46 protein-coding genes (1 of these 46 cut by a window edge) are annotated in these 57,671 nt (G+C 72.6%); 21 read left to right on the plus strand and 25 right to left on the minus strand.

Annotated elements, in window-relative coordinates:
• The first annotated feature begins 94 nt into the window (after positions 1 to 94).
• From AB0K07_RS13510 to AB0K07_RS13520, 3 genes are read left to right on the plus strand one after another with little or no spacing between them, the layout of a single operon-like run.
• Positions 95 to 1,090 carry an ABC transporter permease gene (locus AB0K07_RS13510; protein WP_363754722.1) on the plus strand — a complete coding sequence of 332 codons (996 nt, stop codon included), beginning with the start codon at positions 95 to 97 and terminating at the stop codon, positions 1,088 to 1,090.
• Positions 1,091 to 1,112: 22 nt separating this feature from the next.
• A complete protein-coding gene (locus AB0K07_RS13515; protein WP_363754724.1) occupies positions 1,113 to 2,042 on the plus strand; it encodes an ABC transporter permease in 930 nt (309 codons plus the stop codon).
• Between the two features lies 1 nt (position 2,043).
• Entirely contained in the window at positions 2,044 to 3,912 is a 1,869-nt protein-coding gene (locus AB0K07_RS13520; protein ID WP_363754726.1) for an ABC transporter ATP-binding protein, read from the plus strand.
• Positions 3,913 to 3,928: 16 nt separating this feature from the next.
• Here the strand turns inward: AB0K07_RS13520 and AB0K07_RS13525 are convergent, their stop codons facing one another.
• From AB0K07_RS13525 to AB0K07_RS13555, 7 genes are all read right to left on the minus strand, one after another.
• Entirely contained in the window at positions 3,929 to 5,467 is a 1,539-nt protein-coding gene (locus tag AB0K07_RS13525; RefSeq protein ID WP_363754728.1) for an alpha-amylase family glycosyl hydrolase, read from the minus strand.
• A complete protein-coding gene (locus AB0K07_RS13530; protein WP_363754730.1) occupies positions 5,464 to 7,254 on the minus strand; it encodes a xylan 1,4-beta-xylosidase in 1,791 nt (596 codons plus the stop codon). The genes AB0K07_RS13525 and AB0K07_RS13530 overlap by 4 nt, the downstream gene beginning before the upstream one ends.
• 3 nt (positions 7,255 to 7,257) lie before the next feature.
• Complete coding sequence (locus AB0K07_RS13535; RefSeq protein ID WP_363754732.1) at positions 7,258 to 9,114, minus strand: xylan 1,4-beta-xylosidase; 1,857 nt, start codon at positions 9,112 to 9,114, stop codon at positions 7,258 to 7,260.
• A gap of 109 nt (positions 9,115 to 9,223) precedes the next feature.
• Positions 9,224 to 10,291 (minus strand): LacI family DNA-binding transcriptional regulator, encoded by a 1,068-nt coding sequence (locus AB0K07_RS13540; protein WP_363754734.1) that lies wholly within the window; start codon positions 10,289 to 10,291, stop codon positions 9,224 to 9,226.
• A 99-nt stretch (positions 10,292 to 10,390) separates the two neighbouring features.
• The gene (gene sthA, locus AB0K07_RS13545; RefSeq protein WP_363754736.1) at positions 10,391 to 11,794 is read right to left on the minus strand and encodes a Si-specific NAD(P)(+) transhydrogenase; all 1,404 of its coding nucleotides are present in this window, start codon (positions 11,792 to 11,794) and stop codon (positions 10,391 to 10,393) included.
• Between the two features lie 137 nt (positions 11,795 to 11,931).
• The gene (locus tag AB0K07_RS13550) at positions 11,932 to 12,570 is read right to left on the minus strand and encodes a response regulator transcription factor (RefSeq protein ID WP_363754738.1); all 639 of its coding nucleotides are present in this window, start codon (positions 12,568 to 12,570) and stop codon (positions 11,932 to 11,934) included.
• Positions 12,567 to 13,766 (minus strand): histidine kinase, encoded by a 1,200-nt coding sequence (locus AB0K07_RS13555; protein WP_363754740.1) that lies wholly within the window; start codon positions 13,764 to 13,766, stop codon positions 12,567 to 12,569. Before AB0K07_RS13555 ends, AB0K07_RS13550 begins: the two co-directional genes overlap by 4 nt.
• A gap of 146 nt (positions 13,767 to 13,912) precedes the next feature.
• Here AB0K07_RS13555 and AB0K07_RS13560 point away from each other — a divergent pair, with 146 nt between their 5' ends.
• Together AB0K07_RS13560 and AB0K07_RS13565 are read left to right on the plus strand one after the other, a co-directional pair.
• Positions 13,913 to 14,677: an ABC transporter ATP-binding protein gene (locus AB0K07_RS13560; RefSeq protein WP_363754742.1), complete on the plus strand. Its 765-nt coding sequence runs from the start codon at positions 13,913 to 13,915 to the stop codon at positions 14,675 to 14,677.
• Positions 14,674 to 17,208 (plus strand): ABC transporter permease, encoded by a 2,535-nt coding sequence (locus AB0K07_RS13565; protein WP_363754744.1) that lies wholly within the window; start codon positions 14,674 to 14,676, stop codon positions 17,206 to 17,208. The genes AB0K07_RS13560 and AB0K07_RS13565 overlap by 4 nt, the downstream gene beginning before the upstream one ends.
• A 52-nt stretch (positions 17,209 to 17,260) precedes the next feature.
• On the opposite strand, the gene AB0K07_RS13570 is transcribed toward AB0K07_RS13565, so the two are convergent.
• From AB0K07_RS13570 to AB0K07_RS13585, 4 genes are all read right to left on the minus strand, one after another.
• Entirely contained in the window at positions 17,261 to 18,475 is a 1,215-nt protein-coding gene (locus tag AB0K07_RS13570; RefSeq protein ID WP_363754746.1) for an alginate lyase family protein, read from the minus strand.
• Between the two features lie 89 nt (positions 18,476 to 18,564).
• Positions 18,565 to 19,830: an MFS transporter gene (locus AB0K07_RS13575; protein ID WP_363754748.1), complete on the minus strand. Its 1,266-nt coding sequence runs from the start codon at positions 19,828 to 19,830 to the stop codon at positions 18,565 to 18,567.
• A 474-nt stretch (positions 19,831 to 20,304) separates the two neighbouring features.
• Positions 20,305 to 22,563: an esterase-like activity of phytase family protein gene (locus AB0K07_RS13580; protein WP_363754750.1), complete on the minus strand. Its 2,259-nt coding sequence runs from the start codon at positions 22,561 to 22,563 to the stop codon at positions 20,305 to 20,307.
• A 138-nt stretch (positions 22,564 to 22,701) separates the two neighbouring features.
• On the minus strand, positions 22,702 to 23,124 hold the full coding sequence (locus AB0K07_RS13585) for a DUF2000 domain-containing protein (RefSeq protein WP_363754752.1): 423 nt from the start codon (positions 23,122 to 23,124) through the stop codon (positions 22,702 to 22,704).
• A gap of 50 nt (positions 23,125 to 23,174) precedes the next feature.
• Here AB0K07_RS13585 and AB0K07_RS13590 point away from each other — a divergent pair, with 50 nt between their 5' ends.
• Positions 23,175 to 24,026 carry an AraC family transcriptional regulator gene (locus AB0K07_RS13590; RefSeq protein ID WP_363754754.1) on the plus strand — a complete coding sequence of 284 codons (852 nt, stop codon included), beginning with the start codon at positions 23,175 to 23,177 and terminating at the stop codon, positions 24,024 to 24,026.
• 64 nt (positions 24,027 to 24,090) lie between these two features.
• On the opposite strand, the gene AB0K07_RS13595 is transcribed toward AB0K07_RS13590, so the two are convergent.
• The 7 genes from AB0K07_RS13595 to AB0K07_RS13625 all read right to left on the minus strand — a co-directional run bounded on the left by AB0K07_RS13595 (position 24,091) and on the right by AB0K07_RS13625 (position 30,915).
• Positions 24,091 to 24,924 (minus strand): helix-turn-helix transcriptional regulator, encoded by an 834-nt coding sequence (locus AB0K07_RS13595; protein ID WP_363754756.1) that lies wholly within the window; start codon positions 24,922 to 24,924, stop codon positions 24,091 to 24,093.
• Between the two features lie 375 nt (positions 24,925 to 25,299).
• Positions 25,300 to 26,724 carry an aldehyde dehydrogenase family protein gene (locus tag AB0K07_RS13600; RefSeq protein ID WP_363754758.1) on the minus strand — a complete coding sequence of 475 codons (1,425 nt, stop codon included), beginning with the start codon at positions 26,722 to 26,724 and terminating at the stop codon, positions 25,300 to 25,302.
• Between the two features lie 84 nt (positions 26,725 to 26,808).
• Positions 26,809 to 27,774 carry a zinc-binding alcohol dehydrogenase family protein gene (locus tag AB0K07_RS13605; RefSeq protein WP_363754760.1) on the minus strand — a complete coding sequence of 322 codons (966 nt, stop codon included), beginning with the start codon at positions 27,772 to 27,774 and terminating at the stop codon, positions 26,809 to 26,811.
• The gene (locus AB0K07_RS13610; RefSeq protein ID WP_363754762.1) at positions 27,771 to 28,133 is read right to left on the minus strand and encodes a hypothetical protein; all 363 of its coding nucleotides are present in this window, start codon (positions 28,131 to 28,133) and stop codon (positions 27,771 to 27,773) included. Before AB0K07_RS13610 ends, AB0K07_RS13605 begins: the two co-directional genes overlap by 4 nt.
• On the minus strand, positions 28,130 to 28,996 hold the full coding sequence (locus AB0K07_RS13615; RefSeq protein ID WP_363754764.1) for an extradiol ring-cleavage dioxygenase: 867 nt from the start codon (positions 28,994 to 28,996) through the stop codon (positions 28,130 to 28,132). Before AB0K07_RS13615 ends, AB0K07_RS13610 begins: the two co-directional genes overlap by 4 nt.
• 27 nt (positions 28,997 to 29,023) lie before the next feature.
• Positions 29,024 to 29,794 (minus strand): citryl-CoA lyase, encoded by a 771-nt coding sequence (locus AB0K07_RS13620; protein ID WP_363754766.1) that lies wholly within the window; start codon positions 29,792 to 29,794, stop codon positions 29,024 to 29,026.
• The gene (locus AB0K07_RS13625; protein WP_363754768.1) at positions 29,779 to 30,915 is read right to left on the minus strand and encodes a CoA transferase; all 1,137 of its coding nucleotides are present in this window, start codon (positions 30,913 to 30,915) and stop codon (positions 29,779 to 29,781) included. Before AB0K07_RS13625 ends, AB0K07_RS13620 begins: the two co-directional genes overlap by 16 nt.
• A 195-nt stretch (positions 30,916 to 31,110) precedes the next feature.
• On the opposite strand from AB0K07_RS13625, the gene AB0K07_RS13630 reads away from it, so the two are divergent.
• The 3 genes from AB0K07_RS13630 (at position 31,111) to AB0K07_RS13640 (ending at position 35,446) form a co-directional block, all read left to right on the plus strand.
• Entirely contained in the window at positions 31,111 to 32,547 is a 1,437-nt protein-coding gene (locus tag AB0K07_RS13630) for an amidohydrolase family protein (protein ID WP_363754770.1), read from the plus strand.
• A 3-nt stretch (positions 32,548 to 32,550) separates the two neighbouring features.
• On the plus strand, positions 32,551 to 33,354 hold the full coding sequence (locus AB0K07_RS13635; RefSeq protein ID WP_363754772.1) for an IclR family transcriptional regulator C-terminal domain-containing protein: 804 nt from the start codon (positions 32,551 to 32,553) through the stop codon (positions 33,352 to 33,354).
• 511 nt (positions 33,355 to 33,865) lie between these two features.
• Positions 33,866 to 35,446: a DHA2 family efflux MFS transporter permease subunit gene (locus tag AB0K07_RS13640; protein WP_363754774.1), complete on the plus strand. Its 1,581-nt coding sequence runs from the start codon at positions 33,866 to 33,868 to the stop codon at positions 35,444 to 35,446.
• A gap of 107 nt (positions 35,447 to 35,553) precedes the next feature.
• Here AB0K07_RS13640 and AB0K07_RS13645 read toward each other — a convergent pair whose 3' ends face one another.
• The gene (locus tag AB0K07_RS13645; RefSeq protein WP_363754776.1) at positions 35,554 to 36,516 is read right to left on the minus strand and encodes a YafY family protein; all 963 of its coding nucleotides are present in this window, start codon (positions 36,514 to 36,516) and stop codon (positions 35,554 to 35,556) included.
• Between the two features lie 63 nt (positions 36,517 to 36,579).
• Between AB0K07_RS13645 and AB0K07_RS13650 the strand changes: the two genes are divergently transcribed.
• Genes AB0K07_RS13650 through AB0K07_RS13660 form a run of 3 tightly spaced genes read left to right on the plus strand, consistent with a single transcriptional unit; the run spans position 36,580 to position 39,633 of the window.
• Positions 36,580 to 37,713, plus strand: coding sequence for an epoxide hydrolase (locus AB0K07_RS13650; protein WP_363754778.1), 1,134 nt, complete (start codon positions 36,580 to 36,582; stop codon positions 37,711 to 37,713).
• Complete coding sequence (locus AB0K07_RS13655; RefSeq protein ID WP_363754780.1) at positions 37,710 to 38,870, plus strand: winged helix DNA-binding domain-containing protein; 1,161 nt, start codon at positions 37,710 to 37,712, stop codon at positions 38,868 to 38,870. The genes AB0K07_RS13650 and AB0K07_RS13655 overlap by 4 nt, the downstream gene beginning before the upstream one ends.
• Before the next feature lie 19 nt (positions 38,871 to 38,889).
• Positions 38,890 to 39,633: a DUF2071 domain-containing protein gene (locus AB0K07_RS13660; protein ID WP_363754782.1), complete on the plus strand. Its 744-nt coding sequence runs from the start codon at positions 38,890 to 38,892 to the stop codon at positions 39,631 to 39,633.
• Between the two features lie 48 nt (positions 39,634 to 39,681).
• Here AB0K07_RS13660 and AB0K07_RS13665 read toward each other — a convergent pair whose 3' ends face one another.
• Entirely contained in the window at positions 39,682 to 40,659 is a 978-nt protein-coding gene (locus AB0K07_RS13665; RefSeq protein WP_363754784.1) for an aldo/keto reductase, read from the minus strand.
• Positions 40,660 to 40,848: 189 nt separating this feature from the next.
• Here AB0K07_RS13665 and AB0K07_RS13670 point away from each other — a divergent pair, with 189 nt between their 5' ends.
• The gene (locus AB0K07_RS13670; protein WP_363754786.1) at positions 40,849 to 41,211 is read left to right on the plus strand and encodes a metalloregulator ArsR/SmtB family transcription factor; all 363 of its coding nucleotides are present in this window, start codon (positions 40,849 to 40,851) and stop codon (positions 41,209 to 41,211) included.
• Positions 41,208 to 41,690: an SRPBCC family protein gene (locus AB0K07_RS13675; protein WP_363754788.1), complete on the plus strand. Its 483-nt coding sequence runs from the start codon at positions 41,208 to 41,210 to the stop codon at positions 41,688 to 41,690. The genes AB0K07_RS13670 and AB0K07_RS13675 overlap by 4 nt, the downstream gene beginning before the upstream one ends.
• A gap of 26 nt (positions 41,691 to 41,716) precedes the next feature.
• Here AB0K07_RS13675 and AB0K07_RS13680 read toward each other — a convergent pair whose 3' ends face one another.
• Positions 41,717 to 44,998 (minus strand): BTAD domain-containing putative transcriptional regulator, encoded by a 3,282-nt coding sequence (locus tag AB0K07_RS13680; RefSeq protein WP_363754790.1) that lies wholly within the window; start codon positions 44,996 to 44,998, stop codon positions 41,717 to 41,719.
• 215 nt (positions 44,999 to 45,213) lie between these two features.
• Between AB0K07_RS13680 and AB0K07_RS13685 the strand changes: the two genes are divergently transcribed.
• The 3 genes from AB0K07_RS13685 (at position 45,214) to AB0K07_RS13695 (ending at position 48,279) form a co-directional block, all read left to right on the plus strand.
• Complete coding sequence (locus AB0K07_RS13685) at positions 45,214 to 46,485, plus strand: GDSL-type esterase/lipase family protein (protein WP_363754792.1); 1,272 nt, start codon at positions 45,214 to 45,216, stop codon at positions 46,483 to 46,485.
• A gap of 130 nt (positions 46,486 to 46,615) precedes the next feature.
• Positions 46,616 to 47,218: a dihydrofolate reductase family protein gene (locus AB0K07_RS13690; RefSeq protein ID WP_363754794.1), complete on the plus strand. Its 603-nt coding sequence runs from the start codon at positions 46,616 to 46,618 to the stop codon at positions 47,216 to 47,218.
• A 185-nt stretch (positions 47,219 to 47,403) separates the two neighbouring features.
• Positions 47,404 to 48,279 (plus strand): hypothetical protein, encoded by an 876-nt coding sequence (locus AB0K07_RS13695; protein WP_363754796.1) that lies wholly within the window; start codon positions 47,404 to 47,406, stop codon positions 48,277 to 48,279.
• Positions 48,280 to 48,347: 68 nt separating this feature from the next.
• On the opposite strand, the gene AB0K07_RS13700 is transcribed toward AB0K07_RS13695, so the two are convergent.
• Entirely contained in the window at positions 48,348 to 48,995 is a 648-nt protein-coding gene (locus AB0K07_RS13700; protein ID WP_363754798.1) for a GNAT family N-acetyltransferase, read from the minus strand.
• 173 nt (positions 48,996 to 49,168) lie between these two features.
• Between AB0K07_RS13700 and AB0K07_RS13705 the strand changes: the two genes are divergently transcribed.
• Positions 49,169 to 49,711, plus strand: coding sequence for a hypothetical protein (locus AB0K07_RS13705; protein WP_363754800.1), 543 nt, complete (start codon positions 49,169 to 49,171; stop codon positions 49,709 to 49,711).
• Positions 49,712 to 49,817: 106 nt separating this feature from the next.
• On the plus strand, positions 49,818 to 50,372 hold the full coding sequence (locus AB0K07_RS13710) for a dihydrofolate reductase family protein (protein WP_363754802.1): 555 nt from the start codon (positions 49,818 to 49,820) through the stop codon (positions 50,370 to 50,372).
• A 7-nt stretch (positions 50,373 to 50,379) separates the two neighbouring features.
• Here AB0K07_RS13710 and AB0K07_RS13715 read toward each other — a convergent pair whose 3' ends face one another.
• Positions 50,380 to 53,421 carry a BTAD domain-containing putative transcriptional regulator gene (locus AB0K07_RS13715; protein WP_363754804.1) on the minus strand — a complete coding sequence of 1,014 codons (3,042 nt, stop codon included), beginning with the start codon at positions 53,419 to 53,421 and terminating at the stop codon, positions 50,380 to 50,382.
• 59 nt (positions 53,422 to 53,480) lie between these two features.
• Between AB0K07_RS13715 and AB0K07_RS13720 the strand changes: the two genes are divergently transcribed.
• The gene (locus AB0K07_RS13720) at positions 53,481 to 54,236 is read left to right on the plus strand and encodes an alpha/beta fold hydrolase (protein ID WP_363754806.1); all 756 of its coding nucleotides are present in this window, start codon (positions 53,481 to 53,483) and stop codon (positions 54,234 to 54,236) included.
• A 113-nt stretch (positions 54,237 to 54,349) separates the two neighbouring features.
• Here AB0K07_RS13720 and AB0K07_RS13725 read toward each other — a convergent pair whose 3' ends face one another.
• Both AB0K07_RS13725 and AB0K07_RS13730 read right to left on the minus strand, forming a co-directional pair.
• Positions 54,350 to 55,384, minus strand: coding sequence for an LPXTG cell wall anchor domain-containing protein (locus tag AB0K07_RS13725; RefSeq protein ID WP_363754808.1), 1,035 nt, complete (start codon positions 55,382 to 55,384; stop codon positions 54,350 to 54,352).
• A 46-nt stretch (positions 55,385 to 55,430) separates the two neighbouring features.
• Positions 55,431 to 55,811 carry a glycosyltransferase family 2 protein gene (locus tag AB0K07_RS13730; RefSeq protein ID WP_363754810.1) on the minus strand — a complete coding sequence of 127 codons (381 nt, stop codon included), beginning with the start codon at positions 55,809 to 55,811 and terminating at the stop codon, positions 55,431 to 55,433.
• 228 nt (positions 55,812 to 56,039) lie between these two features.
• Between AB0K07_RS13730 and AB0K07_RS13735 the strand changes: the two genes are divergently transcribed.
• A protein-coding gene (locus AB0K07_RS13735) for an adenylyl cyclase (RefSeq protein ID WP_363754812.1) crosses the window boundary here: on the plus strand, positions 56,040 to 57,671 show its 5' portion. 243 nt of this gene lie beyond the right edge of the window; 1,632 of the gene's 1,875 nt are visible here — the first part of the coding sequence; its start codon is at positions 56,040 to 56,042; the stop codon falls past the right edge of the window.

Raw genomic sequence — 57,671 nt, forward strand, 5'->3', positions numbered from 1 at the left:
CGCTTCGCCCCGCGTCCTGTCTGATTTGCTGTGGGGGGGGGGGGGGGCGGCGCCGCCCCCCCCCCCGACCCGTCCCCCGGAAGGGATGGCCCCGGTGGCCTACTTCGCCAGACGCTTCCTGTTCTTCATCGGCACCCTGTGGGCCGCCGTGACGCTCAACTTCCTGATCCCCCGGCTGCAACCCGGCGACCCCGCCGAGGCGATCGTGTCGCGGCTGGCCGGGCAGAGCGAGAGCATCGACCCGGCCCAGCTCCAGGCCATCCGGATCATGCTGGGCACCCCGGACGGCAACCTCTTCGAGCAGTACGTGCAGTACCTGGGCGCGATCGTGCACGGTGACTTCGGGGTGTCGTACACCTACTTCCCCTACAGCGTCACCCACATGATCGGCCAGGCGCTCCCGTGGACGGTGATCCTGGTCGGGGTCACCCAGATCATCTCGTTCATCGTCGGCACGTTGCTGGGCGCCTGGGCCGCGTACCGCCGCAACAGCCGGGTCGACTCGGTCATCACCCTCGGGTCGACGTTCGTCGGCACGCTGCCCTTCTTCTGGCTCGCCCTGCTGCTCATCTACGTCTTCGCGATCACCCTGCGCTGGTTCCCCGAGCGGGGCGGCTACGGCGGGGGCAGCAGTCCCGGTTGGAGCTGGATCTTCATCTCCGACGCCTTCCAGCACAGCGTGCTGCCCGCCGTCGCGCTGCTGATCACCGGCCCGATCGGCTGGATCATCGGGATGCGCAACAACATGGTGCAGAGCCTCGGCGAGGACCACGCCCGCCTCGCCGTCGCCCGCGGCCTGCCCCGCCGGCGCATCGCGCTCACCTACGGGGCGCGGATCGCCATCCTGCCCAACGTCACCGGCTTCGCCATCGCGCTGGGCAGCGTCCTCGGCGGCACCGTCCTCGTCGAGACGGTCTTCAACTATCCCGGCATGGGCCGGCTGCTGCTGGAGTCGGTGTCCAGCCGGGACTACCCGCTGATGCAGGCGATCTTCCTGTTCACCACGGTCGGGGTGCTGGTGGCGAACTTCCTCGCCGACCTGCTGTACGGGTTCCTCGACCCCCGGGTGCGAAAGGCGGACACGGCATGATCGAGCGCACCGAGGAGCTGTCATGAGCACACCCGCTCCCGCCGTGCCGGCCCCGGGGGCCGACACCGAGGCCCTCCAGGCGAGCGCCACCGAGCTGTCCCGGCGCAGCCGGCTGCCCGGCTGGTTCGTCATCCTGTGGCGCAACGGCAAGTGTCGGGCCGGTCTGCTGATGCTGGGCGGCTTCGTGCTGGTCGCGCTCTTCGCCCCGCTGATCGCTCCGTACGACCCGCGCGACGACGCGTTCCCGACCTCGCTCGGGCCCACGGGTGCGCACTGGCTCGGCACCACCGCGCAGGGCGAGGACGTCTTCTCGCAGCTGATCGTCGGCGCCCGCACCTCGCTGATCGTCGGGCTCGCCGCCGGGCTGCTCTCCACCCTGATCGGGCTGGTCATCGGGCTGACCGCCGGCTACCTCCAGGGCTGGGTCGACGAGGTGCTCTCCTTCCTGATCAACCTCGGCCTGGTGGTGCCCGCGTTGCCGCTGATGGTGACGCTGGCCGCGTACGCGCCGGTCCGTGGACTGTGGCTGATCATCGCCGTGATCAGCGTGACCGGTTGGGCGTACGGCGCGCGGATCAAGCGGTCGCAGATCATCACGCTGCGGACCCGTGACTACATCACGGCGGCCCGGTTCGCCGGGGACGGCACGGCCCGGATCATCGCCCGCGAGATCGTGCCCAACATGACCTCGCTGATCGTGGTCGGCTTCATGGGGGCGGCGCTCGGCGCGATCGGTGGCGAGGCGGGCCTGGCCTTCCTCGGGCTGGGCGATCCGCAGACGGTCAGCTGGGGCACCATGCTCAACCAGGCCAGCCTCGGTGGGGCTCTGCTCACCGGCCAGTGGGCCTGGCTGATCGCGCCCGGCCTCGCGCTGTCGCTGCTGATCACCTCGTTCACCCTGATCAATTTCGGCATCGACGCGCTGAGCAACCCCCACCTCCGGGAGGATTGAGATGGCCCTGCTCGAGGTGGAGAACCTCTCCGTCACCTACACGCCGCGCGACCTGCCGGCCAACCGGGCCGTGCACGACGTCTCGTTCGACATCGCCGAGGGCGAGTTCGTCGGGTTGCTGGGGGAGTCCGGTTGCGGCAAGTCGACGCTGGGCAACGCCGTCCTGCGGCTGCTCTCCCCGCCGGCCCGGATCAGCGGCGGCCGGGTCACCTTCGACGGCGTCGACCTGACCACCGCCGGCGAGGACGAGCTGCGGACCCTGCGCTGGACCAACCTGTCCACGGTCTTCCAGAGCAGCATGAACTCGCTCAACCCGGTCATCCGGGTCCAGGCGCAGTTCGCCGACACCTTCGCCGCCCACAAGATCCCCGGCGACGTCACCGCGCGGGCGACCGAACTGCTCGAGCTGGTCTCACTGGACCCGCAGGTGCTCCGGGCGTACCCGCACGAACTCTCCGGCGGCATGAAGCAGCGGGTGGCGCTGGCCCTCGCGCTGGCCCTGCGCCCCAAACTGGTGCTGCTGGACGAGCCGACCACCGGGCTGGACGTGGTGGTGCAGCGCAGCATCCTCACCCGGCTGGCCGAGCTGCGGCGCGAGCTGGGCTTCGCGGTGCTGTTCATCAGCCACGACCTCGGCACGGTGCTGGAGATGGCCGACCGGGTCATGGTGATGTACGGCGGCGAGATCGTGGAGAACCGCTCGGCGGCCGGCATGCTGCACGAACCCCGACACCCGTACACGCGCGGCCTGCTCGGCTCGTACGCCGACCCGCGGCTGCCCGACGTGCAGGTCACCTACATCCCGGGCCGACCGCCGGACCTGTCCCGGCCGCACCGCGGCTGCCTGTTCACCCCACGCTGCCCCCACGCCGAGGACGCCTGCCGGGAGACCCATCCCGAGCTGCTGCCCGAGCACGGCGGGCTGGTCCGCTGCCTGGTCGCCCAGGAGGACCGGCTGCCGGTGGTACGTCTCGGCGCGGCGGACGCCGCCGCCACGATCGGCAGCCACTTCCCGGCCACCGGCGCCCTGAGCGGCGCACCGGAGGTGGCGGCCGAGGCGGTCCTCTCCGTCGACCGGGTCGGCAAGTGCTACACCAGCAGACGCGGGCTGCGTACCCGCACGGTCGACGCGGTTCGCGACGTGTCGTTCACCCTGCACCCGGGCCGGGTCACCGCCCTGGTCGGCCAGAGCGGCAGTGGCAAGTCGACGATCGCCCGCCTGATCACCGGGGTGGAACGCCCCAGCTCCGGCGAGGTGCGCTTCGACGGCGACCCCGGCCGGACGGTGCGGGTGGACCGGCTGCGCGGGCGGGCCCTGGTCGACTACCGCCGGCACGTGCAGATGGTCTTCCAGGACCCGTTCAGCGCGCTCAACCCGACCCGGACGGTCGCGTACGCCCTGTCCCGCCCGCTGGTCAACTTTGCCGGGCTGCGTGGCGCCGCGATCCGGGAGCGCTCGGCGCAACTGCTGGAGAGCGTGGGGCTCGCCCCGGCCGGGCAGTTCCTCGACAAACTGCCGCACCAGCTCTCCGGCGGGCAGCGCCAGCGGGTGGTGACCGCACGGGCCCTCGCCCCCGACCCGCAGGTGCTCATCGCCGACGAGCCGATCTCCATGCTGGACGTCTCGATCCGCGCCGAGATCCTGGAGCTGCTCGGTGAGCTGGTCCGCAACCGCCGCCTCGCGATGCTCTACATCACCCACGACCTGCTCAGCGCCCGGCTGCTGGCCGACGAGGTGCTGGTGCTCAACCAGGGGGTGATGGTGGAATGCGGCCCGACGCGGGAGGTGATCGGGGCGGCCCGGGACGACTACACCAGGCTGCTGCTCGACTCGATCCCCAACCCCTTCGCCCCGACCGCCCGCCCCTAGCGACGCGCGGGCCGGGTCAGCGCAGCCAGACGGTCGAGCGGCCGGGCAGCGACGTGCCGTCCACCGGGGCGCTGGCGAGCACCACCCGCCGGCCGTACGGTCGCCAGTCGACCGGCGTGTCGCCCAGGTTGACCAGGCAGGTCGGGCCGTCGGGGCCGCGCCGGAAGGCGAGGCAGTCGGCGGGGGCGTCCAGCCAGGACACCTCCGCCGGCCGGCCGCGCCAGCAGGTGCCGCGCAGCGGCAGCGCCGCCCGGGTCAGCGCGAGCGCCGAGGTCGGGTCGTCGGCCTGCCGGGCCACCGAGAAGCCACCCCAGCCGGCCGGTTGCGGCAGCCACGGCGTCGAACCGGCCGGCCCGAAGCCGTACGGCGCCGGTTGCTCGGTCCAGGGCAGCGGCACCCGGGCGCCGTCGCGGCCCCGGTCGGCGCCAGCGGAGCGGCGGAACACCGGGTCGCGGATCTCGTCGTCGGCCAGGGCCACCTCGGGCAGGCCCAGTTCGTCACCGGCGTAGAGGTACACCGCGCCGGGCAGCGCGAGCATCAGCAGCAGCACGGCTCGGGCGCCGTCGTGGCCCCACCGCTGTGCGGCCCGGCTCACGTCGTGGCTGCCGTGCACCCAGGCCGGCAGGCGGCCGTGCCGGGTGGTGGCGGCGAGCAGCGCGTCCACACCGGCCCGCCAGGGTTGCGGGCGCAGCGGCCAGTAGAGCGGGTCCATGGCGAAGGCCTGCCCCAACTCGCCCGGGCGCAGGTACGGCTCGATCACCTCCGGCCCGCCCCAGGTCTCGGCGACGCCGAGCCGGTCGCCCGGGTTGGCGGCGAGCTGCCGTGCCCACCGCCGGTAGATCTCGTGCACCTCGTCGCGGTCGCTGAACGGCGACGGGTCGCCGGCCCGCCAGCCGTCGGGCAGCTCCGGATAGGTCGGGTCCTTCACCAGTGAGCCGGCGGCGTCGAAGCGCACCCCGTCGACCCCCCGGTCCAGCCAGAACCGCAGCGTCTCGGCGGCGTCCGCGGCCACCTCGGGATGCTCGTGGCGCAGGTCGGGTTGCTCGATGTCGAACAGGTGCAGGTACCACTCGCCGTCGCCGAACGGCGCCCAGGCCGTGCCGCCGAAGATGGAGCGCCAGCCGTTCGGCGGCAGCTCCCCGGCGACGCCGCGGCCGGGCCGGACGTGGAACCGGTCCCGCTCCGGCGATCCCGGGCCGGCCGCACGGGCCGCGACGAACCAGGGATGGGCGCTGGCGACGTGGTTGAGCACCAGGTCGACCACCACCCGGAGGCCGAGGCGGTGCGCGTCGGCGATCAGCCCGTCCAGCTCGGCGAGGGTGCCCAGGCGCGGGTCCACGTCGCGATGGTCGGACACGTCGTAGCCGGCGTCGTGGTCCGGGCTCGGATAGAACGGGGTCAGCCAGACCGCGTCGACGCCGAGATCGGCCAGGTAGGGCAACCTGGAGCGTGCGCCGGCCAGGTCACCGAGGCCGTCGCCGTCGGCGTCGGTGAAGGAGCGCAGGTAGACCTCGTAGGTGACGGCCTCGCGCCACCAGGGCCCGGTCCGGGTCATCGCGGTGTCAGCTCCAGCAGGGACATCGACGGCATGGGCAGGGCGACCGGCAGCGCGACGGTGCCGCGATCCGGCGTGACGGTCACCGGCGGGGTCGCGTCGGCGAGGTGGTCGGCGGCCCGCAGCGCGGCCCACTGCTCGTCGGTCGGCCACCCGTCGACTCCGACGCGGTGAGCGGTGGCGCGCAGGTTGGAGGTGTGCTCGTCGAGCCGTCGGTGCCGCAGCTCGTACGCGGCGTGCGGCAACCCGTCCAGCCGCAGCCGGACCGACCGGTGCAGCCGGTCGCGCTGGTCGGGCCGGTCGAGCACGCCCTGGTCCAGGGTGCCGTTCCAGAGCACCACCGCGACCCGCCCGGTCCGCGGGTCGACCGACGGCCAGGCCCGGACCAGCGTGCCCGCCCCGTCGCCGTCGAGCCGGACGTCGAGCTGTTCCGGCGCGAGTCGTTCCAGCATCCACAGTGCCCAGAACCGCGGCTTGGCCAGGCCACCCACCGACAGCAGCCCGAACCCACCGTGCAGCAGCGCGGGTGGCCGGCCCAGCTCCTCGAAGTGGTCGCTGGCCACCCAGCAGGCGAGCGCGGCCACTCGGCCGGCCGCCTCCCGCATGCCGGTGGCCACGAAGGTCGCCGAGAGGACCGAATCGTTGACCGGCGCGAAGTGGGTGGGGGAGGGACCCCATTCGGTCCAGAGCAGTGGTGTGCCGGTCCGGCCGTGCCGGGCCAGCGCCGGGCGCAGGTCCAGCGGCGGACTGCCGTAGACGTGGGTGGAGAGGAAGTCCAGCGGTGCGCCGGAGGCGTCGACGTGGTCGAGGAACGGCTCGATCCACCTCGTCGCCGCGGTCGCCGGCCCGCCGACGGGCAGGCCGGGGCAGGCCGTCCGCACGGCGTGGGCCGTCACGTCGTACATCCGCAGGTAGTCCTCGCGGCTGCCGGTCCAGAAGCAGTCCAGGTCCGGCTCGTTCCACACCTCGACCGCCCAGCGGCGCAACTCGGCGTCGCCCACCCGGGACCGCAGATGCCGCACCAGATCCCCGACCAAAGCCGCCCAGCGGTCCCAGTCCCGGGGTGGACTGGACACGCCGGCGCCGGTCACCACCCGCGACGGGTCACGGGCCAGCGCGCGGGGGGTGAACGACAGCTCCAGCACCGGCCGCAGCCCGGTCGGGGCCAGCGCGTCCAGCACGGCGTCGATGCCGGCGAAGTCGTGCACCGGCTCGCCGTCCACCTCGCGGTAGACGCCGAGGTCGTCGCCGAGGATGCCGTGCGCCCGGACCCGCTCGACGCCCAGCTCGCGGTGCACCCGGCCGAGCGCGGCGGCGAGCCCGGCGCCCATCTGCTCGCCGCCGACCTGCTCGGTGCTGAGCAGCATGCTCAGGTGCTCGGAGCCGATCGTGTCCCGCCACGGGCGGTGCACCGGCCCGGTCGGGCGGGCGACGTCGACGCTCACCTCGACCAGGCCGTCACCGTCGGCCGAGGCCGCGACCGGCGCCGACGGCGGCCCGAGCGGGCCGTCGCCGGGCCGGTCCGCGTCGCGCACCGGGCGCACCGCGTACCGCACGGTCCGCCCGGGCCCGACGGTGGTGTCGGCGTACGGCGGACCGGGCACCGCCAGCAGGTCGCCGCCGCGATGGTCGATCACCCGGTACGGGCCGTCGCCGTCGGCCCGGTGCACCAGGTAGCCGACGGCGTCGGGCACCCGGTCCCAGTCGACGCTCACCTGACCGCGACCGGCCCGGACCCGAGGGCCGTCCGATCCGCGGCCTGCCGGCGTCTCGGCGGGGGTGGTCACCGCTCAGCTCCCGGCGACCTCGATCAGGACGGCCCCCGGCTGCGGCAGGTGCAGCTCCACCACCGCGGCTCCGCCCCGGACCCGCGCTTCGATCTTCTCGGTCGGCAGCGAGTCGGCGGCGCGCAACGCCTCCCACTGCTGCTCGGTCGGCCAGTCGCCGACGCCGAGCCGTTCGGCCAGCGTGGTGACGTCGCCGTGCTCCCGGTCGAGGCGGGTCACCGTGACCGTACGGCCGGCGGCGCCATCGACGGCCAGCCGGATCTGCCGGGCCAGTGCCCGGTCCCCGTCGCGCTTGGACTGGTCGAGGGTGGAGGCCCAGACCAGCACGGCGACGCTTCCGTCGGCGCGTCGACCGGCCCAGCTCTGCACCAGCCCGTCCGCACCGTCTCCGGAGGCCCGGACGCTCAGTTCGGTGTCGCCGAGCTGAGCGAGCATCCGCAGGGCGTGGTAGCGGGGCTTGGCGATGCCGCCGACGGTGATCAGACCGAAGCCGCCGTGCAGCAGTCGGGGTGGGCGGCCCAGCTCCTCGAAGTGGTCGCTGGCGACCCAGTAGGAGAGCGCGTCGACCCGGCGGGCGGCCGAGCGCATGCCGCTGAGCAGGAAGGTCGCCGCCGAGGTGCCGTCGTTGACCGGGTGGAAGTGGGTGGGGGTGACGCCCCACTCGGTCCACAGGATCCGCGCGTCCGGGAAGCCCAGGCGGTGCAGGGTCGGGCGCAGGTCCAGCGGCGGGCTGCCGTAGGTGTGGGTGGAGACGAAGTCGACCGGGGCGCCCGAGCGGTTGGCGTGCTCCAGCAGCGCGTCCACCCAACCTGCCGCGGCCGACGACGGCCCGCCGACGGGAATCCGCGCATCGACGTCCTTGACCGCCTTGGCGGTGACGTCGTAGAGCCGCATCCACTCGTCGCGGGTGCCGGACCAGAACACCTCCAGGTTGGCCTCGTTCCACACCTCGAAGTCCCAGGTCAGCACCGTGTCGCCGTAGCGCTCCAGCAGGTGCGCGACGAGCGCCCGGACCAGGTCGGCCCAGCGCTGCCAGTCCTTCGGCGGGGAGATGACGCCGCGGTACTGGAAGACCGTGCGCTCCGGGTCGCTGGCGAGGTCGCGGGGCATGAAGCCGATCTCGACGACCGGGCGCAGGCCGATGGAGAGGATCAGGTCGTAGACCCGGTCGACGCTGGTGAAGTCGTACACCGGCTCGCCGTCGACCTCACGGTAGACCGCCAGGTCGTCGTGGAGGATCGCGTGCGCGCGGACGGTCTCCACGCCGACCTCGTCGCGGATACGGCGCAGCGCGGCGAGCAGCTCCCGGCCGATCTCCCGACCGCCGGAGGTGTCCGTGCAGAGCAGCTGGGACAGCCGCTCGCTGCCGATCATCGGCTGCCACGGCCGGTGCAGCGGCACGCCCGCGTCGGAGGCGTCGACCCGCATCGTGACGGTCGGGGTGGTGCCGTCGGCCGGCAGCGCGGCGGCGTCGACCGGGGCGCTGAGCGGGCCGGTGACGGTGACCTCGGGTACCGCGGCCACCGCGTAGGCGTACGGCTGGCCGGCCTCGCCGGTGGTGTCGACGTACCAGGTGTCGGGCACCGAGAGGACGTCGCCGCCCAGGTGGTCGATCGGGGTGAGGTCACCGGCGGGTACGCCGTCGCGCAGCGGTGCGCGGTGCACCAGGTAGCCGACGGCGCCGGGGACCGGCGACCAGGACAGTCGAACGTGGCCGACTCCGGCGGTGGCCACCAGGTCACCGGGTGGGGCGAGCCGCGGGGTGCCGGTCGTTGTGCCCTCCTCATCGCTGCGCAGCGCGATGCGGGCCTCCCAGTCGGATCGGGCGTCTGCCGGCTGGTGGTCGCTTGCGCTCGTCACCGGGGCACCTCCAGGTGTGTCGTGTGGTCCGGTCCGAGCACTGTAACCGGTTTCTGTGACGGTTGCGCCCGGAGACCTGCGACTTTTTCGGGTACCGCGCCGCTCGGTGCTAGCGGCTGTGGCGGAGGCCGGCCGCGGAAGGGCGACCGGTCGTCGTGGAGCCTGGTGTGGTGGTCGCCGCGCAGCCGCAGCTGCGGCGGACGACCAGTTCGGTCGGCAGCACCAGCGTCGACCCGTTGCGGTCGGCGTCCCCCGCCGCCACCCGCATGAGCAGCCGCGCGGTCTGCGCGGCCAGCTCGCGCACCGGCTGTCGTACGGTCGTCAGCGCCGGCGTGACGAGGGCCGCCATCGGGGTGTCGTCGAAGCCGGTGATCACCAGATCCTCCGGCACCCGGAGCCCGTGGTTGGACGCGCCGACGAGCACACCGAGCGCGGTCTCGTCGTTGGCGCAGACGATGCCCTGCGGGCGGATGCTCCGGCGGAGCAGCTGCTCGGCGGCGAAGACACCGTCGGGCTGCTGCAGGCCGACCCGGATCGGTGCCCGGGGCAGCGGCAGGCCGAGTTGCCGGTGCGCCTCGCGGAAGCCGGCCCAGCGTTCGCTCACGTCGGGCGACCCGCTCGGGTTGCCGACGAAGTCGAGGCGACGCAACGCGTGGTCGGTCAGCAGGTGCCGGGTGAGGGCGGCCGTCGAGTCGGTGTTCTCCACCCGTACGGCCGGCACGCCGGGAGGCCCACCACCGGCCAGGACCACGATCGGGAGCATGCCGGACAGCTCCTGGAGGGTCTCGTCGGAGAGCGTGCCACCGAGCACGGCCAGCCCGTCCACCCGGTGCGCCATCTCGATCACCTCGGTGTCCGAGTCGGCGCGCAGGTGGGTGCAGAGAATGTGCACGCTGGTCCGGGAGGTGACCGCCTCGGACTCGAAGCCCTGGATCAGCTCGGAGAAGTACGGCCCGGACAGCCCCGGGAAGACCAGCCCCACGGCCCCGTGGCGACGGGCGGCCAGGGCCTGGCCGAGGTGGTGTGGCCGGTACCCGTGCTCCTCGATAGCCCGCAACACGCGACGGCGGGTCTCCTCCGACACCTGGCCGGTGCCGTTGGACACGCGCGAGACCGTCGCGACGGACACGCCGGCCAGGCGGGCGATCTCCCGGGCCGTCAGTCGGCCGTTGCCCATGCTCCTCGATCCGTTCCTGTCGGTCCGAAACCGGTTGCAGCAGCACTATATGGAGATACGTCGAACGCCACAACCAGCGCGCCCGCCGGGTTCGACCTGCTAGCCGTCGATGCGGGTGATGTTCCGGATCTTGTTGGACGCGTCCAGGGCAGCCACCTTGTACGCCTCGGCCAGCGTCGGGTAGTTGAACACCGCGTCGACCAGGTAGTCGATCGTGCCGCCGCAGCCGATCACCGCCTGCCCGATGTGGACGATCTCGGTGGCGGCCGTGCCGAACACGTGCACGCCGAGCAGCCGGCCGTCGTCGGGGGAGACGAGCAGCTTCAGCATCCCGTACGAGTCACCCACGATCTGGCCGCGGGCCAGTTCCCGGTAGCGCGCGATGCCCACCTCGAACGGCGTCGAGGTGTCGGTCAGCTGCGCCTCGGTCTGCCCGACGAAGCTGATCTCCGGGATCGTGTAGATGCCGATCGGCTGGAGGCCGTGCATCTCGCGGATGGGCTCGCCGCAGGCGTGCTGCGCGGCCAGCCGGCCCTGCTCCATGGACGTGGACGCGAGCGCCGGGAAGCCGATCACGTCACCGACCGCGTAGATGTTGGCCACCGGCGTGCGGTAGTTGGCGTCAACCGCGATCCGGCCGCGCCGGTCGGCCTCCAGGCCGGCCGCCTCCAGCGCCAGGTCGTCGGTCTGGCCCTGCCGGCCGGCCGAGTACATGACGGTGTCCGCGACGATCTTCTTGCCGCTCTTCAGGATGCACAGCGCCGCCGTCTGGTGCTTCTCGACGGCGGCGACCTCCTCGCCGAAGCGGAACGCCACCGACAGGTCGCGCAGGTGGTACTTGAGCGACTCGACGATCTCCTCGTCACAGAAGTCGAGCATCCGGTCGCGGCGTTCCACCACGGTCACCTTGGTGCCGAGCGCGGCGAACATGGACGCGTACTCCATGCCGATCACACCGGCGCCGACCACGACCATGCTGCGGGGCACGGCCTGGAGGTTGATGACCCCGTCAGAGTCCACAATGGTGCGATCGTCGAAGTCGACGCTGTCCGGCCGGGCCGGGCGGGTGCCCGCCGCGATGATGATTTTGTCGAAGGTCACCCGCGACTCGCGCCCGGAGCCGCCGTCGACCCAGATCGTGTGCGCGTCCGCGAACCGGCCCGTGCCGGTGATCATCGCGACCCGGTTGCGGGCGAGCTGGTTGCGGATGACGTCCGTCTGCCGGGTGATGACGTGCTGGGTCCGGGCGGCCAGGTCGCTGACCGTGATCTCCTCCTTGACCCGGTAGCTGCTGCCGTAGAGGTCCCGCTGGCTCAGCCCGGTCAGATAGAGCACGGCCTCGCGCAGCGTCTTGGAGGGGACGGTGCCGGTGTTGATGCACACCCCACCGATCATGTCGCGGCGGTCCACGATGCCGACCCGCCTGCCCAGCTTGGCGGCCGCGATCGCCGCCTTCTGACCACTGGGTCCGGAGCCCAGCACGACCAGGTCGTAGTCATACACAACCGACAGCGTCGCAAGATGTCGGCACCCGCGCCAGACCCGAGTGGACACGGTGACCGGTCGAGGCCCCTACCGGTGTGCAGACCTGACCGTCCGCGGCGGTGGACGATGTGCCGGTTGACGCCGGTTTCCCCGCCCTAGCCGACGAGGCGGCGTTCCCAGGCCCAGGCGGCGATCTCGACCCGGTTCCGGGCCGGGAGTTTCATCTGCACGCTGGCCAGGTGGGTCTTGACCGTGCCGACGGCGATGAAGAGCCGGCTGGCGATCTCGGCGTTGGTCAGACCCCGGGCGACGAGCTTGACGACGTCGAGTTCACGCGGGGACAGGCCGGCGTCGTCGTGCGCCGGGGCGGGCGGGCTGAGGTGTTCCAGCAGCCGTACCGTGATGGACGGGCTGATCAACGCGTCGCCGGAGACGGCCGCGCGGACCGCCTCCACAAGCAGCGCCGGGCCGGAGTCCTTGAGCAGAAAGCCGCAGGCGCCGTTGGAGAGCGCGGTGTGCACGTACTCGTCGAGGTCGAAGGTGGTGACCACCACGACCCTCATCGGGTCGGCGACGCCCGGCCCGGCGAGCAGCCGCAGTGCCTCCAGGCCGTCCAGGCGGGGCATCCGGATGTCCAGCAGCACCACGTCCGGTCGCAGGGCCCGGGCCAGCTCGACCGCGGTCACTCCGTCGGCGGCCTCGCCGACGACCTCCATGTCCGCCTGCGCCTCGATGATCATGCCGAAGCCGGTCCGGACCATCGCCTGGTCGTCGGCGATGAGCACGCGGATCACCGGACCACCGCCGGGTGCAGGGGCAGCGCCGCGTCGAGTACCCAGCCGCCGGCGACGCCGGGCCCGGCGGTGATCGTGCCGCCGAGGGCGCGTACCCGCTCGGTGAGGCCGATCAAGCCGAAGCCGTGCCCCTGGGCCGGCGGAGTGGGCGGACTCGCGCCGTCGTCGACCACCCGGACCACCAACCAGTCCGGGGTACGGCGCACGGCCACGTCGACGAACCGAGCGTCCGGGGCGTGCTGTCGACTGTTGGTCAACCCCTCCATCACGACCCGGTACGCCGAGGTCGACACCTCCACCGGCAGCCCGTCCAGGTCGCCGTCCACGTGCAGCCGGGCCTGCGCCCGCGTCGTGCCGTTGAGGCCCTCGAGCAGCGGTGCCAGATCCGCCACGCCGGCCAGCGGGGCCAGCGGCGCGTCCGGCGGGGCGTCCGGGTTGCGCAGGACGCCGACCATCCGCCGCATCGCGGCCATCGTCTCGGCGCCGGCCCGCTCAATTTGCTCCAGGGCGGCGATCACCCGCTGCGGGTCCTGCTCGGCGACGAACCGGGCCCCCTGCGCCTGCACCACGATGCCGGTCACGTGGTGGGCGATGAAGTCGTGCAGGTCACGGGCGAACTCGGCGCGCTGCTCGGCCCGGACCAGCGCGATCGTCCGGTCCCGTCGGGCGGCGACGACGCGCAGGTAGACGCCACCCGCGGCGGCGCCCACCGCGGCGAGCGCCTGGAGCAACCCGAAGATCACGAGCACGTTGTCGGTGCCGGCCCGCAGCGGCAGCAGGGCGGCGGCGAGCCCGGTGGCCACGGCCGCCCACGGCGCGAGCCGGGCCGCGCCCCACCGGCTCACCACGAAGACCACGGCCAGCAGCCCGGCCGACTCGGCGAGCCCCCAGCTGCCACCGAGAAGGTAGCCGTTGTTGGCGACGACCCGGATCCCGAGGGTGACGGTGAGTGAGGCGGTGGCCAGGACGAGCGCCGCCACCGGCAACCGCCGGGAATTCTCCCGGTGCATCGGCAGCCAGAGCGGCACCGTCCCCACCGTTAGCCCCACCCGCAGCAGGAGGAGAAGCAGCGCGGCCGGGCTCAGCCCGGTCGACGTGCTGAACCGCAGGTCGAAGAGCGTGAACAGGCCCAGCGCCAGCAGGCCGGCGGCCTGGGCCAGGCGTACCCACAGAAGTCGAAGTGCTGGCGCGTTCATCGTGACCCAGAGTAGCCACGCCGGTGATGTCGGCGGATCGGCCGAAAGGCAGACCCGCCGCCGGCCATACCCGGCCCCGGACCGATGCGCCCGCCGGCCGGTGACGGCGAGGCTTCCCGGGTCGGAAGAACATCGCTGGAGGAACCATGAGAACGCACGTCCCCGCCGCACCGGAGACGAGCCGCGCCGCCGTCGCCGCGGTCGACCTGGTCAAGGTGTACGGCAACGGCGACACCGCGGTACGGGCCCTGGACGGGGTGTCGGTCGACTTCGGCCGCGCCGAGTTCACCGCGATCATGGGGTCGTCCGGGTCGGGCAAGTCGACCCTGATGCACTGCCTCGCCGGCCTGGACACGGCCACCTCCGGCCGGGTCGTGCTCGGCGGGACGGAGCTGACGGGCCGGTCGGACCGGACCCTGACCCGGGTCCGCCGGGAACGGATCGGGTTCGTCTTCCAGTCGTTCAACCTGCTGCCGCAGCTCACCGCCGCGCAGAACATCACCCTCCCGCTGGATCTCGCCGGCCGGCAGCCCGACGGGGAACTCCTCGCGCACCTGGTCGACGTGCTCGGGCTCGGCCAGCGGCTCGCGCACCGGCCCAGCGAGCTCTCCGGCGGCCAGCAGCAGCGGGTCGCGCTGGCCCGGGCGCTGGTGGCGCGGCCCGAGGTGGTCTTCGCCGACGAGCCGACCGGCAACCTCGACTCGCGTTCGGGCGCGGAGGTGCTCGCCATCCTGCGCGACTCGGTCCGTGACCTCGGCCAGACCGTCGTCATGGTCACCCACGACCCGATCGCCGCCGCGTACGCCGACCGGGTGGTGCTGCTCGCCGACGGCCGGGTCGCCGGCGAGATCGACAAGCCGAACCAGGGCTCGGTCACCGACGCGCTGCGCGATCTGGCGGCCGGCGCATGAGGGCGGCGGCACTGCGTACCCAGGTGAGCGCCGCGGCCCGACGCCCCGGCCGGCTGATCCTGACCGGCCTGGCCGTCCTGGTCGTGTCGTTCGTCGTCTTCGGCACCGTGCTGGCGCAGCAGATCACCGAACGGACCACGAGGGACAACCTCAGCGGTACGCCGGCCGCCACCGACCTGGTGATCGGCAGCCCGGACCAGCCGCCCGCCGTGGCGGCCCTGTCGCGCCTGCGCGCCGTACCCGGTGTCGCCGAGGTGGTGGGGCGGACGGAGATCGGCGTGAGCCTCGGTGAGTCGTACCTCAACCTGCGGGCCGACCCCGGCACCGGCCCGCTCTCCACGACGCGGCTGGTCGAGGGGAGCTACCCGGACGCCCCGGGGGAGGTGGCGGTCACCCCGCGCACCGTGGAACGGCTGGGGCTCACCGTCGGCACCGTGACCAGCGGGTTCGGCGGCGAGCGGACCGGGCCCAGCCCGCTCACCATCACCGGGGTGGTCGCCACGGCCGACGACGCCGGTTACGACGGCTACGCCCCGGACGCGGTGGTGAGCGCGTGGGCCGGCCTGCGCACGGTCAGCCAGATCGACCTGCGGCTGGCTCCCGGCGCGTCGGCGGACACGGTCCGGCAGGGGATAGCCGGCGTGCTGCCGGCCGACCCGCAGGTGCGGACCGGCGCCGAGGTCCGCCAGGAGGAGGCCGACGCGGCGGCGGACCAGGTGGGGAGGCTGTTCGTCCTGGTCGGCCTGTTCGTCGCGGTGGCGGTCGCCGCCGCGGCGCTGGTGGTCACCTCGACGTTCCGGATCGTCTTCGCCCAGCGGATGCGGCAGCTCGCCCTGCTGCGGGCGGTCGGCGCGAATCGGGGAACGCTGGTGAGCGCGCTGACCGCCGAGGGAGCGCTGACCGGCCTGGTCGCCGGCGTCGTCGGGGTGGCCGCCGCTCTCGCCGCCGGGTACGCCCTCCCGGCGATCCTGCGCGCCTCCGGAAAGGCCGTCTCGTCGCCGGGCCTGCCACTGGCGGCGGCGGTCGCGGTGGTGGTCGGCGCCGTCGTCCTCACCGTGCTGGCGGTCCTGGCGCCGGCGTTCTCCGCCGCCCGGGTCTCCCCGCTGGAGGCGCTGCGGGCGGCGAGCACCACCGCCGGCCGGCGTGGCATCGGGGTGGCACGCCTGGTCGCCGGGCTGCTGCTGGTCGTCGGCGCGGCGCTGGCGGGCGCCGCGACGTTCAGCCGGTTGCCGACGCCGGAGCAGGAGTCCTACGACCCGAGGCCGGGCATGCTCCTGCTCGTCGGGTCCGGCACGCTGGCGTTCTTCGCGCTGGTGGCACTCGGGCCGCTGCTGGTGCGTCCGGTGCTGGCCGTGCTGGGTTGGCCGCTGCGCCAGTTCGCGCCGCTCGGGCGGCTGGCGGTCGGCGGGATCGGCGGGGCGCCCCGCCGGGCCGCCGCGGTCTCCGTCGTGGTCGCGCTCGGCGTGACCCTGATCTCTGCGGTGGTCATCGGCGGCGCGTCGATGCGGGTCCTGTCCGACCGGGAGATGGCGCTCTCCGCGCCGGCCGACTTCGAGGTCACCGCCAGCAACGGTTCGCTGCTGCCGGACGCCGTCGTGACGCGGGCCGAGGCGGCGCGCGGCGCGCTGGCACGGATGGCCCCGTACCGGCGGATCGACGACGTCACGCTGCTGCGCGGCACCGACCGGCTGGGCAGCGCCGAGTCCGGGTACCCGACGAGTGACCTCGACCTGCCGGCCCTGCCGACCACCGAGGATCTCGACGTGACGCAGGGCAGGCTGGCCGACCGTGGCCCCGGCCGGATCGTGCTCGGCGGCTGGGTCGCCCGGGAGACCGGACTGCGGGCCGGGGACACCGCGCGGCTCGCCCGTGCCGGGAAGACGGTCGACGTACGCGTGGCCGCCGTCCTGCCCGACCACGGCCCCCTGCACGCGGGCATCCTGACCGACCGCGCGGACCTCGACCGGCTCGGTGCACCGAAGGGGTACAGCGGTCTGCTGGCCGACGCGGCGCGGCCGGGCGAGGACGGCCGTACCGCCGGGGTGCGGGCGCTGCGGCAGGCGATCGGCGGGAGCGACGGGGTGGGTCTGGCGGTGCTCGCCGACGAGCGGGACCGCAACGACGCTCTGCTGGACACGTTGCTGTGGATCGCGGTCGGCCTGGTCAGCCTGACCGTGCTGATCGCGGTGGTCGGCGTGGGGTCCACGACCGCGCTGTCGGTGGTCGAGCGGGAGCGCGAGTCCGGGCTGCTCCGCGCGGTCGGCCTGTCCCGGCCCGGCCTGCGTGCCATGCTGACCGCCGAATCCGGCCTGTACGGGGTGATCGGTGCGACGATCGGTCTGCTGCTCGGCGTCCCGTACGCCTGGTTGGCGGTGCAGGCCCTCGGGGTCAACGCCCCGCTGGCCCTGCCGGTGCTGCCGTTGGTCGGGCTCTTCGCGGCGCTGGTCGTGCTGACGGCGCTGGCCGGCGTGCTGCCGGCCCGGCGGGCGTCCCGGGTCAGCCCGGTGACGGCGTTGGGGATCGACGGCTGAGCACCGCCGCGGGTCGACGCCGGGACCTCGGCGTCGACCCGCGGCGGCACGGTCAGTTGGGGTTGTTGGCGTGGGTCAGCGTCTCCCAGGCCACGAAGAGGTTGTTGCTGCCGGCGGGGCGCTGTTGCAGCGTGAGGGTCTGCGTGTTGGTCATGGCGTTGCCCAGCCGGTTGCTCATCGCGTTGAAGCCGACCTCGGTGATCGGGCCGAGGCCCCGGGTGAGGCTGCCGCCGCAGAGCCAGGAGGGCGGCGCCTCGCCGAGCTGGTAGCGCGAATGAAAGCCGAGCGCGTGCCGCAGCCGCTCACCGACCTGCGGGTACAGGTCCTGTCCCTGGATACGGGAGGTCTCCGCGACATGCGAGATGGCGGAGATCCCGTACCCGGTGTGGGTGAAGTCGCGGCAGGTCTCCTGGGCGAGGCCGGCGACGAAGGTGGACTGGCCGTGCCAGTAGCCGATGATCTCGCCGCGGGTGTCCAGGCCGCTGCCGGGCACGGTGTACGGCAGCGCTCCGTCGCTGGGCAGGTAGACGAAGGCCCGGGTCCGGTTGAGGAAGCGGGCGACCGCCGCGTCGTAGGCGGCCCGGTCCTCCAGGAAGACCGCGATGCCGAGCGTCGCCTCCATCATGGTCAGTTCCCAGTTGCCGTTGCTGCTGGAGCCGTTACGGACCATTGGCAGGTAGACGGTGCGCAGCATGGTGGCGAACCGGTTGGCGTTGGGCCAACTCGTGTACGTGTACCTGATGATCTCGGCGGCGCGGGGCCAGACCGACGCCGCCCACCCGGTCTGCAACGGCGCGTTGCTGCCGGTGTGCGCGGTGATCGTGGCCGACCAGGCGTCCATGATCTGGATCGCCTTCTGCGCGTGCCGGGCGTCCCCGGTGAGGGACCAGGCGAGCGCCTGGGTGTACGCGGCGATCGCGTCCTCACGCTCGTCGGTGCAGCCGTTGTTCGGATTGGAGTAGGAGCCACACTCGACGACCGGGCGGGGAGCGGGGTTGCGCGTCAGGGAGGCGTACCGGCTGCTCATCATCTGGCTGTAGGCCGACGCCCACGGCTGGGCGCCGGCCTGCACCCGGCCGCGGACGAAGTCGAGCTGGACCCGGCTGACCAGCACCCCGGGGTGGGTGAAGCTGACCGGGGCGGCGGCCGTCGCGGCGGGCGCGCCGAGCACCAGGCTCGTCGGTACGGCGAGCAGGGCCGCGGCGAGCGCGGCGGTCAACCGGATGAGGTGCCGGCGGGGGGCGGCTCCGGCCAATCGTCTCGCCATGTCAGGTCCTTCCGACGGGTCCAACTGTAAAGTCTGTTAATCATTACAGGGACGTCCATCGATATCAATGCCTCCCCGCCGCCCGAGGGTCAGCTGTTCGCGGGCCGGCGCAGGACCATCTTCGACGTGTCGACCAGCCCGAGCCCGGCGATGCCGACGACCGGCAGGACGGTCAGCTGCCACAGTCCGGCGCCGTCCCAGCCGAGCCCGGCGACCAGCCGCGCGAAGAGCAGACCGGAGAAGGCCGCCGCCACGTAGTAGGAGAGCATGAAGAGGCCCGCGCCCCGCCCGACGTGCTCGGGTCGGACGGCTCGCTGCATGGCGGTCGTGCAGTTGGTGAAGAGGAAGCCGCTGGCGAAGGCGCCCATCAGGAAGGCGAGCACGTACTGGGCCGGCGCCGAGGTGGCGACCTGGTAGGTGACGTACGCGGTGGCGGAGGTGGCGACGAATGCGAAGGCGAGCAGGTAGCGCTGGTTGACCCGGTCGCCCAGCCAGCCGGCCGGCAGGGCCATCATCGCCCCGAAGCCCGAGATGGACACGGCCAGTGCCGCCTGCTGCGGGCTGAACTCGAGCTGCTCGCGCAGGAACGTGGGGTACAGGCCGAGGAAGCCGTAGAACACCAGCCCGGACACCGCGCAGGCGATGCCCAGGCCCAGGGTGTTGCGGTTGTACGGGCTCGCGGGCACGTGGTCGAAGCTGCCCTGCGGCCCTGCGTTGGCGCCCGTGACGGCCTCGGTCAGTCGCTTGTTGACGATCAGTGCGATGAGCAGGCACATCACGAGGCCGGCGGCGGCGAAGACGAAGAACGGCGCCCGCCAGGTGTCCCAACCGGTGGCGAGCCTGGTTCCGATCAGGGGTCCCAGGAAGATGCCGGCGCCGAACGCGACGCCCACCACGCCGGCGGCGACTGCCCGGCGGTGGAAGAAGAACGCGCCGATGACGGCGTAGAGCGCGGTGGCCTGTACGCCCTCGCCGACGCCGGAGATCAGGCGGAACACGCTCATGTCGACGAAGCCGGAGGCGACCGGAATCGCCAGCGTCCCGATCGAGTAGACCAGGACGCTGATCAGGATGATGGTCTTACGGGAGACGCGGTCGACCAGGTACCCGGCGGGGAGCCCGGCCAGGGCGAGGCCGAGCGTGAAGCCCGTCGCCAGCAGCCCGCCCTGATCCAGGGAGAAGCCGAACTCAGCGCGGATCTCGGGCAGCAGCGGGTAGAAGATCTGCCGGTCCATCGCGTTGAGCATGTACGAGGCGCACAGCACCGCGAAGCCGACGGCGATCGACGCCCGGGTCAGGCCCGTTGTCGTTCCGGTGGACGGGGGCTCGGTTGGTTCCTTCAGTGTCTCGGTCATGGTGGTGTCTCCTCTTCAGGTGACGGCGACGCGCGCCGTCCCGCGGTGAGGGTCTGGTGGGGGTGGAGCGGTCGAACGCTGCGCGCTTCGAGTCCCGGACGACTGTCCGTATGGCGACCCGCAAGAACGTTGGCGTAACGATGGAGCCTCTTCATGGGCCTGTCAAGGGGCAGCTTTTGACGTGACTGTTACGCGGATTTCCTCGTTGTCCGGCATGCGGACGAGGGCTCGGCCCGGGGGCTGTGCGCAGTCGGCCCGGCGGCGTCGCCTGCGTGTGGAGGGGCCGCTGACGTAAGCGGAGACGGCAAGGACTCCGGCGTGCTCTGGGCGGTGCTGGCCCTGGAGGCGTTCAGCCGGCGGTGTGCTGGAGAGCGTGTCCGCCGATCTCCGACTGGCTGTCCGCACAGCGGACAGTTCTGGAACCGGCGACGGCTCCCGGCGCGGGTGCGCCGGGAGCCGTCGTGCGTCCGCGGGCTACCGCAGGCCGGGTACGTCGATGACGATCAGCTCGGTGTCGTCCGCGCGCCCCGGGATGCGCCCGTCGTTGCCCGGGAAGTTGTTGTCGTTGGCGACGAGCACCCGGTCACCGCCGAGCGGCAGCACCGACTCGACCGACTGGAGCGGAAACGAGAAGCGCGGTCCCACGCCGTACTCGCCCGGACGGGCCGGGGTGGAGACCCCCTTCGGGTCGGCGATCCGCATCAGGTCGACCGCCGTACGCCGGGTCAGGTAGCCGTCGCTGCCCACCTCGTCGAGGTCGGCCACGACCAGGCGCTTCACCAGCGGCTGCTGGCCCATGCCGTTGTCCCGCTCGATCAGCAGCAGCCGTCGGCCGTCGAGCACCGCGGCGTCGCCGACCAGCAGGGACGGGTCGTCGACCCGGAACGACCAGGTGCGGCCGGTGTAGCGGTTGGCGCGTACGTCGAACTCGTAGACGACCCGGCGTCGCTGGTCGGGGTCGGCGGTCTTCGCGCCCTCCAGGATCGGGTAGAGGGTCCAGCCGTCCGTGCTGGCGGCCATCGCCTCGAAGCCGTTGCTGGCCCGCAGGGTCGGGGTTTCGCCCGGCGCGAGGTCCGGCGACTGCGGTGATCTGGTCCCGTCCGGCAGCGGGATCGGGGCCTGGAGCACCTTTCCGGTCCGGTCGGTCCGGATCAGGTACGGTCCGAACTCGTCGCCGATCCACAGGTCGCCCCGCGCGTCGCGGGCCAGCGACTCGATGTCGAAGTCCGCGCCGGTCAGCAGCCGGTCCCGGGTGTCGCCGTTGACGATCGGGAAGGGCACCTTGCGATCCGGGTCGCGGAAGCTGATGTGCCCCTGGATCCGTACGCCGTGGGTGCGGTAGTTCGGCTCGATCTCGTACGCCCGCAGCAGGAAGTCGGCCGAGTTGGTCTTCGCGCCGAAGCCGTTGTCCGGCATGGCGAGCAGCCGCTCGCCGGAGCGGTCACCGGCCCGGGCCGGGATCACCGCGGAGAATCCGGGGATGGGCTGGCCCGGGAAGGGCGGCGTGATCCCGTTGACCGGCGTGGGCGCGAGTTGCGTACCGGAGACCGGCCCGGGCTGGTAGGCGGTCGCCGACAGCAGCGCCCGCTGCTGGAGGCTCACCTCCGGCCGCAGCTTCACCGACAGCGCGTACACGCGGGTGGTCTGCGTGGCGCTGCCGTTGTCGTCGGAGATGAGGTACAGCGGGCGGCGACCGCCGGGCAGCGGGCCGCCGAGCGCGGCGCCCTCGATGTTGTCCAGCAGCGGGTTGGGCTGCGGCTGCTTGGAGGTCGCGCCGGACGGCGGGCAGTCGGCGACGTCGACCAGCAGTTCCTTGCCGAGCCACGAGCGCGGGTCGGTGACCGTCGACAGGGACGGCACGGTGGAGACGTCCGGTGCGCCGGTCGCGAAGACCCGGTACACCCGGACCGTGTTGCCCAGCCCGGTGGTGAAGCCCCGCTCGACGGCGAGCAGCTGGTTGTCGCCGAGCGCCACCAGCTCGACCAGACCGAGGTTGGCGTCGGTGCGGTAGGCGTACTGGGCGGTCGGGGTGTATGTGCCGCCCTCCCGACCCTCGTACCGGAGAACCCGCTGCAGGCCCCGACCCTGGGCGTCGCGGCCGTCCGCGGCGAGCGGCCCCTCCATCCCGGCGTAGAGGATCCGGTGGTCCGCGGTGCTGGTCAGCGCCTCGAAGGTCTGGTTGACCTCGGCCTCGCCGGCCGGCGCTACCTGGAACTGGGCCGGCACCGGCAACGACGCGATCTCGCGGCCGTCGGAGAGCCGGAACCGCCGGATGGACGGCTCCCGCTCCGAGCTGGCGAGCACGCTGGCGCCGCCGCGCTCGGCGACGAGGCCCTCACCGTCGAAGTCCGCCCCGGTGTACGGCGTGCCGTCCGGCCGGGTGAGGACGGTGACGTCGCGGACGTCCACGTCGACGCCGCGACGGCCGGTCTCCAACCCCAGCTCGTACACGCGGGCGGGGCTGGTGCCGATGTTGTCCACCAGCGCCAGGGCGCGCGACGGACGGGTGAGCGCCAGCGCGGACAGGCCGGCGACCTGGGTGCCCCGGAAGGTGGCCTTGTCGAGGTCGTCGGAGAAGCCGAGCAGCGACGCGTCCGGTGCGCAGATCGCACCCGTGGCGGGCTGCCCCGGGGTCGGGTGTGTCGGAGCGCCGAGCGCCGGCACCGCCGTGAGCAGTGAGAGCGCGGCCGCCGCGGACGTGACGGCCCGGACACGTATGGACGTGGTACCCACATTGCCTCCAGCATCGTGTGAGCGGTCAGTACCGCCAGGCCGATGCAAACGTCCGCCGCCCGCCACAGTGGAACCCCCACCGGAACGTCGCGTGAACAGCCAGTGCACTGTCCCGTGCCGGGTGGTCGGGCCGACCGGTCAGGGATGCATGCTGGCGCCCTTGAGGACCTTGTCCACCACGTTGCGGGGGGCGTGCAGCGCCAACCCCACCAGGTCGAGCTTCTCCCGACCGGCCGCTCGCACGGCGGCGCGGTTGTCCCGGTCGTTCCCGGTGGCGAACAGCTCGGACGTGAAGACCGCGAGGCGCAGCCCGCGGGTGAGCGCGCGCGAGTGCGCGCCGGCGAGCGTGCCCCGATCGCCGGCGAAGACCAGGACCGGCTGGCGGAACATCGGCAGGTACGTGGTGCCGTCCGCGTCGCGGTACTCCTCGCCCAGCAACTCCGGCTCGGCGTGCGCGACGCCACTGACCAGGAAGGCGGTGACGTTCAGCCGTTGCCAGCCCGCCAGGTCGTTGCGGAGCAGCACGGCAATCTTGGTGTTGAAGCGGATCGGTTCGGTCATGCCGTCGAACCTGCCCGACCCGGCACCGACCGGTCTTGTACGTTCTTAGCGTGGCCACCCGGCCGGCGGGCTCACACGTCAGCGCGTGGCGACCCGCGGTAGCCGGGGTCGCCGAGGTCTTCCACGCCCATTTCGTGGATCACGCGTACCCACGGCACACCCACGACGTGTGGACGCTGCTGATCGTCGACGACGGTGCGGTCCGATTCGACCTCGACCGGCACCGCCACGGCGTGCTGAGGACGTCGGTCACCCTGCTGCCGCCGCACGTGCCGCACGACGGCCGCTCCGCCACACCGCACGGCTTCCGCAAGCGGGTCCTGTACCTCGACACCTCGACGCTCGGTGCGGAGCTGACAGGGCGGGCGGTCGACCGGCCGAGCCTGGCCGATCCGCAACTGCGGCAGCGGATCCACCACCTGCACCAGGTACTCGCCCAACGGGGGGACATGCTCGAGGCCGACAGCCGGCTCACGTTCATCCTGGAACGGCTCCGCCGGCAGCTCGGTGAGCGCATCCCGACCAGCATCGAGCCGGCCGCACGCGGCCTCGCCGTCCGACTGCGTGAGCTGCTGGACGCCCGCACCGTCGAGGGCGTCACCCTGCGGGAGGCCGCCGAGCTGCTGCACGCCCACCCGACCCATCTGGTCCGGACGTTCACGCACGTGCACGGGCTGCCGCCGCACTCGTACCTGACCGGTCGCCGGGTCGAGCTCGCGCGTCGCCTGCTCCTGGAGGGGCAGCGTCCCGCCGAGGTCGCCGCCGCGGCCGGGTTCTTCGACCAGGCTCATCTGACCCGCCACTTCCGGCGTCACCTGGGCGTCAGTCCGGCCCGCTACCCCCAGCGTCGATGGGAGCGGCATTCTGGCGATGCGGCCGTCCCGCCCGACCGTCGCACCTAGCATCGGAGGAGGACCGTCCGGGACCCCCAGCTCTTCGCTCGCGTTCCTGAAGAGCTGATCGAGGTCAGACGCGCTGGGCGCCGATGACCGAGAGCAGCCGCAGCTTCTCGTCGCTCTCCGACCCGGGCACGGCGGTGAAGACCAGCAACGTCTGGGACTGGTCGGGATCGACCAGGGTCTGGCAGTGCAGCTCCAGCGGCCCCACCTCGGGGTGCACGAAGTGCTTCGGAGGGCAGTAGCCGCCCGGCACCGGGTGCTCGCGCCACAGCTGCGCGAACTCCGGGCTCGCGGCCAGCAGGGCGTCGACGATGGCCGCCGCGCGCGAGCCCCGGCCGTCGCGGGTGTACGCCGCGTGCAGGTGCGCCACGAGGAGACGGCTCTGCGTCTGGTGGTCCTCCGTCGGGTGCAGGTGCCGCGTCTGCGGGTCGGTGAACCAGCGGTGGTGCAGGCTGCGCGCCAGCCCGGTGTGCCGGGTCTCGTCGCCGAGCAGCGCGATCGCCGGCGCGGTCTGCGCCAGTGTCTCGCCGAGGTGGTTCACCACCTGGGCGGGGGTGTCCTGCAGTCGGTCGAGGATCCGCATCATGCCCGGGTTGACGTGGTCGGCCCGGACCGTACGGTGCGGGACGGCGTGACCGGCGAGCTGGAACAGGTGGTCTCGCTCGGCCAGGGAGAGTCGCAGGCCACGGGCCAGGGCGGCGAGCATCTGCTCGGAGGGGTGCGGGCCTCGTTGCTGCTCCAGCCGGCTGTAGTAGTCGGTGGACATCCCGCTCAACGCGGCGACCTCCTCGCGTCGCAGCCCTCCGGTCCGCCGACGCTGACCCCGGGGGAGACCCACGTCCTCGGGCTGGAGCGCCTCGCGTCGGGTGCGCAGGAAGCTGGCGAGTTGGGCGCGGTCCACGCTGACTCCTCGATCGGTGGGTGCCGGCGGTCAACCGGCACGTGCATTGCAACAGGTGGGCACGGGCGCGCTGTTCCGCTCCGGCGTCCGGACGCTGGCGGGCGTGGGGGCGGGGGGCGGGGGCTGTACCTGCAACCGCGCCCTTTGCTCTGCTTCACCCCACGCAACACCAGACGTCCGCTATCCGGACACCAGGTGGTGCGCCGGTTGAAGCAGAGCAAAGGGCGCGGTGTGGGCGGGACCGGACGCCCCCGCTCGACGGCGACGCCCCCGGCCCGACGGCCCGGCCCGACGGCGACGCCCCCCGGCCCGACGGCCCGGCCCGACCGCGACGGCCCCGGCCCGACGGCGTGGGCCGGGGCCGTCCGGGGGCGGTCAGCGCTGGATGGACTTGGTCTCCAGGAACTCCTCCAGGCCGAAGCGGCCGAACTCGCGGCCGTTGCCCGACCGCTTGTAGCCGCCGAACGGCGCCAGCGGGTTCCAGTGACCGGCGTTCACGTCGACCTGACCCACCCGCAGCCGCCGGGCGACCGCCAGCGCGTGCTCCGGCTCGCCGAAGACGCCGCTGGTGAGGCCGTACAGCGTGCCGTTGGCGATGGCCACGGCCTCGTCCTCGTCGGTGTAGGGGATGATCGTCAGCACCGGGCCGAAGATCTCCTCCTGGGCGATCGCCGAGTTCGGGTCGACGTCGGCGAAGATCGTCGGCCGGACGTAGGCGCCGTTGGTCAGACCCTCCGGCCGGCTCGGGCCACCGAACACGAGCCGGGCGCCGTCGGCGACGCCCCGCTCGATGTACCCGACGACCTTCTGCCGGTGGGCCTCCGAGGCCAGCGGCCCCAGCCGGGTCGCCTCGTCGGTCGGGTCGCCGACGGTGTACTGCTTCGCCGCCTCGACGGCCAGCGCCACCACCTCGTCCTGCCGGGTGGCCGGCACCAGCATCCGCGGCCACGCCCCGCAGACCTGGCCGCCGTTGGCGAACGCCATCATGACGCCCGTGGTGACCGCCGTCGGCAGGTCGGCGTCGTCGAGGATGATGTTGGCGCCCTTGCCGCCCAGCTCCAGCGCGACCCGCTTGACGGTCGCCGCGGCCACCGCTCCGATCCGCTGCCCGGCCCGGGTGGAGCCGGTGAACGAGATCATGTCGATGTCCGGGTGGGCCGACATGGCCTCGCCGACGACCGGACCGGTGCCGTACACCACGTTGAACACGCCCGCCGGTACGCCCGCCTCGGCGGCGACCTCGGCGAGGATCCGCGCGGTCAGCGGGGCGTTCTCGGACGGCTTGAAGACCATCGTGTTCCCGGCGAGCAGCGCCGGCGCCAGCTTGGAGACGATCTGTTGCAGCGGGAAGTTCCACGGCGTGATCGCACCGACCACGCCGATCGCCTCACGGACGATCAGCGAGTTGCCGACCTCCTCGGTCCAGGCGAAGTCGTCGGCGAGGCCGGCGACGGACCCGATCACCGCGGCCGGGAAACCGACCTGGGCGGTCCGGGACATGCCGATCGGGGAGCCCATCTCGGCGGTGATCGCCGCGGCGATCTCCTCCTGCCGGGCGGCGAGGCCCGCGCCGAGGCGGCGCAGCACGTCCGACCGCCGCGACGGGGTGGTGGCCGCCCACCCGGGGAAGGCCGCCCGCGCGGCGGCGACGGCCCGGTCGACGTCGGCCGCGGTGCCGGCCGGGGTCTCGGCGACCACGTCGCCGGTCGCCGGGTTCACGACGGTGAGGGCGCCGGCCGAGCCGGCGATGATCTCGCCACCGATCCAGTGACCGGTGACGGTGTAGGTGGCAGGTGTCATGGACCGACCGTGGCACCGGCGCGGCGCCCCAACCAGGTGCGGTTCATCCAGGGACTGACGATCCCTGGCTGGGGTCGGAGCCGCTCACAGCGCCAGGACGATGCGACCGGCGGCCGTGCCGGTGTCCTGGCGCGACCAGGCGTCCGCGACCGAGGCGAACGGCACGATCTCGTGGTCGACGGTGACCCGACCGCCTGCCGCGTGCTCGGCCACCACGGCCAGCGACGCCGCTCGCTGGTCGGTCGACAACCCGTTGTTGGTGTAGCCGATCATCCGCAGCGACCCGCTGCGCAGCACCGCGGACTCGATCGGCGCGGTCGCGCCTGCGGCGCTGCCCAGGTTGACCAGGCGACCACCCGGGCGCAGCACCCGCAGCGCCGCCGCGGCCGGGACACCGAAGACCGGATCGAGGACGAGGTCGACCGGACCCTCGGCGGCGTCGCGCAGCCGTTCGGCCATCGACGCGACGTCGTCCTCCGGGAGCAGCGGGACGGCGACCGCGGCGCCGAGCTCCTCGGCGCGGGCCCGCGCCGAGGCGGAGCGGGCCACGGCGATCACCCGGCGCGCCCCGCCGAGCAGGGCCAGCTGAACGGCCGCCTGACCGACCACCCCACCGGCCCCGAGCACGATGACCTGCTCACCGGCCGTCAGGTCGCCGGCGTGTGTCAGGGCCGCGTGCGCGGCGACCGCCGAGAGGCCCAGGGCGGCGAGCAGGGTCAGGGGTACGTCGGGCGGCAGCGCCACCACGTCGGCGCCGGGCACCGCGACGGTGGTCGCCATGCTGCCGTCGACCCCGGACCGCATCCCGGCCGACGTGCCGAACCACACCGGGCTGCCGTCGGCGAGCCGGCCGACGCCCTGCACGCCCGGCACGTACGGGGTCGCCGGCGTGCCGAAGTAGCTGGTGCCGGTGGCGCAGAGCACGTCCAGCGGGGTGATCGGCACCGCCTCCACGGTGATCGCCAGCTCGCCGTCGGCCGGTACGGGGGCCGGCCGCTCGACGATCGTCGGTGGGGTGCCGCAGGCGGTGAGCAGGGCCGCGCGGATCACGTCGCGATGTCCGGGTAGGGCATCGCGAAATGGGCCAGCCGTGCGCCGTAGGACTTCTGGTACTCCAGCGGCTCGGTGTTGTCCCGCTCGAAGACCGCGATGAAGAGGGTCAGGGTCAGAAACGGGTGCGCGCCCAGCTCGAACAGCTTCACGTGGTCCCGGGTGGCCAGCGCCTCCCGCTCGACGTCGTCGAAGCGCAGCCAGGTGCTCGCCTCCCCGCCGTGGCAGTTGAGGACGGCGTTGGCGCGTTCGGCCTCCCACCAGGCGACCAGCTCACGCGGCTCGCTCCGGTAGCGCTCGACCAGCTCCGGGTCCCGGTCGACGGTGTAGAGGAACTTGTTCAGCAGGTACTTGCTCATGCCGCCGGCGCTCCGTTCGGGTACCAGGTGAAGTAGGCCTCCATGGTGTGGAACAGATCGAGGGTGTCGACGTAGTCAGCCTTCACGCCGGCCCCGGCCACACCCATCATGAGCATGAAGTCCATGAAGCCGTGGGTGGCGTTGCCGGGGGAGTGCAGGCTGTCCAGGGTGACCTCGCGCAGGCACCCGTCGAGGTCCCCGTTCGCGATCCACTCGACCGCCCGTTGGTCGAACTCCGGGTCCGGGCCGTGCGGGCCGAACTGCCGGGGCCCGCCCAGCTCCAGCGAGAGGTGGCCGGTGCCGATGACGGCCACCCGCAGGTGCGACGGCCACGACTCGACGATCTCCCGGATCGCGGCGCCGAGCTGGACGAAGCGCTTCGGCTGCGGCAGGGGCGGCGCGAAGATGTTCGTGTAGATCGGCACGATCGGCAGGTCGGCCTCGGGCCGCAGCGTGATGATCGGGCAGGTGATGCTGTGGTCGATCCGCAGCTCGTTGCTGAACGCGAGGTCGAAGCCGGCGTCGAGACCCGCCCGCAGGATGTGCCCGGACAGGTCCTCCTGGCCCCTGAGCAGCATCCGGGGCAGGCCGAACTCGCGCTCCTCGTTGTACCAGTTCGCGTCGTAGCTGGGCGCCTTGCCGACCAGGAACTGCGGCATGTTGTCCAGCCAGAGCTGGTGGAAGTGGTCCGAGCCGACCATCACCAGCACGTCGGGCCGGGCCCGGGTCAACGTCTCGCGGAAGGCCAGGATCTTGCTCGTCCACTCGTCGGCGAACGGTGGCCGGTCCTCGCCGGTGGCGGTGCTGGCCCGGTAGTAGAAGGGGTGGTGGGTGGAGGCGATGACCGCGACGACGGTGGCCATTCCGCTCCTTTCGCTGCAGACGAGGGGTCAGGGTTCGTAGCGGGCGTTGCGGTCGACGGCGCGGTAGATGTCCATGCCAAGCGGCCGGCGTCGCTCCTCGGCGAGGTGCCCGAGCAGCCCCGCCGCACGGGCCAGCAGGGCGAAACCGCGCAGCATCTCGACGGGGAGCCCGAGGTCGGCGAGCGCCGCGCCGCAGACCCCGGCGCCGTTGAGCGGCAGGGTACGGCCGAGCACCTGCGGGTGCACTCGTCCGATCGCCTCGAACAGTCGCAGGTGTGGGCCGTGCAGACCCTCCTCGGTGGCGATCCGGATCAGGACGGGGGTGCGCGGATCCTGCTCCTTGTGCACGGGATGCCCGAGCCCGGGGACCAGCCGGCGCTCCTGCCTGGCTCGGGTGACGGCGTCGAGCGCCACGGCGTCGTAGTCGCTCACCTCACCGGCCTGGGCGAGCGTGTCGGCGAGGAAGCGTCCACAGTCCTCGGTGACGCCGAGGAAGCGGGAGCCGCCGCCGAGCAGGCCGGCGGCGAGCGCGCCCTGCAGCGACTCCGGCGCCGACAGGTAGGTGAGCCGGGCCGCGATCGCCGTCGGGGTGAAGCCGTGGTCGGCGAGCGCCACCAGCACCGCCTCGAAGACCCGTACCTCGCCCGGGGTGGGGCGCCGCCCGGCGACCAGCCAGTACGCCAGCTCGCCGAAGCCGACCTGGCCCATCAGATCGGCGGCCAGATCCTGCCCCAACAGCGAGATGGTGGTCGGGTCGGACGTGCCGATCCCGGTCGGAAAGCTCAGGTCCTCAGCCACGCGCGGATCTCCTCACCGTGTTCGTCGAGCCCGGGCGGCGGCAGCTCGTACCGGGCGGGGGTGTCGGAGAAGGTGATGGGGTTGCGGACCCCGGGCACGTCGCCGACGGCGACCACCGGGTCGAGCCCCAGCTCCTGGGCGAGCGCGACGCCGCCGTCGATCGTGTTGATCGGTGCGCAGGGGACGCCCGCGGCGAGCAGCTCACGGAACCACTCGTCCTTGGTCCGCTTGGCGAGCCGTTCGACGAGCAGGGGCCGCAGCTGCTCGCGGTTGGCGGTGCGGTCCTGGTTGCGCCCGAAGCGCGGGTCGTCGGGCAGGTCCGGCAGGTCGAGCACCTGGCAGAGCTTGCGGAACTGCCCGTCGTTGCCGGCGATGACGATCAGCTCGCCGTCCGCGGTGGGCAGCGGCTCGTACGGGAAGAGGCTGGGGTGCGCGTTGCCCATCCGGAACGGGACGGTGCCGCCGGCGACGTAGCCGCTGGAGTGGTTGACCAGGCCGGACAGCGCGGAGCTGAGCAGGTTGACCTCGACGTGCTGACCCTTGCCAGTCGCGCCCCGGTGGTGCAGCGCGGCGAGGATGCCGATGCTCGCGTGCAGCCCGGCCATCACGTCGAACACGGAGATGCCGGCCCGGTACGGCGGGCCGTCCGGGTCGCCGGTGAGACTCATCAGGCCCGAGATCGCCTGCACCATCAGGTCGTAGCCGGGAAAGTCCGCTCCGACGCCGGTGCCGAAACCGCTGATGCTCGCGTACACGACCTTCTCGTTGCCGGCGGCAACTGTGTCGTAGTCGAGGCCGAAGCGGGCCAGGCCGCCGGGCCGGAAGTTCTCGATCAGCACGTCGGCGCGGCGGGCGAGTTCCTGCGCGGCCGCCAGGTCGTCCGGCTTCTTCAGGTCGAGGGCGACCGACCGCTTGTTGCGGTTGATGCCGAGGTAGTACGTCGAGACCCCGTCGCGGGTGGGTGGCATCCAGGTGCGGGTGTCGTCGCCACCGGGGCTCTCCACCTTGATCACCTGGGCGCCCAGGTCCGCCAGGAGCATCGTGGCGTACGGCCCGGCGAGGATCCGGGAGAAGTCCGCGACGAGCAGGCCGGCCAGTGGCCCCGTCGATTGCTGCACCATGTTTCCGCCCGTTCTGCGGACACATGTCCGCCCAGACAGCTTGCGTCAGTCGGGGGTACCTGTCAACGGTCGATTCATCCTGCGGAAACGCCTTCTTGACACGACTCGTGACCGGGGCCACACTGGCGCCACTCGGGCTGGCCGTAGAGCGGACAACAGTCCGGACCCCTCGTACCCGGAAAGGAATGGGTGGCGATGAGCGCAACCTCCCGGCCGGTGATCTTCCGTAACGGCCTGGTTCTCACCATGGACGACGCACACACGGTCCTGCCCGGCGCCGACGTGCTGGTCATCGGCGACCGGATCGCGGAGGTCGGCGTCGGCCTCACCGCCCCCGACGACGCCCTGGAGATCGACGCTGCCGGCGGCATCCTCATGCCGGGCATGGTCGACACCCACCGGCACATGTGGCAGACGGCCATGCGGGGGTACGGGGCCGACTGGACGCTGACCCAGTACTTCGTCTGGTACTACCTGGAATCCGGCAAGCTGTTCCGGCCCGAGGACGTGTACGCCGGCAACCTGCTCGCCGCGATCGAGGCGATCGACGCGGGCGTCACCACCACGGTCGACTGGTCGCACGGCCTCCAGACGCCCGACCACGCCGACGCGGCCGTCGACGCCCTCGAAGCGGTCGACGGACGGTTCGTGCTCGCCTACGGCAACATCCAGCAGGGCCCGTGGGAGTGGGCCACCTCGCCGGAGTTCCGTGACTTCCACCGCCGCCGGATCGACGGGGGCAGGCTGGCCGGCTTCCAGATGGCGTTCGACGTCACCGGCGATCCCGCCTTCCCCGAGCGGGCCGCCTTCGAGGTGGCCCGGGAGCTCGGCGCCGCGGTGACCACCCACGCCGGCGTGTGGGGCGCCACCAACGACGACGGCATCCGCCTGATGCACGAGCACGGCTTCATGAACCCCTCGACCGTCTACGTGCACGCGGCGACGCTCACCCACGACTCGTACAACCGGATCGCCGCCACCGGCGGCTCCGTCTCCGTCTCCACCGAGAGCGAGCAGAGCGCCGGGCAGGGCTACCCGCCCACCTGGCAGCTGCGCCACCACGACATCCCGGTGTCGCTCTCCATGGACACCAGCGTGTGGTGGAGTGGTGACCTCTTCTCGGCGATGCGGACCACGCTCGGCGCCGACCGCTCCCGCGAGCACCTGGAGGCGCACGCCAAGCAGGACACCATCACCCACTGCCACCTGCGCGCCGAGCAGGTCGTCGAGTGGGCCACCCGGGGCGGTGCCCGCGCCCTCGGCATGGACTCCACCATCGGCGCCCTGACCCCCGGCCGGCAGGCCGACGTCGTCCTGATCAAGAACGACGCCTCGCCGGTGATGTTCCCGATCCTCAACCCGCACGGTCACGTCGTCTTCCAGGCCCAGCGCGGCGACGTGCACACCGTGCTGGTGGCCGGCCGGGTCGTCAAGCGGGACGGCCGTCTCGTCGACGTCGACCTCGCCGCCGCGCGGGCCCGGGTGACGGCCACGATCGACCACCTCCGCGAGACCATGGGGGAGGAGGCGTGGCAGCGGGGCATGAACCCGGACGTCCCCGAGACCGCCATCCTGGAGAACCCGTACCAGTACACCGAGTGGGACGCCGGCTCGGCGCAGTGGAAGCATTAGGACATGAGTGACAGCGGAAGGGGCGCCGGACCCGACTTCATCGAGGCTCTCGCCCGTGGTCTCGACGTCCTGCGCTCCTTCCGTCCTGCCTGCCCGTCGATGACGCTCAGCGAGATCGCCGCCGCCACCGGTCTGGCCCGGCCCACGGTCCGGCGCATCCTCATCACGCTCGAGTCGCTGGGCTACGTCCGCGCGGTCGGCCGCGGCCACGCCCTGACCCCGCGCGTCCTCGAACTGGGGATGGCGTACGTCAACGCGTTGAACATGTGGGACGTGGCCCGCCCGCACATGGAGAAGCTCGTCGCCCAGACCAACGAGTCGACCTCGATGGCCCAGCTCGACGGCAGCGACATCGTCTACGTCGCCCGTGTCGCCGTCCCGAAGATCGTCACGCTCGCCGTGACCATCGGCACCCGTTTCCCGGCCCCCGCGACGTCGATGGGCAAGGTGCTGCTCGCGGCCCTCCCACCGGACACGCTGGAGACCGTCCTCGCCGAGCCCAGCCGGTCCGGCATCACGCCCCGCTGGCAGCCCTCGCCGGGCGAGCTCGACACTGTGCTGCGCGAGGTCCGGGCGAAGGGCTGGGCGCTCGCCGACCAGGACCTCGCTCCGGGTATCCGGTCCGTCGCCACCGGCGTCCGCGACGGCGACGGTCGGGTCATCGCCGCGATCAACGTGACCGTGCACGCCGCGGAGACGTCGCTGGAGACGCTGCTCGACAGGCACCTGCCGCTGCTGCTGCGCGCGGCCGCCGACATCGGGCACGACTGGGCGCTGACCGCCGCGGTGCCGGTGACCACCGCCTGACGCGGTCGCTCGAGCGCCACTGCCCCGCGGCGCGCGGCTCATGGCCCGTGGCGCGCGGCTCGCGGCTCGTGGCCCGTGGCGCGCGGCTTCGCGCCTCCGTGTGCAACCTCCGGGCCCGGCGCCTCCCTGTGCGCCCTTTGCTCTGCTTACACCCACGCAACACTGCGGGCCCCTCAGCGTTGCGTCAGGTTAAGCAGAGCAAAGGGCGCGATCGGGGGTGGACCCTCCGCCATGTGACTCGCCGCGCCTCCACGCGGGAACCGCCCAGTCAACGGTGTCAGCGGTGTGGTCGACCCACCTTTCTGATCGACACCCAGACGACCGGTTGTAATCGCAGGGCCGTTCGGATGCGCGGCCGGGCGGTCACGAAATCCGGCGGCGAACCGTCACATCCCACGGATAGTCTGCCTGCGCGCGTCGTCGCCTCGGCACGCCGCGTCCCGCGCCCGGTAGGCGCGGCACCGCCGCCACCGCCCACCAAACGCCGGTTCAACCGACTTCAGGAGAGTTTGTGACCCAGCAATCTGTCGCGACATCGGACAAACTCGACGCCGCGGTGCTCAAGGTGGCGGGCGTCGTCGTCCTTGGCGCGATCATGTCGATCCTCGACGTGACGGTGGTCAGCGTCGCGCTGCCCAAATTCCAGAACGAGTTCGACGCCTCCTACGCCCGCGTCGCCTGGACGATGACCGCCTACACCCTCGCGCTGGCCACGGTGATCCCGCTCAGCGGGTGGGCGGCGGACCGGTTCGGCACCAAACGCCTCTACATGGTGGCGCTGGCCCTGTTCACCATCGGGTCGGGTCTCTGCGCCACCGCCGACACGATCGGCGAGCTGGTCGGTTACCGCGTCCTGCAGGGTCTCGGTGGCGGCATGCTCATGCCGCTGGGCATGACCATCATGACCCGGGCGGCCGGCCCGCACCGGATCGGCCGGTTGATGGCCGTCCTCGGCATCCCGATGCTGCTCGGCCCGATCGGCGGCCCGATCCTCGGCGGCTGGCTGATCGACACCGCGAGCTGGCACTGGATCTTCCTGATCAACCTGCCGATCGGCGTCGTCGCGCTGGTCTACGCGCAGATGGCGCTTCCGAAGGACGCACCCGAGCCGTCCGAGTCGTTCGACTTCGTCGGCATACTGATGCTCTCGCCGGGGCTCGCGCTGTTCCTCTACGGCGTCTCGTCGCTGCCGGAGGCGGGCACCTTCGCCGAGACCAAGGTGTGGGCGCCCATGCTGGTCGGCGCGGGGCTGGTGGTGGCGTTCGTGCTCTACTCGTTCAAGCCTCGGCACCCGCTGCTCGACCTGCGGCTGTTCAGCAACCGCAACCTGACCATCGCCTCGGTGACGCTGTTCGTCTTCATCATCGCGTTCATGGGCGCCGGGCTGCTGTTCCCGAGCTACTTCCTCCAGGTGCGGGGCGAGTCGACGTTGACCGCCGGTCTGCTGATGGCCCCGCAGGGCATCGGCGCGATGATGACCATGCCGATCGCCGGCATGCTGGCCGACCGGGTGCCGATCGGTCGCACCGTCCCGTTCGCGCTGGCGCTCATCGTCGTCGGGTTCTTCAGCTTCACCCAGGTCGACCCGCAGACCTCGTACTGGCTGCTCGGTGGCTCGCTGTTCGTGATGGGTCTGGGCATGGGCGGCACGATGATGCCGATCATGACCTCCGCGCTGCGGACGTTGCAGGCCAACGACGTCGCGCGCGGCTCGACGCTGGTCAACATCCTCCAGCAGATCGGCGGGTCGGTGGGCGCGGCGGTGATGTCGGTGATCCTCACCAACGAGTTGAACGGCTCCCGGCCGATCCCCGGTCTGACCGACCCGAGTGGCAAGCCGGTCACCGAGGCCGGGCTAGCCATCGCCTCCCAGCAGCGGCCGGAGCTGCTCCAGCAGATGCCGGTGGACCCGTCGCTCATCGAGCGCGGGCTCGACTTCGCCGCGAAGTCGTTCGCCACCACGTTCTGGGTCGCGTTCGCGCTGGTGGTGCTCACCTTCATCCCGGCGGCCCTGCTGCCGCGCCGGCGCCAGCCGGTGCAGCCGATCGACGAGCAGGGCGAGCTGGCCAAGGCGCCCGTCGTCATCCACTGAGTCACCCGCCGCCGCGTTCGACGCCCGCACGGCGTCGAGCGCGGCGGCGTCTCGTGTCAGCGCAGGGGTGGGGGTGGTGGCCGGCTGGGCGAACCATTCGGACCGACCTACCCGGGGCCGGCCGCCCGGGTGGCCCGGCCGCCGATCTCCCGGAGGTACGCGATCAGCTCCGGCGGCTCGTGCACCTCGACGTCGCAGCCGAGGGTCAGCAGGCGCCACGCCAGCCAGTCCAGGGTGTCGGCGTGACTGCGCAACCGGCAGGAGGTGGCGTCGATCGGCTCCAGGTCGACCGGGGTGCCGCCGAGCGGGCCGGTCACCCGCTCGATCGGTGCGTGCAGGGTCACCACCGCCCGGTAGACCGGCGTGAGTTCGAGCAGCTTCTCCGTCACGAACGCCGCGGCGTCGGTGGCCGGCAGCGGCCGGGGTGGGAGACGGGTGCGGACGGACCGCTGCTCGCTGATCCGGTCCACCCGGAAGATCCGCCAGTCGCCGCGATCGTTGTCGTAACCCACCAGGTACCAGCGGCGGCCCGCGGAGACCAGCTTGTGCGGCTCGACCAGCCGCTCGCCGGCCGCGCCGTCGCGCCGGCGGTAGGTGAACCGCAGCTGGTCGCGGTTCGTGACGGCGGCGGCCAGCGTGGTCAGGTGCTCCGGGTCGACCGTCGGCCGGCCCCAGGTGAGCAGCGGTTCGGTGGCGGCGCCCAGCGCGCCGACCCGGTGGCGCAGCCGGGACGGCAGCACCTGTTCGAGCTTCGCCAGCGCGCGTACCGAGGCCTCCTCGATGCCGGCCACCGCGTGACCGGCGGCGGTACGCAGACCCACCGCGATCGCCACGGCCTCCTCGTCGTCGAGCAGCAGCGGTGGCATCGCCTTGCCGGCCACCAGGCGGTATCCGCCGATCGCGCCCATAGTCGCCTGGACGGGGTAGCCGAGGTCGCGCAGCCGTTCCACGTCGCGGCGGACGGTGCGCAGGCTCACGCCGAGCCGGGTGGCAAGTTCGCTGCCGGGCCACTCGCGCGGGGTCTGCAGCAGCGACAGCAGGTTCAGCAGCCGGGCGGGGGTGTCGGACACGGGTCCCAGAATGCCAGTGATGTGTGCCAGAAGCTGACCTATTTCGGTCGTAGCGTGGCCGGCATGACGCCATTTCGCATCGACATCCCGCGATCGGACCTCGACGACCTGCGGGACCGGCTCTCCCGCACCCGGTGGCCCCGCTCGTTGCCCGGCGCCGACTGGACCCGCGGGGTACCGGTGGACTACCTGCGCGAGATGGCCGACCACTGGGCGACCGGCTACGACTGGCGGGTGCACGAGGCGCGGCTGAACGAGTTTCCCCAGTTCGTCACCGAGATCGACGGGCTGGACGTGCACCTGCTGCACGTACGCTCGCCGGAGCCGGACGCGCTGCCGTTGCTGCTCACGCACGGCTGGCCGAACTCCGTGGTCGAGTTCACCGAGCTGATCGGGCCGCTGACCGACCCGCGCGCCCACGGCGGGGACCCCGGGCAGGCGTTTCACGTGGTGGTGCCGTCGGTGCCCGGCTACGGTTTCTCGCAGGCGCCACCGGCCGGGTTCACGGTCAACCGGGTCGCCCGGATGTGGGCCGAGCTGATGCGTCGCCTCGGCTACGACCGGTACGGCACCCAGGGCGGCGACCTCGGTGCGTACATCGCGCCGGAGGTGGCGACCGTGGCGCCCGAGCAGGTGGTCGGCGTGCACATCGACGGAGGGTTCGGCTTCCCGACCGCCGCCGACGTGCCGGACATGACCGAGGCGGAACGCGCCGAGTGGGAGCAGATGCAGCAGTGGATGAGCGGTGGCGTGGACCATCACGCGCTGCTGCGGGCCGCGCCGATGACCCTCTCGTACGCCTGGAACGACTCACCGGTCGGGCTGCTGGCCTGGATGACGCACAAGTTCAAGGAGTTCACCATGACGGTGCCGACGCCGGAGCAGGCCATCGACCGGGACCACCTGCTCACCAACGTGAGCCTCTACTGGTTCACCGGCACGTCGGGCTCGTCCTCGTGGCCCATGTACGAGCGCCTCACGATCGCCGACGACGGCGGTTTCGCCTGGCCGAAGGGGCAGCGGCGGGTGCCGTCCGGCGTGTACGGCGGCGGGTCCGCGCTGATGCGGCGCCTCGCCGAGCGGGACAACACCATCGTCCACTGGCCGGAGGGCAACCCGGGCAGTCACTTCGTGGCGATGGACGAGCCGATGGCGCACGCGGCCGACATCCGCGCCTTCTTCGGGAGCCTGCGGTGACCAACCTGAGCTGGGGGCAGGTGTGCGCCCGACGCCTGGATCGGCACGGGCTCTCGGCGCCGCCCGCGACGGGTTCGGCGCCGGAGGCCGACGCGGTCGCCGCCGCGGTGTCCACGATGTGCGGCGCGCACGCCCAGGTCGCCTCCGCCGCCGAACTGTCCGTCGGGCTGCGGGTCCCGGGCGCCACCCGTACCGCGGTGCGCGAGGCACTGTGGACGGACCGCACCGTGGTCAAGAGCCGTGGGCCGCGCGGCACGGTGCACCTGCTCGCGGCCGCCGACCTGCCGATGTGGACCGGCGCGCTGTCCGCGCTGCCGGTCGCGCCCCACGACCAGGGCCGTGACCTGTTGACCCCCGAGCAGAGCGAGCAGGTCCTCGCCGCCATCGCGGAGGCGCTCGCCGACGTCGAGCTGACCACCGCCGAGTTGACCGAGCAGGTCGTCGCCCGCACCGGGTCGTGGGCCGGCGATCGGGTCATGGACGCGTTCCAGGACAAATGGCCGCGCTGGATCGCCGCGATGGCGGCCGCCACCCGGGGCGGCGTGATCTGCTTCGGCCCGAACCGGGGCCGCTCCACCACCTACACCAGCCCGGCCCGCTGGCTGCCCGGGTTCGCGCCGATGGACGGCAGGGCCGCGCTGGCCGAACTCGTCCGGCGCTACCTGTACGCGTACGGGCCGGCCACCCCGGCGCACTTCGCCCGGTGGCTGTCGGTACCCGCGCCGTGGGCGGCGGAGCTGTTCAAGTCGCTGGACCTGACAGGGGTCACGGTCGCCGGCAGGCGGGCGTGGGTCGCGGCCGGCGACACCGACTTCCCGGACGACGGGCCGTCGGGGGTGCGTTTGCTGCCCTACTTCGACGCGTACACGGTCGGCTGCCACCCGCGCGAGCTGCTCTTCCCCGGGGCCGCCGCCGACCGGGCGCTGTCCCGGGGACAGGCCGGCAACTATCCGGTGCTGCTGGTCGACGGGACGGTCGCCGGGGTGTGGCACCACCGCCGCTCCGGCCGGACGGTGCACGTGACGGTCGAGCCGTTGCGGGCCCTCGGCGCCGGTCGGCGGCGGGCACTGGAGGAGCAGGTGGAGCGGGTCGGTCAGGTCCTGGAAGGAAACCCGTCGCTGACCATCGGCACGGTGGAGGTCGGCCCACACGCCTGAGCCGGGGCAGGATGAGGACGTGGACACCGAACCGGTCGACTGCGCGCCCCGGCAGGGGTTCCCCTGGGCGATGCTCCGGCAGCGCTGGCAGGATCTCACCTTCCTGCACTGGCCCGTCGCACCGGACCTCGTCGCGCCGCTGCTGCCCGCCGGCACCCGTCCGGACACCCTCGACGGAGTCAGTTACGTCGGCCTGATCGGTTTCCGGATGGTCGGGCTGGGCTTCGGCCGCGGGCCGGGGGTGCCGTACTTCGGCACCTTCTGGGAGACCAACGTGCGGCTCTACTCGGTCGACGACACCGGCCGGCGCGCGGTCGTGTTCCGGTCGCTCGACGCGTCCCGGCTGGTGCCGGTGCTGGTCGCCCAGGTGACGCTGCGGTTGCCATACCTGTGGTCGTCGATGCGGTTGGACCGCGACGGCGACCGGCTCACCTACCGGTGCCGCCGCCGTTGGCCCGGCCCGGCCGGTACGACGAGCCGGATGGTGGTCCGGGTGGGGGAGCGGATCGCCGACCCGACCCCGCTGGAGCATTTCGTCACGGCCCGCTGGGGGCTGCACACCCGGGCGTACGGCCGCACGCTGCACCTGCCGAACTGGCACCCGCGCTGGCCGCTGCACCGTGCCGAACTGCTGCACCTGGACGACGAGCTGGTCGCCGCCGCCGGGCTGCCGGCACCGACCGGGCCGCCGGTCAGCGTGCTGTATTCCCCCGGCGTCGGCGTCCGGTTCGGCCCGCCGGCCACCGTGCGCCGGCCCGGCTGACCGACCGGTGCCGGTCTCGCCGGGCCGGGTGCGACGGCGCGTCGAACCTCAGTAACGGCCACCCTCGGGCGCGGGCAGAGCGTCCAGGTCGGCCAGGTCCTCGGCGCTGAGCCGCACGTCACCCGCCGCGCAGTTGTCCACCAGGTACCGGGGGGTCTTGGTGCCGGGGATGGGAATGACCTGGCGGCCCTGTGCCACCACCCAGGCCAGCGCGACCTGCGCGGGGCTGACGCCGGCCCGGTCGGCGATCTCGCGGACCCGGCCGACGATGGCGAGGTTGGCGCGCAGCGCCTCCTGCTGGAAGCGCGGAAGGCCGCGCCGGAAGTCGTCGGCGGGCAGATCGTCGAACGAGGTGAACCGGCCGGCGAGGAAGCCCCGACCCAGCGGCGAGAACGGCAGGAAGGCGATGCCCTGCTCGGCGCAGTACGGCAGCACCTCGGTCAGCGGGTCGCGGGTCCACAGTGACAGCTCGGACTGCACCGACGCCACCGGGTGCACCGCCTGGGCCCGTGCGATCTGGGCCACCGTCACCTCGGACAGACCGAGCTGCCGTGCCTTACCCGCCGCCACGACCTCCGCCATCGCACCCCAGGACTCCTCGATGGGCACCTCGGGGTCGACCCGGTGCAGCTGGTAGAGGTCGACGTGGTCGGTGCCGAGCCGGCGCAGGCTGTCGTCGATCGCCGCCCGGATGTGCTCCGGGCGTCCGTTCCTGCCGATGGTCGGCGAGTTGCCGGGGCCGCCGGTCGGGGAGGTGACCACCAGCCCGACCTTGGTCGCCAGGACGGCCCGCTCCCGGTGGCCGCCGGCCAGCGCCCGGCCGACCAGTTCCTCGTTGGTGTACGGCCCGTACACGTCCGACGTGTCGATCAGGGTCGCCCCCAGGTCCAGCGCCTCCCGGATCACCGAGACCGAGGTGTCGTCGTCCCGGGGGCCGGTGATGTCGTATCCGTGGCTCATGCCCATGCATCCGAGTCCGATGACGCCGACCTCGGGGCCCGCACTGCCCAGCGTGGTGGTTCGCATGCGCCCCACGCTACGTCCGTCGGGCGGGTGGCAGCACGCCTGCCCTGCTCATACTCGGAGGCGTCACGGGCCGGACACCCGTGGTGATCTTCGATGTTGACGGTGCCGGGTCGCCCACCGGGCGAGGTTTTCGCCTCAGCCATCGGTTAGGGCTTGACCTAAGTGATGGGCGCCGGCATAGTTAGGCACATGCCTAAGCATGTGGGGGAGGAGAGCGGCCCCGCCGCCGCCACTCTGGACGGCGTGTTCCACGCGCTGTCCGACCCCACCCGTCGCCAGGTCGTCGAGCGGCTCAGCCAGGGGCCGGCCACCACGAGCGACCTGGCTCGCCCATTCGACATGGCACTGCCGTCGTTCACCCAGCACCTGAACGTTCTCGAGCGCAGTGGTCTGGTGACGTCGGAGAAGAAGGGGCGGGTGCGCACCTACCGGCTCGCGCCCCAGCCGCTCGAACACCTCGACACCTGGCTCGCCGCGCAGCGCGCGCGATGGACCCGGCGCCTCGACCAACTCGACGCACTTCTCTACGACCTGAAGGAGCAGCAGCGATGACCACCTACACCGCCAACCCGGAGCTCGACCTCGTCCTGGAGCGCACCGTCGACGTGGCGCCCGAGCTGGTCTGGCGTGCCTGGACCACGCCCGAGCTGATCATGCGATGGTTCGCACCGAAGCCCTGGTCGACCACCGCCTGTGAGATCGACCTGCAGCCCGGGGGTCGGTTCGACACCACCATGCGTTCGCCCGAGGGCGAGGAGTACCCGAGCAGCGGCTGCATCCTGGTGGCCGAGGAGCCCACGACCCTGGTCTTCACCTCCGGCCTGGGCCCCGGTTTCCGCCCGCAGGTCTCCGAGGACGGCTTCCCGTTCACCGCGGTCGTCAGGATCGAGCCGGACGGCGACGGCACGAGGTACACCGCCATCGCGATCCACGCAGACGCGTCGGCGAAGAAGTCGCACGAGGAGATGGGCTTCCACGAGGGCTGGGGAGCGGCTCTGGACCAGCTGGTCGAGGTCATGAAGGCCCACTGACCGGCGAACACCGGCACTGCGAAGGCCTAGCGGCGTAGAACCGCCGGCCCCGACCGGTGCACGAGGCGACGGACCTCCTCGGGCGACAGTCGCCGCCCCTGCTCGTAGGCCATGGCGAAATCGTCGTCACCCAGCAGGGCTCTCGCCATGTCGGTTGCCCGGTCGACGTCCGGCTGATCGGCCGGAGTCAGCGGCATCGCGGCTGCCTCACGCGCCGACGCAGCCGCGCCGAGCAGCCGGGCGGCGTCCCGAGGGCGGTCGCCACCAGCGGCGGCCAGGCCGACCAGGACCTGCGCCAGGTCCTGGTCGGCACCGAGTTCCCGCGCGACAGCGGCGGCCCGCAGGTGCAAGCCCAGCGCCTTCGTCGGGTCGCCGCGCAGCTCGGCCACGTACCCCAGCTCGACCAGGACCCCGGTCAGGTACAGCGGCTGCCCGGGCCCGTCCTGCTGCCGTTCGGCGGCGTTCAGCAGATTCCGAAGATGGGCTTCGGCGGTGTCGAGGCTGCCGTCCCGCCGCGCCGCGGCGGCGAGACACAGCTCCGCGAAGACGATGCCGAGCGGAGAGCCCTGCTCGGTGGCCAGCCGTAGCCCACGACCGCAGAGCTGTCGCGCCGTGGGATAGTCGCCCTGCTGGAGCGCCACCCAGCCGAGCCAGCAGAGCTGGCCGGACACCTCGAACCAGAGGCGCAAATCCTCCGCGATGCGCAGCCCTTCCTGGTACAGCTGGCTCGCCCGCTCGTAGTCACCGGCCATGCCCGCCTGGGCGCCGAGCCACTCCGTGGCCTGCAGCAGCCCCCACCGATCGCCGAGCCGACGGAACATGGCCGCGCTCTCTGCCCCGTCGCGCGCCACCGCCACCGCATCTCCCCGGGTGTGGGCGTGCTTGGCCCGCAGGCTCAGGGTCGCGGCCACCCCCCATTCGTCGCCCAGCAGTCGAAGGTCGGCCAGGACCCGGTCGAGCAGGGCGCCGGTGGCGGCCACCTCGCCGAGGTCGATCTCCGAGTAGGCGAGGAACCACTCGGCCCGCGCGCGGTCGTGCGGGTCGTCGATCTCCTCGTACCGCTCAATGACCGCGCGGTGGCGCGCCGGCCAGTCCGCGGTGTCGCCCGAGAGGAGAGCGAAGCCCAGGTGCCAGGCGGTGGCCCGGGCACGGGCGGCGGTGGCGCCGGCGGGCGGACAGCCCAGCGCGGCGCCGAGCCACCGCCGGGCTTCGACGAACCGGCCCCGCAGGAACCAGTACCAGCTCAGCGCGTTGGCCAGACGCAGCGCGAGCTCGCCATCGTGCTGCCGCACCGCCGCGTCCAGCGCCGCGCGCAGATTGGCGGATTCCGCGTCGAGTCGCAGCAGCCACCGGCGTTGGCCCGGGCCCCGCAGCTGCTCGTGGGCCTGCTCGGCCAGATCGGTGTGGTAGCGGTAGGCCCGCTCGCGGATCTGGTGCAGCTCGCCGGCGGCGTGCATCTGGCGCAGGCCGAAGGCGGCGACGGATTCCAGCAGCCGATACTGCGGCGTGCCGTCGCGTGGCGCGACGACTACCAACGACCGGTCGACGAGACGGGCCAGCAGGTCCGCGACGCTCGCGGCGGGCACGGCGTCGGGCGCGCAGACCGCCTGCACCGCCTCGATCCGACCGCCGTCGGCGTACGCGGCCAGCCGCCGCAACACCACCCGTTCCGGCTCGGAGAGCAACTGCCAGCTCCAGTCGAGCATCGCCAGCAGGGTCCGCTGCCGAGGTGGTACGCCGCGGTGCCGGGCAGCCAGCAGCCGGAACCTGTCGTCGAGCCCGGCGACCAGTCCGGTCACGCCCAGCCCGCGGACCTGGGTCGCGGCCAGTTCCAGCGCCAGCGGGATCCCGTCCAGCCGACGACACACGGTGGCGACGGCCAGCGCGTTCTCGGCACTGAGCACGAAGCCACGCTCCGCCGCGGCCGCCCGGGCGACGAAGAGCCGGACCGCGGCCGACCGCTCGAGGGTCGCCAGGTCGGTCCCCCCGGCGGGATCCGGCATCGGCAGCGGTGGGACGGCCCAGACCACCTCCCCGGCGAGGCCGAGGGGTTCTCGGCTGGTCACCAGCACGTGCAGCCCCGGCGCAGCCCGCAGCAGCACGGCGGTCAGCTCCGCGACCGGCTCCACCAGGTGCTCGCAGTTGTCCAGGACCAGCAGGAGCCGTCGACCGGCCAGCACTTGGGTGAGCCGGTCGACCGGCACGACCGCTCCGCCCTGTTCGGCGGCGTCCCGCACGTCCAGCACGGCCAGCACCAACTCGGCCAGCGCGCCCACTGTCTGCGGCACATCGGACCGGTCGAGGCCCGCCAGCTCGACCAGCGTCGTACCGTCCGGGTGAGCGGGCGCCCGGGTCCGGGCGACCTCCACCGCGAGCCGCGTCTTGCCGACCCCGCCGATGCCGGTGAGAGTGACCAACCGGTTGTGCTCCAGGGCCGTCGTCAGTTCGTCGACCGCGTCCTCGCGGCCGACCAGTTCGGTCAGCGCGGCCGGCAGGTTCGTCCGCGCGGCGGCCGGCGGCGTCGCCAGGGTGAGCGGGCCGGCCGGAACGGACGGTGCGACCAGCTGCGGATCGTGGGCGAGGACGGCCCGGTGCAACGCGGCCAACTCCGGGCCGGGATCCAGCCCGAGCTCCTCGCGGAGCAGAACGCGCAGCTCGTCGTAGCTGCTCAACGCCTCGAACTGCCGCCCGGCCCGATACAGGGCGAGCATGTGCAGCGCGCGGGCCCGTTCCCGCAGGGGCTGCCGGGCCAGCAGGTCGCCGAGCTCGCCAGCGGCCACCGCGTGCTCTCCCAGCGCCAGTCGGGCTTCGAGGCACTCCTCCATGGCAACGAGTCGCTGCTCCTCCAGGCCGGCCGCCGCAACACGGGCGAACGGCTCGTCGCGGAAGTCGGAGAAGGCCGGCCCTCGCCACAGCTCCAGTGCCGCCGAGAACAGCGCGGCTTTCGCCCGGACGTCCTGCTCGCCGCGAGCCTGCGACACGAGCTGGTTGAAGCGGCCAGCGTCCACCTGGTCACGATCCACCAGGATCCGGTAGCCGGGCGGCGGTGATCGCACCAGCTCCCGGCTGCCGGGCTCGGCATCCGCGAGCACCCGGCGCAGCTGCGAGACCTTGGCGGACAGCGCGCCGGGGGCGTTCCCCGGCGCTGCGTCGCCCCACAGGTAGTCGATGAGCCGATCCGCAGGCACCGGCTGCCCCTCGTGCAGCAGCAACGCGGCGAGCAGGGCCCGCACCTTCAGCCCGGGGACGGCGACCACGGTGCCGTCCGTGGTCCACACCGTCAACGGGCCAAGCACCCCGAACCGCATGGCCGCCAGGATACGACCTTTGACCTGCATCGTGAGGGACGGTGCACGACCCCTGGGCGGTCGTCCGCGGTGTTCCGGCCGCCGGTGGGCAGATCACCGTAAAGAAACGGTAAGGCCGGTGGCGCAGGGTGAACCACATGGCGGCCGCCGCAAAATTAGCGGCCGGACGGACCGTCTGCCGACGGAAGCTCGGCAGCTCCCGAAGGGACAATCCCATGTCATTGTCGGCAGGCCGCATCCTCGCCGCACTCACCGCCCTGTTCGTGCTGGCGCCGGCCATCCCGGCGAGCGCCGCGACCACCCAGCGCGACGCGCCCGCCGGCTGGGTGGCGGCCTGGTCGGCAGCTCACCACCATCCGGTGCCGGGCAACGACTGGGACGGCCCGAACTGGTCCATCCCGGGCTTCACCAACCAGTCCGTACGACAGGTGGTCCGGGTCAGCGCCGCCGGCTCGCTGGTGCGGATCCGGCTGTCCAACCGGTATGGCAGTCAACCGTTGCGGCTGGCCGGCGCCACGGTCGGCCGACCGACGTCCGGGGCGGCCGTACAGCCCGGAACCCTGCGTCCGCTCACGTTCCACCACCGGCTGTCGACCACCCTGGCGGCCGGCACGGAAAGCACGTCGGACCCGCTGTTCCTGCCGGTACGGGCGCTCGACGCGCTGTCCGTCACGCTCTACTTCGCCGGGCCCAGCGGACCGGCGACCTTCCACCAGAGCGGGCTCACCACCACCTACCGCGCCTCGGGCGACCACCGCTTCGATCACCGCTCCGCCGCGTTCGCCGGCGAGACCAGCCAGTCCTGGTACCACCTGACCGGTGTCGACGTGGCAGGCTCACCACGCACCCGGGGGACGGTGGTGACGTTCGGCGACTCGCACACCGACGGCTACGGCTCCACGCCCGGCGCCGACAACCGCTACCCCGACCAGTTGGCCGAACATCTGGTCGCCGCCGGTCGCCCGCTCGCCGTGGTGAACGCCGGGATCAGCGGCAACAAGCTGCTCGCCGACTCGCCCTGCTACGGCGAACGTGGCGTCAGCCGGTTCCGGCATGACGTGCTCGGGCAGCCCGGCGTACGCGCGGCGGTCGTCCTGATCGGCATCAACGACATCGGTGCCGGTGGCTACCCTGACTTCGGCTGTGGCGCCTCGCCCGTGGTGACGGTCGGCCAACTCGTCGACGGCCATCGGGCGCTGATCCGGGCCGCTCGGGCCCGCGGGGTCACCGTCATCGGCGCCACGATGCCGCCGGTCCGGCACGCGACGGGCTATGACTCTCCGGAGAAGGAGGCGGTCCGGGACGAGCTGAACCACTGGATCCGGACCGGTGGCGAGTACGACGCCGTCGTCGACCTCGACCGGATCCTGGCCGATCCGGCCGACCCGGACGCCCTGCGTCCCGCGTACGACCACGGGGACCACCTGCACCTCAACGACGCCGGGGCGACCGCTGCCGCTGCCGCCGTCGCCGCGGAGATCCGCTGAACCTCGCGTCAGCAAACCGGAGGGACCGAGCCACGAATCGTGGCGGACGTGTCGAGGACGGTGCCGCCGGCTTCGACCACGGGGTGAGGGCCGGACACGCCGGCCCCACCGGCGGGCAGGGAGTGGATCGATGACGAAGGTGACGACCGGGGCGACGATGTCGTTGGACGGCTACATCGCGGACGCGTCCCACGGTGGCTTCGAGTACCTCTTCCAGTGGTACGCCAACGGCGACGTCGAGACGCCGACGGCCGATCCCGGGATGACCCTGCGGACCTCCGCCGCGAGCGCCCGGCACCTGCGCGATCTCAACGAGCGGACCGGCGCGCTGGTCGTCGGCCGGCGGCTCTTCGACATGACCAACGGGTGGGGCGGCCGGCATCCGATGGATGTGCCTGTCGTGGTGGTCACGCACCACGTGCCGGACGGTTGGGAGCCGGAGAACGACTCGTTCGTCTTCGTCACCGACGGCATCGAGAGCGCCATCGACCGGGCGAAGGCGCTCGCCGGTGACAAGGAGGTCGGCGTCAACGGCGGCACGATCGCGACCCAGGTCGTCCAGGCCGGTCTGCTCGACGAGGTGCACGTCGACCTCGTTCCGGTCCTGCTCGGAGACGGCATCCCGCTCTTCGCCGATGTGACGATCGCGCCGCTTCAGCTGGACGGGCCGATCAGCGTCGTCGAGGGCGACGGGGTCACCCACCTGGCCTACCGGGTACGCGCGGCGGCCTGACCACCCGGGGCCGGCCGAGCGGGGCCGGCCCCGGTCCGCGTGCCGCGCGGGGCGTGCCCGCCGGCGGCGATGCCGCGCTGGGTGTGCAATGAGCCGTCCGGCGGTTCTGTGAGGCGACCACCATAGAATCGATGACGTTCACTGCCGTAGGTCGGCGGTGTCGGGGGTGGCCAGCACGGAGGGCGGTGCGGACGATGGGACCGGACGAGCGGGAACGGCTGTTCGAGCGGGCGCGGGAGCACTCGTCGCGGCAGGACACCTGGGCCGAGGCGGACCGGCTCTGGGTGCGGGTGATCGACGCGTACCGGCATGCGGTGCTGGGCTCGGGCCGGGCGAACCGCCGCGATCAGCAGCAGTTGGCGCGGGCGCTGTGGCGGCGCGGGATGCTGCTGTCGGCGCGCGGCAGGGCCGCCGACGGGATGGCGCCCGGCGGTGAGGCGGTCACCGTCTTCGAGCGGGTGCATGACGCGGTGGTGGCCGAGGGTGGCGAGGTGGCCGGTCCGGAGCGGGACGAGGCGCTCGCGGAGCTGATCACCGCACTGGTGGACCTGGCGGAGGTCGCGTTCGCCGCCGGTCAGCCCGCCACCCGGATGGAGCTGGTGGAGCGGGCCGTCGCCGTGGGTCTGCGCACCGTCGTGTCGCCGCCGTCCGCCGGGCCCCGGACCCGGGAGGCGATGGGCACCGCGTACCACAACCAGGCCGTCGCGCTGCTGCACCGGTCCGTCACGCGGCCGGGCGCCGACGACAGCATCCGGGAGGCGGCGCTGGCCGCGTCCCGGGCCTGCGAGTTGCGCCAGGGACTGCTCGATCCGCTGCGTCCGCTGAGCCTGTGGGAGATGGCCAACACCTACGGGGTGTACGCACAGTGCCTGGCGCTGATCCGGGACTTCGACCGCGCCGCAATGGTGCTGGGGCTCGGCAATCGACTGGTGGAGCTGCTGGGGCCGGCCGCCGCGCAGCCGGCCCAGCACCTGCGCGTGGCGGCCGAGATGGTGGCCCGGGAGAAGGCGGCGTCGGGTGAGGTGGCCGGCTCACGTCGCTGGGGGTGGCGGCGGCGCTGACCTCCCGGCCAGCGGGACTCCGGCCGCCCCACCTTGCCGGAAATAGTCGGCGATCGATACTGTGTCGATCACGCTGGTGAAGCTGGCTCACTCGCGAAGTCGATCCGCATGACCACCCGCCGCAGCGTGGGGTGGCTGACCTCGGTGAACCCGGCTTCCTCGAAGATCTGCCGGACGCCGACGTGCGCCTCGCCCCAGGTGATCTGCCTGCCCGCCTCGGCGAGCATCGGGTACGCCTCCAGCGACCGCGCGCCGCGTTCCCGGGTGAAGTCGACCGCGGCGCGGGCGAGGGGGTAGGTGAGGCCCCGACCCCGGTAGCCCTTGCGGACCACCAGGCACGTCACGGCCCAGACGCCGTCGTCGTCCCGGTCCTCGTCGCGGCCGAGCCAGGGGACCCGTTGGTTGCGTAGCTTCGGGTACGCCGTCCTCGGCTCGACCGCGACCCAGCCCACCGGCTGCTCGTCGAGGTACGCGACGAGTCCGCTGGTGCCCGGGGCGTCCGGCTCGCCGCAGGCGGTCTGCTCCCGGAACGAGGCGATCCGTTCCTCCGGGGTGGAGGCTCGCCACAGCCAGCCCGCGACCTTGAACCACTGGCACTGGCAGCGACCCGCGTCGGCGGTGCCGAGGACGGCTTGGAGGTCGTCCCACGACGCCTCGTTGGCGGGCACGATCCGGACGTCCGGGTCGGGGATCGGAACGCCGGTCGGGTCCGTCATGCCGCACCGCGCCGATGAGCGCCTCTGATCATGCCGCTCGATTCTGCCGCGCGAGCGCCAGCGCCACCAGACCCGGCCGGGACGGACGACCCCGTACGTCCCCGAGCACAGGGGCCCACCCGGCGCCGCGCCGCGGTCGCGGCCACCGCCAGCGGAGGCGTTATCCTGCGCCGGTGGAGGTCACGGCGGAGGGCGAGCGGCTGGCCGCCGACCTGGGCCGCTGGCTGGACGACCTGACCTTCGTCGACCTCGACACCGACGAGGTCACGGCGCGGGTGATCGATTCGGTGGTGCGGTGGGCCGAGGCCCAGGGCTGGCGGGTCTACCGGCGCGCTCCCAGCGTCCTGCCGCTGCCACCGCCGCTGGAGCAGCGGCACTCCGTCCTCGACGTGGCGTGCGCCCGCCCCGACGGCCCGCCGGTGGTAGTGGAGGTCGACCACACCGACCGGGCGCGGACGGTGCAGAAGCTGCGGGCCGAGGCGGAGGCCGGCCGCATCCCGATCTGGGTGCGCTGGGGTGTCGGCCGCTTCACCGCGCCTGCACCGCCGGTGCGGATGGTGACCTGCGAGGTGACCCGGCGCGCCGGCCCGGCGGGGCGCGGGCGGCTGCACAGCCGGACCGGCGATCGCCCCGCGCCGGCGCACTCCATCGGCGGCGGCACGGCGGCCGCGCAGGCGCTGCCGATTCCGCTGACCGACCCTGAGCCGCCGGCCTGACCGACAGGTCATGGACGCGGGTAAGGGCACCTGAAGGGAATCGTAAGCGCGAGTCGGCAGAGTTCTGGGTGTCACGGAGAGCACGACCGACACCCAGGAGATTCCGATGCGCAAGCTCATCAACTCGACCTACATCACCCTCGACGGCGTCATCGAGAACCCCATGTGGACCTCCCCGTACTTCGACGAGGAGGCCGCCAGCCTCGCCGGCGAGCAGACCGACGCCGCGGACGCGATGCTGATGGGCCGGGCCACCTACGACGGCATGTCCGTCGCCTGGCCGAGCATGGACGAGAGCGACCCGAGCACCGGCGCCGCGTACTTCAACAACGTCAAGAAGTACGTCGCCTCGACCACCCTCACCAACCCCACCTGGAACAACACGGAGGTGCTCCAGGGCGACCTGGTCGAGGAGGTCACCAAGCTCAAGGCTCAGGAGGGCAGGAACATCATCCAGTACGGCTTCGGCTCGGTCACCGCGCAGCTGATCCAGGCGGGGCTGGTGGACGAGGTGCGGTTCTGGATCCACCCCGTGCTGGAGGGCGCCCCCAGCCTGACGGTGCCGCTGACGGACTTCAAGGCGACGTTCGACCTGGTCGACACGCGGGTGCACAAGAGCGGCGTGATCATCGCGTCGTACCGGCCGAAGACGACCGCCTGACCACCGATCACAGCTGAGCCCGGGCCTCGCCCGGGCTCAGCTTCGCGCCCTCGGCGATGAACGCGTCGAAGCGTTCCCGCCCGAGCGCGGCCCGCACACGGTCAGCCACCCGGTCGATCTCGTCGCGTTCGGCGGGGGCGGCCGGGGCCTGCGCAGCGAGCCGAGCGGCGGCGGCCGCGCCCAGCAGCCGGGCGGCGACCTCCGGTGAGCGTACGGCCGAGGCCATCCCCTCCAGGGTGCTGACCGCGTCGCGGGGGGAGGCGATCGCCTCGGCGGCGTCGAAGGCCTCGACGTGCAGGGCCAGCGCCGCGTCCGGGTCGCCGCCCTGCTCGACCGCGTGGCCCAGCTCGACCAGGATCAGGGGCAGGTACAGCGCGGGCTGAGTCTCGTCGCGTCCCTGCTCGGCGAGGTGGGTGAGGTGGGTGACGGCCAGGTCGAGCTTGCCGTCGCGGCGGGCGGCCAGCCCGAGGCTCATCTCCGCGAAGACCAGCGCACTGGGCGCGCGCTGCTCCACCGCCAGCTGGTACGCGCGCTCGGCCAGCTCACGGCCCTGCGCGTAGTCGCGGGTCTGCACCGCGAGCCAGGCCAGCCACGACAGCTCGCTGCACACCTGCGGCCACAGCGCCAGCTCCTCGGCCCAGCGCAGCCCCTCCCGGTGCAGGGTGGCGGCGCGCTCGTGCTCACCGCGCATGTCAGCCAGCCCACCCACCCACTCGGTCGCCTGAAGCCGGCCCCACCGGTCGCCGATGTCGGCGAACAGCGCGGCGCTGCGGGTCGCGGCGCTCTCCAACGTGGCCTGGTCACCCATCGCATGTGCGATCTTGGCTCGGGAGCTGAGCACCGCGGCCTCGGTCCACGGGTCGGCGGCAGCGGCGGGTAGCAGCTCCGACGCCAGGGCCAGGTCGCTGTGTTCGATCACCGCGTTGGCCGCGAACCAGGCGGCCCGCCCGTCCGGCTCGTCGGCCAGCGCGGCGCGGACGCCGGCCGGCTCGATCGGGTAGCCCTGCAGCAGCGCGAACCCCACCCGCCAGGCCGCCGCGCGAACCTCCTGCACCGGGTCACCGGGCACCGCCAGCGCCCGGCGTGCCTCGGTGAGCCGGCCGCGCAGATACCAGTACCAGCTCAACGCGATCGCCAGTCGCAGCCCACCGCCGTGGACCAGCGCCGACCGCAGGTTCGCCGTCTCCGCGTCGAGCACCGCCAGCCACCGCTGCTGGTCGGCGCCGCGCAGGTGCGGATCGGCGCGTTCGGCCAGTTCCGTGTAGTACGCGGCGTGCCGTGCGCGGACCTCGTCGGCGTCGGTCAGGCGGTCCAGGCAGAACGCGGCGACCGATTCGAGCAGCCGGTAGCGCGGCACGACACCGGAATCGTCCAGCACCACCAGCGACCGGTCCACCAGCCGGGCCAGCGCGTCCAGATCGGTCTCGCAGACCCGCTCGGCGGCCTCCGGGGTGCAGCCGTCACTGAACATCGCGAGTTGGGCGAGCACCACCCGGTCGGCCTCGTCGAGCAGGTCCCAGCTCCAGCCGATCACCGCGGTCAGCGTCCGCTGCCGTGGCGGCACGCCCCGCTGCTGCGTGCTGAGCAGCCGGAACCGGTCGTCCAGCCGGTCCACCACGCCTTGTACCCCGAGCGCGCGGACCCGGGTCGCGGCCAACTCCAGCGCCAGCGGCAGGCCGTCGAGGCGGCGGCAGAGCTGGGCCACCGCGGGAGCGGTCCGGTCGTCGAGGCGGAAACCGCGCTGCTGCGCGGCGGCGCGGGCGGCGAACAACCGGGCCGCCGCCGAGCGCCGGACCGCGTCCACGTCACCGTCCTCCGGCACCGACAGCGGGGGTACCTCCCAGAGCAGTTCCCCGCTCAGGCCGAGCGGCTCCCGGCTGGTGGCCAGCACGCTCACCCCGGGCGCGTCCCGCAGCAGCCGGGCCACCAGCTCGGCGACCGGCTCGATCACGTGTTCGCAGTTGTCCAGCACGAGCAGCAGCTGTCGGTGTCGCAGCGCCGCGGTGAGCCGGTCGGCGGGGGACAGGCTCGAACCGGCGGTCTCGCGGGTGTCCAGCGCGCCGAGCACCTGCTCGGCGACGCGCGGGTCGCCGGCGGGCATCGGCGCCAGCTCGATCAGGTGGACACCGTCCGGCAGGGACTGGGCGCGGGCCGTCTCGGTGGCCAGCCGGGTCTTGCCGACGCCGCCCGGCCCGACCAACGTGACCAGCCGCTGCCGCGGCAGCAGGGCCCGCAGCTCGGACAGCGCCTCGGCCCGCCCGACCAGCTCGTCCAGCTGCGCCGGCAGGCTGTTGCGGATGATCGCGGCCTTCGGTGGCGCGCTCAGGCCGGCGTCCTGTTCGAGGATCCTGCGGTGCAGGGCGACCAGCTCCGGCCCGGGGTCGAGGCCCAGCTCGTCGGCGAGCCGGTCGCGCAGCTCGGCGTAGCTGTCCAGCGCCTCGGACTGGCGACCGGCCGCGTACAGGGCCCGTAGCTGCACCGCCCGCAGGCCCTCGCGCAGCGGGTGCCGGGCGACCAGCTCCGCCAGGTCGGCGGCGACCAGGTCGTGCTCGCCCCGGGCCACCCGAGCCTCGGCCAGCCGCTCGTGCACCGTGAGGCGCTGCTCGGCGAGCCGGGTCGCCTCGGCCCGCGCGAACTCCGCGTCGGCCACGTCGGCGTACGCCTCGCCGCGCCACAACGCGAGGGCCTCGGTCAGCCGCTCGACGTCGGTGGTCCGGGCCAGCTCGGCGAACCGGTCGGCGTCGATCGCATCGGTACGCAGCAGGTACCCGGGCGGCCTGGACTCGATCATCTCGCGGGCGCCCGGCTCGGCGTCGTTGAGCGCCTTGCGCAACTGCGACACCCGCACCTGGAGGGCGCCGGCGGGATTGGCGGGTGCGTCCTCGCCCCACAGGTCGTCGATGAGGCGGTCGGCCGAGACCACCTGGTTGCGGTTGGTCAGCAGGTCGGCCAGCAGCGCCCGTACCTTGGTGCCGGGCACCACCACCGGCTCGCCGGCGTCCGTGGTGACGGCGAGCGGTCCGAGCACCCCGAACTGCACGGCGGTCATCCTAACGCCGGTAAGGCGACCTGAAGCCGACCGTAAGCGTCCCGGCGCACCGTGTGGTCATGGACATCCACCACGAAGAGCACGGCAGTGGCGGGGGCCGCCCGCTGGTGCTGATCCACGGCGCGCTCTCCGGCATCGGCACCTCGTTCGGCACGATCCTGCCGCTGCTGGCGAAGACCCGGCGGGTGATCGCGGTCGAGTTGCAGGCGCACGGTCACACTCCCGATCTCGACCGTCCGTTCACCGTGGAGCACTTCGCCGCGGACGTGGTCGAGCTGCTCGACCGGCTCGGCGTCGCACGGGCGGACGTGTACGGCTGGAGCATGGGCGCGGCGGTGGCGCTGCGTCTGGGCACCGACCATGCCGACCGGGTCGGCCGGCTGGTGCTCGCCTCGGTGAGCTTCGACGACGCGGGTCTGCATCCCGGGCTGCTCGACGGGATCCAGGATCTGCGACCGGAGCACCTGCACGGCTCGGAGTTCCACGAGGAGTACCTGCGGACGGCGCCGGACCCGGCGGGCTGGGCCAACCTGGTCACCAAGATGAAGGTGCTGGACGCGAACCTGCCGCGGTGGACCCCCGAGCAGATCGCCGCACTGGCCGCGCCCACCATGATCGTGCTGGCCGACGCGGACATCGTCCAGCCCGAGCACGCGGTACGGATGTTCCGGCTGCTCGGCGGCGCGGTGCCCGGCGACCTGACCGGTCTGCCGGCGTGCCGGCTGGCCATTCTGCCCGGAACGACCCACACCACCATCCCGCAGCGTGCCGACTGGCTGGCCCCGATGATCGACGAGTTTCTGGACGAGGTTTAGCTAGGACCAGCACAGTCGCGAAGTCGACTGGTACCGCGAGCTCCTGAGTAGCACGTCAGAAATGACAGACTCCGGGCACCGCATGCGGTGCCCGGAGTCTTCCGCCCCTCCGATCAGGCCTGGATGCGCACCATGCGGCGCCGCCGGCTGGCCCCGAGCAGGAGACCACCGGCGGCCAGCAGGCCACCACCTAGGGACAGGATGTTGGTGGTGTTGTCGCCGGTGACCGGCAGCTCCTTGTCGTCCTTGTCGTCCTTGCCGTCGTGCCGGTGGTCGAACTTGCCGTCCCGAATGCAGACGGTGACGGTGGCAGGGTCGGAGACGATCTTCTTGTCGTAGAAGGTGCCGGTCGCTCTGGCGGTGTTGACCACCTTGCCGGCCTTGACGTCCGCCCACGTCACCACGTGGGGGTGGACGGCGTGGCAGTCCGTGCTCGTGCCCGGGGCCAGCCAAGTGTTCTTGCAGGCCACCGGCCCGGCGGTCTTGTCGTCGACGGCGACGTTCTTGATGGTCTCTGTGCCGGTGTTGGTCACCCGGTAGGTGTAGAAGATCTTGTCACCCTTGGAGGCGAAGCCGTCCTTCTCGCACTTGTTGCGGCAGTCCGACTCGACGCGGGCCTTCTTGTCGATCGACAGGCTGGCCTGCACCCGCTTGGCCTTGGTGGTGACGGTGAATTCGGCCTCGTTGGACGTTACCTTCTCCCTGTGGAACAGCCCGGTCGCTGTGGCGGTGTTGACCACCTTGCCGGCCTTGACGTCCGCCCTGGTGACCGTGTACGTGCCGGTGCAGGTGGCGCTTTCTCCCGGCGCGAGCTCAAGACCATGCTCCATATCGATGTCCGGCTGTTTGGTGTCCTTGCAGGTGATGCCAGTGACCGTGTCGTCGGTGACGGTGATGTTGGTGATCGGGTCGTGGGTGCCGGTGCTCTGGTTCGTCACCGTGTAGGTGTAGGTGACCTTGTCGCCGGCCTGCAGACCGGTGGCCGGGGTTCCGGTCTTGGTCAGCTCCAGCTTCGGGTGCACCTGCGGGTCCGGCGCGGCAACAGCCGGCGAGCCGGCCGTGAGCAGCAGGGCGCCGGCCAGCAACGCGAGAGCGCCCAGCCGCGTGCGAATACCAACTCGTCTGCGCGACGCAGAGGTCTTGCTCATGTAAATCCCCCGTGTTGTGGATCGTTGACAATGGGGGCAACGAGAGCTAATGGAACATGTCACGCCAAGCCGGCGTGAATCCCCCACATGGTGGACGTCGTGGTGGGCTCACTACTTGGTCGCCGTAGCCGTCGTTGAACGGCTCGATCAGCCGTCGGATGGCATCCGGTTCGAAGACGGTGTCCGCGTCGACGGTCACGATGATCTCGTGCGAGGCGTACAGGAGCCCGGTGTTGAGGGCGCTGGCCTTGCCGCCGTTGGGCTTGCGGATCACCCGGACGCCGTCGAGGCCCAGTGAGTCGACGAGGTTGGCCGTGCCGTCGGTCGAAGCGTCGTCGACCACGATCACCTCGATGTCCCGGTGGTCGTTGGCCACCAGCGAACGGACCGTGGCGACGATGCCGGCCCGTTCGTTGTACGCGGGCAACGAGTCGATCCGAATCAGCGCCTCCCCGCATCGCCACCGTCATCGTCCATTCTCACCCGCCCGGGCCGAACTTCGCGGTCCGCGGTCATAGCGTGCGGCCGATTTACCAGGTAGAAACATGCCAACCCCTTCGTCCCGGCCCGACCTTCGGCCGGAGGGATCAGAGAGCGCTCTCACCGCCCCAGCTGTGCCGGGAGCAGTCTCCGGCCAGCGGAGAGGACGAACCGCATGACAACCCAGCCCCGACGGGTACGCCGGAGAACCGGTCGCACCCTCCTCCTCGCGCTCGTGCTGACCACCGCGGTCACGGCGAGCAGCACGGCCGCCACCGCCGGTCGGCCGACGCACGGTGACCCGGACTTCGGCCCCAACGTCACGATCTTCGACCCCGGCATGCCGGTCAGTGAGATCCAGCAGACCCTGGACGCCGCGCACGCCCGCCAGGTCGACAACGAGATGGGCACCGCACGGCACGCCTACCTGTTCAAGCCGGGCACGTACGGCACGGCCGAGCAGCCGTTGCAGGCCAAGGTCGGCTACTACACCGAGGTGTCCGGCCTGGGCGCCTCACCCACCGACGTCACCGTCAACGGGAAGATCGAGGTGTACAACCGCTGCCTGGCGGACGGTGGCGCCGGCAACTGCCTCGCGCTGGTCAACTTCTGGCGCACCCTGTCCAACCTCTCGCTCACCATCAACGCGGCAGGTCAGGACGGCTGCCGGTCCTCGGCGAACTTCTGGGCGGTGTCCCAGGCGGTGTCCATGCGCCGCCTGAACGTCAGCGGCGGCGGGTTGTCGCTGATGGACTACTGCACCGCCGGCCCGCAGTACGCCAGCGGCGGCTTCATCGCCGACTCGCGGCTGCCGGCGACCACCAACGGGTCCCAGCAGCAGTGGCTGACCCGCAACAGCGAGGTCGCCAGCTGGTCCAACGCGGTGTGGAACCAGGTCTTCGCGGGGGTCGAGGGCGCACCGGACGACGCCGCCTTCCCGGCCCCGCCCTACACGACGCTGGAGACCACCCCGCTGAGCCGCGAGAAGCCGTACCTCTTCGTCGACGGCAAGGGTCGCTACAACGTGCGGGTGCCCTCCGCGCAGCGCGACAGCCGGGGCGTCTCCTGGGCCGACGGCATGACGCCCGGGCGCACGATCCCGATCCGCGACTTCTTCATCGCCAAGCCGTCCGACCCGGTGCACGTCATCAACAGCCAGCTCGCGCGCGGCAAGCACCTGCTGCTGACCCCGGGCACGTACGACATCGCGCGCAGCATCGAGGTCCGGCGTGCCGACACGGTGGTGCTCGGCATCGGGCACGCCACGCTCACCGCCGTGAACGGCGCGATCCCGCTGGACGTCGCCGGCGTCCCGGGTGTGGTCGTCGCCGGCGTCACGGTCGACGCCGGGCGGGTCGAGTCGCCGGTCCTGCTGCGGGTGGGCCGGCAGCACGGCCGCAACGTCAGCACGCCGGCCAACCCGACCACGCTGTCCGACGTGTACTTCCGGGTGGGTGGCCCGCACATCGGCCGGACGGACACCGCGCTGGAGGTCAACAGCGACAACGTGCTCATCGACCACACCTGGGTGTGGCGCGGCGATCACGGCGTCGAGGGCTTCACCGAGGGCGTCAACGGCGACACGGACCGCTGGCGGACCAACACGGGTCGCTACGGCGCCGTCATCAACGGCGACCACGTGACCGCCACCGGCCTGTTCGTCGAGCACTTCCAGCGGTACAACACGGTCTGGAACGGCGAGCACGGCACGACGATCCTCTACCAGAACGAGCTGCCGTACGACCCGCCGACGCAGGCCGACTGGATGCACGGCGGCGTCGAGGGCTGGGCCGGCTACAAGGTCGGT

The organism is Micromonospora sp. NPDC049301, from assembly GCF_040678715.1.
Lineage (GTDB): Bacteria > Actinomycetota > Actinomycetes > Mycobacteriales > Micromonosporaceae > Micromonospora.

Coding starts and splice junctions, on each gene's coding strand:
- AB0K07_RS13540 (WP_363754734.1), bottom strand. CDS start 10,291: ATGGGCAACGGCCGACTGACGGCCCGGGAGATCGCCCGCCTGGCCGGC.
- AB0K07_RS13560 (WP_363754742.1), top strand. CDS start 13,913: ATGAGAACGCACGTCCCCGCCGCACCGGAGACGAGCCGCGCCGCCGTC.
- AB0K07_RS13675 (WP_363754788.1), top strand. CDS start 41,208: ATGACCACCTACACCGCCAACCCGGAGCTCGACCTCGTCCTGGAGCGC.
- AB0K07_RS13670 (WP_363754786.1), top strand. CDS start 40,849: ATGCCTAAGCATGTGGGGGAGGAGAGCGGCCCCGCCGCCGCCACTCTG.
- AB0K07_RS13700 (WP_363754798.1), bottom strand. CDS start 48,995: ATGACGGACCCGACCGGCGTTCCGATCCCCGACCCGGACGTCCGGATC.
- AB0K07_RS13720 (WP_363754806.1), top strand. CDS start 53,481: ATGGACATCCACCACGAAGAGCACGGCAGTGGCGGGGGCCGCCCGCTG.
- AB0K07_RS13585 (WP_363754752.1), bottom strand. CDS start 23,124: ATGACCGAACCGATCCGCTTCAACACCAAGATTGCCGTGCTGCTCCGC.
- AB0K07_RS13680 (WP_363754790.1), bottom strand. CDS start 44,998: ATGCGGTTCGGGGTGCTTGGCCCGTTGACGGTGTGGACCACGGACGGC.
- AB0K07_RS13625 (WP_363754768.1), bottom strand. CDS start 30,915: ATGGTGCAGCAATCGACGGGGCCACTGGCCGGCCTGCTCGTCGCGGAC.
- AB0K07_RS13690 (WP_363754794.1), top strand. CDS start 46,616: ATGACGAAGGTGACGACCGGGGCGACGATGTCGTTGGACGGCTACATC.
- AB0K07_RS13610 (WP_363754762.1), bottom strand. CDS start 28,133: ATGAGCAAGTACCTGCTGAACAAGTTCCTCTACACCGTCGACCGGGAC.
- AB0K07_RS13710 (WP_363754802.1), top strand. CDS start 49,818: ATGCGCAAGCTCATCAACTCGACCTACATCACCCTCGACGGCGTCATC.
- AB0K07_RS13575 (WP_363754748.1), bottom strand. CDS start 19,830: ATGACCGAGACACTGAAGGAACCAACCGAGCCCCCGTCCACCGGAACG.
- AB0K07_RS13515 (WP_363754724.1), top strand. CDS start 1,113: ATGAGCACACCCGCTCCCGCCGTGCCGGCCCCGGGGGCCGACACCGAG.
- AB0K07_RS13665 (WP_363754784.1), bottom strand. CDS start 40,659: ATGCGAACCACCACGCTGGGCAGTGCGGGCCCCGAGGTCGGCGTCATC.
- AB0K07_RS13615 (WP_363754764.1), bottom strand. CDS start 28,996: ATGGCCACCGTCGTCGCGGTCATCGCCTCCACCCACCACCCCTTCTAC.
- AB0K07_RS13565 (WP_363754744.1), top strand. CDS start 14,674: ATGAGGGCGGCGGCACTGCGTACCCAGGTGAGCGCCGCGGCCCGACGC.
- AB0K07_RS13600 (WP_363754758.1), bottom strand. CDS start 26,724: ATGACACCTGCCACCTACACCGTCACCGGTCACTGGATCGGTGGCGAG.
- AB0K07_RS13630 (WP_363754770.1), top strand. CDS start 31,111: ATGAGCGCAACCTCCCGGCCGGTGATCTTCCGTAACGGCCTGGTTCTC.
- AB0K07_RS13685 (WP_363754792.1), top strand. CDS start 45,214: ATGTCATTGTCGGCAGGCCGCATCCTCGCCGCACTCACCGCCCTGTTC.
- AB0K07_RS13725 (WP_363754808.1), bottom strand. CDS start 55,384: ATGAGCAAGACCTCTGCGTCGCGCAGACGAGTTGGTATTCGCACGCGG.
- AB0K07_RS13525 (WP_363754728.1), bottom strand. CDS start 5,467: ATGACCCGGACCGGGCCCTGGTGGCGCGAGGCCGTCACCTACGAGGTC.
- AB0K07_RS13520 (WP_363754726.1), top strand. CDS start 2,044: ATGGCCCTGCTCGAGGTGGAGAACCTCTCCGTCACCTACACGCCGCGC.
- AB0K07_RS13635 (WP_363754772.1), top strand. CDS start 32,551: ATGAGTGACAGCGGAAGGGGCGCCGGACCCGACTTCATCGAGGCTCTC.
- AB0K07_RS13650 (WP_363754778.1), top strand. CDS start 36,580: ATGACGCCATTTCGCATCGACATCCCGCGATCGGACCTCGACGACCTG.
- AB0K07_RS13570 (WP_363754746.1), bottom strand. CDS start 18,475: ATGGCGAGACGATTGGCCGGAGCCGCCCCCCGCCGGCACCTCATCCGG.
- AB0K07_RS13715 (WP_363754804.1), bottom strand. CDS start 53,421: ATGACCGCCGTGCAGTTCGGGGTGCTCGGACCGCTCGCCGTCACCACG.
- AB0K07_RS13555 (WP_363754740.1), bottom strand. CDS start 13,766: ATGAACGCGCCAGCACTTCGACTTCTGTGGGTACGCCTGGCCCAGGCC.